This is a genomic window from Methanoculleus formosensis (assembly GCF_025384765.1).
Classification (GTDB): domain Archaea; phylum Halobacteriota; class Methanomicrobia; order Methanomicrobiales; family Methanoculleaceae; genus Methanoculleus; species Methanoculleus formosensis.
The window spans coordinates 1-55428 of the sequence record NZ_VHLL01000003.1 but is presented as its reverse complement, the minus strand read 5'-3'; the positions used below and the strand labels follow the sequence as shown (position 1 = coordinate 55428).

56 protein-coding genes and 2 tRNA genes (1 of these 58 only partly in view) are annotated in these 55428 nt (G+C 61.4%); 27 read left to right on the top strand and 31 right to left on the bottom strand.

What is annotated here, in order from left to right:
* The 3 genes in view from FKB36_RS06760 to FKB36_RS06750 are tightly spaced (at most 54 nt apart) and all read right to left on the bottom strand, a layout consistent with a single transcriptional unit that may run on beyond the window.
* Positions 1–800, bottom strand: the 5' portion of a protein-coding gene (locus FKB36_RS06760) for a class I SAM-dependent methyltransferase (RefSeq protein ID WP_261597291.1). It extends 43 nt beyond the left edge of the window; only the first 800 of its 843 coding nucleotides appear in the window; it begins with the start codon at positions 798–800; its stop codon lies beyond the left edge, outside the window.
* Positions 801–854: 54 nt separating this feature from the next.
* Positions 855–1436: a flavin reductase family protein gene (locus FKB36_RS06755; protein ID WP_261597290.1), complete on the bottom strand. Its 582-nt coding sequence runs from the start codon at positions 1434–1436 to the stop codon at positions 855–857.
* 48 nt (positions 1437–1484) lie between these two features.
* A complete protein-coding gene (locus FKB36_RS06750) occupies positions 1485–2243 on the bottom strand; it encodes an ATP-binding protein (protein ID WP_261597289.1) in 759 nt (252 codons plus the stop codon).
* 346 nt (positions 2244–2589) lie between these two features.
* Between FKB36_RS06750 and FKB36_RS06745 the strand changes: the two genes are divergently transcribed.
* Together FKB36_RS06745 and FKB36_RS06740 are read left to right on the top strand one after the other, a co-directional pair.
* The gene (locus FKB36_RS06745; RefSeq protein WP_261597288.1) at positions 2590–3546 is read left to right on the top strand and encodes a nucleoside recognition protein; all 957 of its coding nucleotides are present in this window, start codon (positions 2590–2592) and stop codon (positions 3544–3546) included.
* Positions 3547–4053: 507 nt separating this feature from the next.
* Positions 4054–6504, top strand: coding sequence for a PD-(D/E)XK nuclease family protein (locus FKB36_RS06740; protein WP_261597287.1), 2451 nt, complete (start codon positions 4054–4056; stop codon positions 6502–6504).
* A 135-nt stretch (positions 6505–6639) separates the two neighbouring features.
* Here the strand turns inward: FKB36_RS06740 and FKB36_RS06735 are convergent, their stop codons facing one another.
* Positions 6640–6801: a hypothetical protein gene (locus FKB36_RS06735; RefSeq protein ID WP_261597286.1), complete on the bottom strand. Its 162-nt coding sequence runs from the start codon at positions 6799–6801 to the stop codon at positions 6640–6642.
* A 246-nt stretch (positions 6802–7047) separates the two neighbouring features.
* On the opposite strand from FKB36_RS06735, the gene bcp reads away from it, so the two are divergent.
* Positions 7048–7527, top strand: a complete 480-nt coding sequence (gene bcp, locus FKB36_RS06730; RefSeq protein ID WP_261597285.1) for a thioredoxin-dependent thiol peroxidase — start codon at positions 7048–7050, stop codon at positions 7525–7527.
* Here bcp and FKB36_RS06725 read toward each other — a convergent pair.
* The 4 genes from FKB36_RS06725 to FKB36_RS06710 all read right to left on the bottom strand — a co-directional run bounded on the left by FKB36_RS06725 (position 7511) and on the right by FKB36_RS06710 (position 9916).
* Positions 7511–8194 (bottom strand): hypothetical protein, encoded by a 684-nt coding sequence (locus FKB36_RS06725; RefSeq protein ID WP_261597284.1) that lies wholly within the window; start codon positions 8192–8194, stop codon positions 7511–7513. The two genes, bcp and FKB36_RS06725, sit on opposite strands and share 17 nt — an antisense overlap.
* Positions 8195–8435: 241 nt before the next feature.
* A complete protein-coding gene (locus FKB36_RS06720) occupies positions 8436–8909 on the bottom strand; it encodes a nuclear transport factor 2 family protein (protein ID WP_261597283.1) in 474 nt (157 codons plus the stop codon).
* Positions 8910–9069: 160 nt separating this feature from the next.
* Positions 9070–9141: transfer RNA gene (locus tag FKB36_RS06715), tRNA-Arg, on the bottom strand.
* Positions 9142–9283: 142 nt separating this feature from the next.
* The gene (locus FKB36_RS06710; protein WP_261597282.1) at positions 9284–9916 is read right to left on the bottom strand and encodes a hypothetical protein; all 633 of its coding nucleotides are present in this window, start codon (positions 9914–9916) and stop codon (positions 9284–9286) included.
* Between the two features lie 362 nt (positions 9917–10278).
* Here FKB36_RS06710 and FKB36_RS06705 point away from each other — a divergent pair, with 362 nt between their 5' ends.
* Positions 10279–11802 (top strand): glycosyltransferase family 39 protein, encoded by a 1524-nt coding sequence (locus tag FKB36_RS06705; RefSeq protein ID WP_261597281.1) that lies wholly within the window; start codon positions 10279–10281, stop codon positions 11800–11802.
* Positions 11803–11839: 37 nt separating this feature from the next.
* A complete protein-coding gene (locus tag FKB36_RS06700) occupies positions 11840–12931 on the top strand; it encodes a glycosyltransferase (RefSeq protein ID WP_261597280.1) in 1092 nt (363 codons plus the stop codon).
* Positions 12932–13019: 88 nt separating this feature from the next.
* Here the strand turns inward: FKB36_RS06700 and FKB36_RS06695 are convergent, their stop codons facing one another.
* The 4 genes from FKB36_RS06695 to FKB36_RS06680 form a co-directional block, all read right to left on the bottom strand.
* Positions 13020–14186, bottom strand: coding sequence for a M20 family metallopeptidase (locus FKB36_RS06695; protein ID WP_261597279.1), 1167 nt, complete (start codon positions 14184–14186; stop codon positions 13020–13022).
* 12 nt (positions 14187–14198) lie between these two features.
* On the bottom strand, positions 14199–14708 hold the full coding sequence (locus tag FKB36_RS06690; protein WP_261597278.1) for a hypothetical protein: 510 nt from the start codon (positions 14706–14708) through the stop codon (positions 14199–14201).
* A 75-nt stretch (positions 14709–14783) separates the two neighbouring features.
* The gene (gene moaA / locus FKB36_RS06685) at positions 14784–15662 is read right to left on the bottom strand and encodes a GTP 3',8-cyclase MoaA (RefSeq protein ID WP_261597277.1); all 879 of its coding nucleotides are present in this window, start codon (positions 15660–15662) and stop codon (positions 14784–14786) included.
* Positions 15640–16251 carry an RlmE family RNA methyltransferase gene (locus tag FKB36_RS06680; protein WP_261597276.1) on the bottom strand — a complete coding sequence of 204 codons (612 nt, stop codon included), beginning with the start codon at positions 16249–16251 and terminating at the stop codon, positions 15640–15642. The genes moaA and FKB36_RS06680 overlap by 23 nt, the downstream gene beginning before the upstream one ends.
* Before the next feature lie 244 nt (positions 16252–16495).
* Between FKB36_RS06680 and FKB36_RS06675 the strand changes: the two genes are divergently transcribed.
* The gene (locus FKB36_RS06675; protein WP_261597275.1) at positions 16496–17239 is read left to right on the top strand and encodes a DNA polymerase sliding clamp; all 744 of its coding nucleotides are present in this window, start codon (positions 16496–16498) and stop codon (positions 17237–17239) included.
* Positions 17239–18243, top strand: a complete 1005-nt coding sequence (gene priL / locus FKB36_RS06670) for a DNA primase regulatory subunit PriL (protein WP_261597274.1) — start codon at positions 17239–17241, stop codon at positions 18241–18243. Before FKB36_RS06675 ends, priL begins: the two co-directional genes overlap by 1 nt.
* On the opposite strand, the gene FKB36_RS06665 is transcribed toward priL, so the two are convergent.
* Complete coding sequence (locus FKB36_RS06665) at positions 18240–18425, bottom strand: hypothetical protein (protein ID WP_261597273.1); 186 nt, start codon at positions 18423–18425, stop codon at positions 18240–18242. The two genes, priL and FKB36_RS06665, sit on opposite strands and share 4 nt — an antisense overlap.
* 239 nt (positions 18426–18664) lie before the next feature.
* Here FKB36_RS06665 and FKB36_RS06660 point away from each other — a divergent pair, with 239 nt between their 5' ends.
* From FKB36_RS06660 to FKB36_RS06625, 8 genes are all read left to right on the top strand, one after another.
* Positions 18665–19216, top strand: a complete 552-nt coding sequence (locus FKB36_RS06660; RefSeq protein WP_261597272.1) for a thiamine-phosphate synthase family protein — start codon at positions 18665–18667, stop codon at positions 19214–19216.
* A 12-nt stretch (positions 19217–19228) separates the two neighbouring features.
* On the top strand, positions 19229–19417 hold the full coding sequence (locus tag FKB36_RS06655; protein WP_054847239.1) for a 30S ribosomal protein S17e: 189 nt from the start codon (positions 19229–19231) through the stop codon (positions 19415–19417).
* A 10-nt stretch (positions 19418–19427) separates the two neighbouring features.
* The gene (gene dapA, locus FKB36_RS06650) at positions 19428–20303 is read left to right on the top strand and encodes a 4-hydroxy-tetrahydrodipicolinate synthase (RefSeq protein WP_261597271.1); all 876 of its coding nucleotides are present in this window, start codon (positions 19428–19430) and stop codon (positions 20301–20303) included.
* The gene (gene dapB, locus FKB36_RS06645) at positions 20296–21054 is read left to right on the top strand and encodes a 4-hydroxy-tetrahydrodipicolinate reductase (RefSeq protein ID WP_261597270.1); all 759 of its coding nucleotides are present in this window, start codon (positions 20296–20298) and stop codon (positions 21052–21054) included. Before dapA ends, dapB begins: the two co-directional genes overlap by 8 nt.
* 63 nt (positions 21055–21117) lie before the next feature.
* Positions 21118–21291 (top strand): 4Fe-4S binding protein, encoded by a 174-nt coding sequence (locus FKB36_RS06640; RefSeq protein WP_261597269.1) that lies wholly within the window; start codon positions 21118–21120, stop codon positions 21289–21291.
* Positions 21292–21338: 47 nt separating this feature from the next.
* Positions 21339–22355, top strand: a complete 1017-nt coding sequence (asd, locus tag FKB36_RS06635; RefSeq protein WP_261597268.1) for an aspartate-semialdehyde dehydrogenase — start codon at positions 21339–21341, stop codon at positions 22353–22355.
* Positions 22356–22368: 13 nt separating this feature from the next.
* Entirely contained in the window at positions 22369–22644 is a 276-nt protein-coding gene (gene albA / locus FKB36_RS06630; RefSeq protein WP_074369882.1) for a DNA-binding protein Alba, read from the top strand.
* Positions 22645–22849: 205 nt separating this feature from the next.
* Positions 22850–23293, top strand: a complete 444-nt coding sequence (locus tag FKB36_RS06625) for a hypothetical protein (protein WP_261597267.1) — start codon at positions 22850–22852, stop codon at positions 23291–23293.
* A gap of 501 nt (positions 23294–23794) precedes the next feature.
* On the opposite strand, the gene FKB36_RS06620 is transcribed toward FKB36_RS06625, so the two are convergent.
* The 4 genes from FKB36_RS06620 to FKB36_RS06605 form a co-directional block, all read right to left on the bottom strand.
* Positions 23795–24919, bottom strand: coding sequence for a DUF373 family protein (locus FKB36_RS06620; protein WP_261597266.1), 1125 nt, complete (start codon positions 24917–24919; stop codon positions 23795–23797).
* Positions 24920–24974: 55 nt separating this feature from the next.
* A complete protein-coding gene (locus FKB36_RS06615; protein ID WP_261597265.1) occupies positions 24975–25835 on the bottom strand; it encodes a coiled-coil protein in 861 nt (286 codons plus the stop codon).
* Positions 25836–26195: 360 nt separating this feature from the next.
* A complete protein-coding gene (gene ftsZ / locus FKB36_RS06610) occupies positions 26196–27320 on the bottom strand; it encodes a cell division protein FtsZ (RefSeq protein WP_261597264.1) in 1125 nt (374 codons plus the stop codon).
* An 11-nt stretch (positions 27321–27331) separates the two neighbouring features.
* Positions 27332–27511, bottom strand: coding sequence for a ribbon-helix-helix domain-containing protein (locus tag FKB36_RS06605; RefSeq protein WP_048063790.1), 180 nt, complete (start codon positions 27509–27511; stop codon positions 27332–27334).
* Between the two features lie 293 nt (positions 27512–27804).
* On the opposite strand from FKB36_RS06605, the gene FKB36_RS06600 reads away from it, so the two are divergent.
* From FKB36_RS06600 to FKB36_RS06590, 3 genes are all read left to right on the top strand, one after another.
* Positions 27805–28707 carry a pyridoxal phosphate-dependent aminotransferase gene (locus FKB36_RS06600; protein ID WP_261597263.1) on the top strand — a complete coding sequence of 301 codons (903 nt, stop codon included), beginning with the start codon at positions 27805–27807 and terminating at the stop codon, positions 28705–28707.
* Positions 28695–29300: an NTP transferase domain-containing protein gene (locus FKB36_RS06595; RefSeq protein ID WP_261597262.1), complete on the top strand. Its 606-nt coding sequence runs from the start codon at positions 28695–28697 to the stop codon at positions 29298–29300. Before FKB36_RS06600 ends, FKB36_RS06595 begins: the two co-directional genes overlap by 13 nt.
* A gap of 91 nt (positions 29301–29391) precedes the next feature.
* Entirely contained in the window at positions 29392–30621 is a 1230-nt protein-coding gene (locus FKB36_RS06590) for an ornithine cyclodeaminase (protein WP_261597261.1), read from the top strand.
* Here FKB36_RS06590 and FKB36_RS06585 read toward each other — a convergent pair.
* Positions 30618–31604, bottom strand: coding sequence for an archaeosine biosynthesis radical SAM protein RaSEA (locus tag FKB36_RS06585; protein WP_261597260.1), 987 nt, complete (start codon positions 31602–31604; stop codon positions 30618–30620). The genes FKB36_RS06590 and FKB36_RS06585 overlap by 4 nt on opposite strands.
* Positions 31605–31632: 28 nt before the next feature.
* On the opposite strand from FKB36_RS06585, the gene FKB36_RS06580 reads away from it, so the two are divergent.
* Together FKB36_RS06580 and FKB36_RS06575 are read left to right on the top strand one after the other, a co-directional pair.
* A complete protein-coding gene (locus FKB36_RS06580) occupies positions 31633–32718 on the top strand; it encodes a hypothetical protein (RefSeq protein WP_261597259.1) in 1086 nt (361 codons plus the stop codon).
* A gap of 39 nt (positions 32719–32757) precedes the next feature.
* A tRNA-Ser gene (locus FKB36_RS06575) sits at positions 32758–32842 on the top strand.
* A 559-nt stretch (positions 32843–33401) separates the two neighbouring features.
* Here FKB36_RS06575 and FKB36_RS06570 read toward each other — a convergent pair.
* Positions 33402–34076, bottom strand: coding sequence for a flavodoxin family protein (locus tag FKB36_RS06570; RefSeq protein WP_261597258.1), 675 nt, complete (start codon positions 34074–34076; stop codon positions 33402–33404).
* A 436-nt stretch (positions 34077–34512) separates the two neighbouring features.
* Positions 34513–34917, bottom strand: a complete 405-nt coding sequence (locus FKB36_RS06565) for a pyridoxamine 5'-phosphate oxidase family protein (protein WP_261597257.1) — start codon at positions 34915–34917, stop codon at positions 34513–34515.
* Positions 34918–35050: 133 nt separating this feature from the next.
* Here FKB36_RS06565 and FKB36_RS06560 point away from each other — a divergent pair, with 133 nt between their 5' ends.
* On the top strand, positions 35051–35812 hold the full coding sequence (locus FKB36_RS06560) for a winged helix-turn-helix domain-containing protein (protein WP_261597256.1): 762 nt from the start codon (positions 35051–35053) through the stop codon (positions 35810–35812).
* Between the two features lie 24 nt (positions 35813–35836).
* Here FKB36_RS06560 and FKB36_RS06555 read toward each other — a convergent pair whose 3' ends face one another.
* On the bottom strand, positions 35837–36805 hold the full coding sequence (locus FKB36_RS06555) for an endonuclease/exonuclease/phosphatase family protein (protein ID WP_261597255.1): 969 nt from the start codon (positions 36803–36805) through the stop codon (positions 35837–35839).
* Positions 36806–36889: 84 nt separating this feature from the next.
* Positions 36890–38704, bottom strand: coding sequence for a DNA helicase RecQ (recQ, locus tag FKB36_RS06550; RefSeq protein WP_261597254.1), 1815 nt, complete (start codon positions 38702–38704; stop codon positions 36890–36892).
* A gap of 138 nt (positions 38705–38842) precedes the next feature.
* Between recQ and FKB36_RS06545 the strand changes: the two genes are divergently transcribed.
* The gene (locus tag FKB36_RS06545) at positions 38843–39025 is read left to right on the top strand and encodes a hypothetical protein (RefSeq protein ID WP_261597253.1); all 183 of its coding nucleotides are present in this window, start codon (positions 38843–38845) and stop codon (positions 39023–39025) included.
* A 498-nt stretch (positions 39026–39523) separates the two neighbouring features.
* Here FKB36_RS06545 and FKB36_RS06540 read toward each other — a convergent pair whose 3' ends face one another.
* A complete protein-coding gene (locus FKB36_RS06540) occupies positions 39524–40204 on the bottom strand; it encodes an endonuclease III domain-containing protein (RefSeq protein ID WP_261597542.1) in 681 nt (226 codons plus the stop codon).
* On the bottom strand, positions 40204–41793 hold the full coding sequence (locus FKB36_RS06535) for an NAD+ synthase (protein ID WP_261597252.1): 1590 nt from the start codon (positions 41791–41793) through the stop codon (positions 40204–40206). Before FKB36_RS06535 ends, FKB36_RS06540 begins: the two co-directional genes overlap by 1 nt.
* 215 nt (positions 41794–42008) lie before the next feature.
* Between FKB36_RS06535 and FKB36_RS06530 the strand changes: the two genes are divergently transcribed.
* Complete coding sequence (locus FKB36_RS06530; protein ID WP_261597251.1) at positions 42009–43376, top strand: sensor histidine kinase; 1368 nt, start codon at positions 42009–42011, stop codon at positions 43374–43376.
* A gap of 9 nt (positions 43377–43385) precedes the next feature.
* The gene (locus FKB36_RS06525; protein ID WP_261597250.1) at positions 43386–44621 is read left to right on the top strand and encodes a GNAT family N-acetyltransferase; all 1236 of its coding nucleotides are present in this window, start codon (positions 43386–43388) and stop codon (positions 44619–44621) included.
* Between the two features lie 29 nt (positions 44622–44650).
* Here the strand turns inward: FKB36_RS06525 and FKB36_RS06520 are convergent, their stop codons facing one another.
* Positions 44651–44821 (bottom strand): hypothetical protein, encoded by a 171-nt coding sequence (locus tag FKB36_RS06520; protein ID WP_261597249.1) that lies wholly within the window; start codon positions 44819–44821, stop codon positions 44651–44653.
* 248 nt (positions 44822–45069) lie between these two features.
* Here FKB36_RS06520 and FKB36_RS06515 point away from each other — a divergent pair, with 248 nt between their 5' ends.
* On the top strand, positions 45070–45567 hold the full coding sequence (locus FKB36_RS06515) for a metallophosphoesterase (protein WP_261597248.1): 498 nt from the start codon (positions 45070–45072) through the stop codon (positions 45565–45567).
* Between the two features lie 30 nt (positions 45568–45597).
* On the opposite strand, the gene FKB36_RS06510 is transcribed toward FKB36_RS06515, so the two are convergent.
* The gene (locus FKB36_RS06510) at positions 45598–46995 is read right to left on the bottom strand and encodes a hypothetical protein (protein ID WP_261597247.1); all 1398 of its coding nucleotides are present in this window, start codon (positions 46993–46995) and stop codon (positions 45598–45600) included.
* A 641-nt stretch (positions 46996–47636) separates the two neighbouring features.
* Here FKB36_RS06510 and FKB36_RS06505 point away from each other — a divergent pair.
* On the top strand, positions 47637–48113 hold the full coding sequence (locus FKB36_RS06505) for a pyridoxamine 5'-phosphate oxidase family protein (protein WP_261597246.1): 477 nt from the start codon (positions 47637–47639) through the stop codon (positions 48111–48113).
* Between the two features lie 130 nt (positions 48114–48243).
* Here FKB36_RS06505 and FKB36_RS06500 read toward each other — a convergent pair whose 3' ends face one another.
* On the bottom strand, positions 48244–48765 hold the full coding sequence (locus FKB36_RS06500) for a mitochondrial ATPase complex subunit ATP10 (RefSeq protein ID WP_261597245.1): 522 nt from the start codon (positions 48763–48765) through the stop codon (positions 48244–48246).
* Between the two features lie 125 nt (positions 48766–48890).
* On the opposite strand from FKB36_RS06500, the gene FKB36_RS06495 reads away from it, so the two are divergent.
* Entirely contained in the window at positions 48891–49766 is an 876-nt protein-coding gene (locus tag FKB36_RS06495) for a polynucleotide 5'-hydroxyl-kinase (RefSeq protein ID WP_261597244.1), read from the top strand.
* A gap of 4 nt (positions 49767–49770) precedes the next feature.
* Here FKB36_RS06495 and FKB36_RS06490 read toward each other — a convergent pair whose 3' ends face one another.
* The 4 genes from FKB36_RS06490 to FKB36_RS06475 form a co-directional block, all read right to left on the bottom strand.
* On the bottom strand, positions 49771–51021 hold the full coding sequence (locus FKB36_RS06490; RefSeq protein WP_261597243.1) for an SLC13 family permease: 1251 nt from the start codon (positions 51019–51021) through the stop codon (positions 49771–49773).
* Positions 51022–51105: 84 nt separating this feature from the next.
* Entirely contained in the window at positions 51106–52113 is a 1008-nt protein-coding gene (locus FKB36_RS06485; RefSeq protein WP_261597242.1) for a phosphate uptake regulator PhoU, read from the bottom strand.
* A gap of 108 nt (positions 52114–52221) precedes the next feature.
* Positions 52222–53196, bottom strand: coding sequence for a TIGR00341 family protein (locus tag FKB36_RS06480; protein ID WP_261597241.1), 975 nt, complete (start codon positions 53194–53196; stop codon positions 52222–52224).
* 611 nt (positions 53197–53807) lie between these two features.
* Complete coding sequence (locus FKB36_RS06475; protein WP_261597240.1) at positions 53808–54770, bottom strand: sulfurtransferase; 963 nt, start codon at positions 54768–54770, stop codon at positions 53808–53810.
* Between the last annotated feature and the right edge of the window lie 658 nt (positions 54771–55428).

The following is a 55428-nucleotide window of genomic DNA, read 5'->3' as shown; positions in this document are numbered from 1 at the left end:
TCCCCGGGCACGACGATAACCCCTTCTGGTCCGACATACCGTTCCAGGTACTGCCTGAGCACCTCTTTCTGCTCCTCCGTCACGGCGAAGCACTTCGACGCGAAGTGGTCGACCGCCTCGTCGATGTCGACAAACCGGTTGATCTGTCGGAGGGGGAACGTCTTGATATTCGGATAGATACCCATTGAGTACAGGACGTTGTAGAGGATATCGCATTTGGGTGAGGAGGCGAACGACGAGCCGTGGAGGAGAGGCCAGAGCTCCCGCGACATCGCGTCCCATGACGTCTCCCCGGCAAACCAGTAGATGTAAACATACCGGGAGGATGCCTCCTCGAGTTTCCTGACGGTGTCCACGATATCGGGGACGTCAAGGGAGTAGGACGCGAATACGACATCGTACGGCGGGCTGAGATCGTCTGCTACACTGACGTCCTCCCACCGTTTCGGCACCACATCGATGTTGCCGATCCCTTCCGCTGCTATCTCCTCATCGAACACCGATCGCATCCCCTCCGAGGGTTCGACCGCCGTAACGTGGCTGACCCGCCTTGCTATGGGGATGGCAAGGGCTCCCGGCCCCGCCCCGACGTCGAGCACCCGTGACGTGTCCGTCAGGGGCAGGTCCCGGAGGGTCTTTTCGATCCGCTCTCCGTTATTCTCCTGTGCCGCCCGATAAAACCTGCGGGCCGCGCCTTTTGCGTCCCAGAAACTCGCATCTGCTGAGTCTCGGTTCGCTTCGTGGTGTCGTCTCCGCTGTTCTCTCCATATGCAGTTCCAGTCAATTGAGCGGGTTTCCATACTTCTCCTCCTGGTATTCCTGGATCATCGCTTTCATCGGCTCACAGGGGACATTCAGGGCTTCCTGACAAACATCTCGGAGTACAGCGCAAACCGTCCTGCATCGACGGGATAGGTGAACCGGATTCCGTCGTTTCCGCAGACCATACAGAGCGGTCGGGCGGCGCCGAAGTCCATGTTGCCCTCGCCGGTGGCATACCGGTCGTTCACTTCGAGATAAACGACTTTGCCGATGACGAGTGCATACTTCTCCCTCGTGATCTCCTCGACGAGCCGGCACTCCATCCATGCGACTGACCCCTCGATGCCCGGTGGTGCGACGACGACCGAGGGGCGGGGGGTGAGCCCTGCTTCCTCGAACTCGTCGACTTCGGGCGGGTAGTTCCGGGCGCAGACCATCACCTCTTCGACCATCGCGGCCGGCGGTACGTTGACGACGAACTCGCCGGTTTCCCTGATGTTGTCGAGGGTGTCGCGCCGTAGCCATGAGGCAAGGACGACCTCGTCGAGAGGCCGAAGGATCGGCGTGATATTCCCCCACGGTGCGGCATTGCGGGTCCCGGTCTTCGAGACCGTCGAGATGAGCACCACGGGGAGCGGCAGGACGTTTTCGCGTTTGTGCGGTGATAGTTGCATGATTCTTACACCCGTTGCATTTGATCTCAGCATTATGCTGTATGGCGTTTACCGCCTTTCCAGCACTTCGACCAGTGTGCCGATGGCCTGATGCCCATCCGTCAAAGCCTGCCCGCCGAGACCTGCTTCAAGGATGCCGGGTTCCTGCGGGATTTCACAGACGATCCGGGACGGGTCCGCAACTCCTTCTCGCACCCGGGCAGCCATGGCCGGATCTGCCTTGTTCAGCACGTAGTAGAGCGGGACACCGATCCCCTCCGCCATTCCCGTAATCTTCTCCGCGAGCCGTAGCGACTCGAACGAGGGGTCGAGCACCATGAGGATCACGTCGGCCTCCTGATCGATTCCACGGCCGAAATGCTCGATCCCTGCCTCGGTGTCTGCGATGACGACATCGTTGTCACCGAGGTGGAGGCTTCCAAGAAACTGCCTGGCAAGCATTCCCATCGGGCATGCACACCCCTCTCCTGCGTCGTGGATCTTGCCGATGGCGATGAGTCGAACGCCATGATCTTCGGCGACATAGTCCTCAGGAAGGCTATCAAGTGTCCATGTCCCCTCGATCACGTTGACGGATGCGTTGTCCCGCATCGCCGCCATGAGCTTCGTTCCCACGACCTTCTTGCCCCCAAAGTATCCCATCAGATCGGACGGTGCGTCCGTCCCGAGCAGACGATGCAGTCCGAGGTTCGATTCATCGGTATCGACGACCAGCACGGGGTGGTTCCGCCGTGCATACTCACGTGCGAGCAGGGCAGTGAGAGTGCTCTTTCCGCTGCCCCCTTTTCCACAGATAGCGATCTTCATTTTATCTCCGCTTCCTTTGTTTGCCCATTCCAGTGTACGGGCATTGGTATTTTAGTGATACTATTGTATATATTAGTAATACTAGGTGCAAAAAAATATATTTTTGATATTCTTTAGTAAAAATAATTCACTCATATATAACACTAATCCAATTCACAACTATGAAACGAGTCGTTGTGCTGGAGGGGCAAACGGTGTGCCGAGTCCTGAATGCTACCAATATTGAGTTATATCATATTTATTGGGATTTTTTTACATAAAACCAATTATTTATTAGATATTAAGCGAATCTCCTTCATATCGCAGGGTGCGGCAGCTTCCAGGACGCCGATGCCCCGGGAGAGGCATGTACGACAGTATCATCCAGACAGTGACGCTCGCTGCCAGCCTGCTCGGCGAGATGGTCCCGATGATGATCGCCGGGGTCTTCCTCGCCGAGATGCTCGTCGCCCTGAATGTCGCCGGGAAGATTGCAGTCTTCTCCCGCCCCCTCACCACGTTCGCCCGCCTCCGGGAGGAGTGCGGGACGAGTTTTCTCATGGCCTTCGTCTCTCCGCCAGCCGCGAACGCCATGCTGCTGGACTACCATACAAAGGAGATCATCAACCGCAAGGAACTGATCATCGCGGCGACAATGAACTCGTTTCCGACGGTCGTGATGCACTGGCGCTACCTCCTCCCGGTCTACATCCCGCTCCTCGGCATCCCCGGCCTCATCTACTTTGGCCTGCTGATGCTCGTCGGCCTCGTAAAGACCGTGGTCATCATGCTCTACGGTCGGGCAGTCCTCACCCCGACGGCATGCACGCCGGTCATCCCCGAGGAGGAGCCGGCTGTCACGCTCCGGGAGGCGCTCGAGACGGCATGGGCATCCTCAATAAAGATCCTCAAGCGCCTGCTCTCGATCACCATCCCCACCATCGTCATCGTCGCTTTCCTCATCAACGCGGGCACCTTCGACCTGCTCGCCGGGTGGATGCAGGGCGCAGGAGGGGTCTTCCCCGTGCCCCCGGAAGGCTTCGCCATCATCGCGGCTCAGTTCGGCAGTTTCGTCGCGGGTGCGAGCGTCGCCTCCACCCTGCTCGCCACCGGGGATATGACCTGGCAGCAGATCATCCTCACGCTCCTTGTGGGGAACGTCCTCACCAGCGTGACGCGGAGTATCCGGTGGCTCGGGTCTTCGTACATCGCGATCTTCGGGGTGCGGACCGGGGCCGAGATCATGCTCGTCTCGACGGGACTCCGGAACGGGATCATGGTGATGCTGGTCGCGGTGCTGGCGTACGGCCTGGGCTGGGGATGAGGGTGCGGTGTTCGCACCCTACTTACCGGCCCTGTATCGCCCATATCTCCGGTATATCCTCCCCGCCGAGCAGCTCGACGATCGCCTGCACGTAGGGCTCCTGCCGGGTGCAGCCTCGGCGACGCGCGGGGATCGCTCCGCTGCCCCCATCCCTGCGTGGTCGGTGGCGATGTAGTACAGGAAGTCCTCCTCCGGGAGTCCCTACCGGCAGTTGACCTGTAGCCGGACGAAATCGGGGTTCCTCGGGTTCGGGAAGAGGGGCGCCCGCGTCTCAAGGAGCGGGATTGGGTTCCCGCCGCTCGATGCGCCGTCAAAGGCGGTCGCAGGCCACCCCCGGGCAGACCCGGCAGTAACGGCTCGATGGCATCGGCAGAAATTCTGATACATGAGCATCCATTGCGCCTCTACGCCTGCACGTAAACCATGCGATCCCCGTCTCCTCCTCGGACCCAAATAACAACACTCATCTCTCTTCCACTCCAACATCACTTCAGGTGAGAAAACCGGATGTCCCCCGCCATCCTGTACCGCCAGTTGCCCGGAGAGGGTCTCGATGCATTCATCGCGGAGTTCCGGAAAGCCGCCGCTCGCGACCCGTTCGGCACCGTCTTCATCGTCCCGACCTCTCATCTTGCCCGGGATATCGTTCGCCGCCTCAGGGAAGAGGGTGCCCCGGTCGTCGCCGACACGGTCACGACCCTCTCCGGGTTCGCCCGGAAGGTCTTTCTCGATTATGCGACATCGGAGACGCTGATCTCCAGAGCCGAGTCCCGGCTCATCCTCGCCCGCCTCCTCGACACCGGCAGGTACCCGCTTCTTTCCGGCACCGGGGCGGTCGACGAACTCGCGACCCTCTTTGAAGCCATCCTCATGCGGAAGGTCGATTACCCGGCCGCTCTCGACGGTCTCGCGACCGCCAGAGGTGTCGAGATCACCCGCCTCTTCGATGCCTACCGCCGGTTCATCGACGAGCATGACCTCGTCGACGAGAGCACGCTCTTTGCCCGGGTGGTCCGGATGCTCTCCGACACGGGTTTGTTCCGGACAGTCTATATCTATGGCATCTTCGAACCGATGCCGCGGGTAGCCGGCAGTCATTACCTCCGACCCCCCCGGACGGTCTTCGTCTACGGCCTCTTCGAGCCGATGCCGCTCGAACGCGACCTGCTTTTTACCCTGCGGGAATCTGCGGAGGAGTTTCATTACTCGATCCCTCACGCCAGAGATCCCACGGTCTTTGTCGATGATGGTGAGTGGTTGCTCCCGGGTACGGTCATCTCCGGGGATGCCCCGGACACCCGCCGCTCACGCCTCGCCACCCTCTTCTCCCGGTCTGAGCCTGCTGGCTGCGGAGGCTGCGTTCACCTCGCAGAACGGCGTGACCGTCTCGACGAGGTCCAGGCGATCGCGCAGGAGATCCGCGACCTGCTCGCCACCGGCGCGCGGCCGGGCGAGATCGCGGTCGCGTTTCCCGACGTAGCATCGGTGCTTCCCTATGTGGAGGAGGTCTTCCCTGACTTTGGGGTCCCGTACAGCGCATCCGACGGCCAATCGCTCTCTGCATCCCCGTTCGTCAGGACGCTCTTCACCGATCTCTCGAGACTCGATGGGACGAAGACAATTGCCGAACATATTGCCGCCTACCGCTTGCTCCTCGAGCGGTGGCAGGCCCCGGCGATGCAGGAGGAGGGCGATCCCGATCTCCACGAGGAGAGAGCACGGGTTCTCGGGGAGTTCTTCGATCTTCTCGCGTCGTTCGAACGCCTCGCCCGGCTGTTACCGGGAGAGAAGATGCCCGTTAAGGAGTTCTCCTCTCTTCTCGCGCAACTTGCCGCCGGAACCCGGACGGGTCATCGGCAAAACGGCGACGGCGTCCAGGTGGTTGACGTCCGGGAGGTTGCACACCTCTCCGTCCCCTATCTCTTTATCGGCAATCTTGTCGAAGGGACGATGCCGAGAACGACCACCTCGTCCCTGTTTGCCACCGATGCCGGGACGCGCTCTCCCGGGGCACGGTCGAGAGAGGATATCCTCCGGGAAGAGCGGTATTACTTCACCGCCGCCCTGCTCTCCGCGCACTCCAGGGTCTACCTGAGTTACCCCGCGGCTGACGGCGCAACGCCGATGGAGCGCTCCGGGTTCGTGGACGCCGTTCGTGAAGCATTCTCCCCGAAGACATGGGGGAACGGCGATAGCCCGGACTCCGGGCTCGCGACCGCCCGGCGGACTGGCACATCCATCGCACAGGGTGAGTCCGTCCTTGAAACGCTCCGGATCCTGCGCGCACTCGATCCCGCGGCGAACCCCGCCGACACGCAGGAGACCCCCCCGCCCTCTCCCCCGCTGCCGGACGATATCCCCGCGGCGACCGCCCTGCCGGGCATTCCCCCGAACGGAGAGAGGGGGCGTGTCTACTCGGTGAGCGAGATCGAGGCGTACCTCCGCGGCCCGGCCGAGTCCCGGCTGCCGGGTCTCGCTGCCAAGGATGCGATGACCCGGGATCTCGCCGTCCGCGAGGTCTTCCGCGGCCGCGATCCTGCCGCGGTACTGCGGCGGCACGGGCTGGACCCCACCCGGGCCCCGGAGTACCGGGAACTCTATACCCGGTTCCTCTCCTCCCCCCTGATGCTGGGGATCGTCCGCGACCACCGCGAGGTGCCGTTTCTGGTGCGGGTGAAGGGGATCGTGTTCAAGGGGGTCATCGACCGGTTGGTGCAACGGCTGAACGGCACCTGGATGCTCATCGTCTACAAGACCGGGACGCCGAGGGACGCCGGGAATTATGCGGCCCAGATGACGATCTACCGTCATGCTGCCGCCCAGGTCCTCGGGAGTCCGGTCACGCCCTACCTCTACTTCATCGATGCCGACCGCTGGGCGGAGATTGAGATGGACGAGGAGCGGGTCTTCGCCGAGATCGGGCGGGCGGTCAGGGGGATTGAAGAGGAGAGTCTCTGACGGCGAAGGGTTGCAGTGATATGGGGCGGCTCCGCCCTTGTCCGATTGCACGGGGGGGGCGAGGCCTCGCGACCTGAGCGAGCCGCACCACAGACACCCCTATCTATGGCCTTCCGGTTCTCCGCAGCCTGCCGCTCAGTCGTAGAGACCTATCGCCAGGTAGTCGTCGTCCGAGAGTTCATCCCAGAGTTCGAGGATGACCGAGCCGTCGTCCAGAACGTCGCCCGGGATAACCCAGTCGGAATCGACTTCCCTGACCTCTTTTACCCCGTCCAGGGTTCGGACAAGCACCTTCATCGCGGTATCCCTCGATATGGCCGGACCTGATGCCCGGGCATACTGCTGGCCTTACCGGGGAATGATCCCCGTCGGGCAAAAAGGTTCCCCGTCGTGCAGCGGCGTCCCGGGTGTTCGCCAGACTCCCTCTCTGTTCGGGGGCCAGAAATACCCGGGGTTTCTATGATCTGAACTCTACTCACTGCTGAAATCGTGCCGCACGGCCATTCCGGCACGCTTTTATCCTCACCGGTGCCAGCCTCCGTCATGAGTGAAATCTCGACGGGCATGCCGGCACCCGACTTCTGCCTCCCGGACGCGGACGACGAGACGGTCTGCCTCGCGGAGCAGCGGGGCGCCTATGTGGTCGTCTACTTTTACCCGAGGGACAACACATCGGGCTGCATCCTCGAGGCCCGGTCATTCTCCGATGCGATGGAAGCGTTCTCCCGCCTGAACACCCCGGTCTTCGGGATCAGCCCGGACTCGACGAAGAGTCACAGGCGGTTCGCCGAGAAACAGAACCTATCCGTCCGTCTCCTCTCGGACCCCGACCACCGGGCGATCGAGGCCTACGGCGCCTGGGTCGCGAAGAAACTCTACGGGAAGGAGTACATGGGGGTCGAGCGGAGCACCTTCATCGTCGACCCCGAAGGGAAGGTTGCTGCCGTCTGGCGGAAGGTGAAGGTGAAGGGGCACGTGGACGAGGTCCTGAAGAAACTTGAAAGCCTCACCATCGGAGTCTGACGGGTCGTCCTCCCCGTTCGGGGCAGGCGAGTTCGCAGGCGCGGCAGTGGTCGATCCGGCCTCTCCCTGCGGTCTTGTCGGCGTCCATCCGCGCCATGCACCGGTCCCGGCTGTACCTCCCGGTGGGGAAGGCGTCCATCGGGCAGACGCGGGTGCAGGCCCCCTCGCAGCCGGCGCAGGGGTCTTCTTCTCCTGCGAGACCCGCATCCGGGCAGTTCAGGTCGGCCCAGACCGCCCGGAACCGGACTCTCGGCCCGTAGCCCGGGACGAGGACGAGGTTGTTCCTCCCCATCCGTCCGATCCCTGCCAGAGAGGCCGCATCTTTGAGGTAGATCCCGCCGTCACCGATCCGGTAGGGGATGAGGCGGGCGCTGGTTCCGTACTCTTTCTGCAGCCAGCGGGCGAGGCCTTTGCCGATCTTCCCGAGGATCCGGTCGCCGGGCGTCCCCCGGCCCGCCTCCCAGAGGTCGAGTTCGGGGTGCCCGGGGTCGTGGTGGAGGCCGAGGACGATGTAGGTCCCCCGGTCTTCCTCTGATCCCGGACGTTTTTCCGCGACCGCCGAGGGACAGTTGATGAGTTCTTTTGCCGCCACGGCGCCTGCTACGTCCGCCCCGAGTTCATGGGCCTTTCGGATGGCTGCCCCGATGATCTCGTGGTCGTCGGGCATGATCTGGATATGGTTCCGTGGGGTAAAGAGCGATCCGGTGGGGTGCCGATCACTCCGGGTACTGCAGGATCGGTTCGAGATCTCGGTACCCGATCAGTTGCCCTGCCGCCCGGCGCTGGGACTGGTCGCCCCCGTAGACCACGAACGAGCGATCCGGGACGTTTCCGGAGAGACTGTTCCAGTAGGTGATCTCGTCAAAGAAGTCGGCACTTGCCGTTCTGCCGGTACGAATCCGGGAACGCTACAACCCCAGGTCGGAGAGCCCGGGATGTTCGTCGGGGCGCCGCCCCAGCGGCCAGCGATATTTCCGCTCCTCCTCTTTGATCGGCAGGTCGTTGATGCTGGCATAGCGGCGGCGCATCAGGCCCTGCTGGTCGAACTCCCAGTTCTCGTTCCCATAAGAGCGGAACCAGTTCCCCGAATCATCGTGCCACTCGTATGCGAACCGGACCGCGATACGCGCCTCGTGAAACGCCCAGACCTCTTTTATCAAGCGGTAATCGAGCTCTTTCGCCCACTTCCGCTGCAGAAACTCGACGATCTCCTCGCGGCCGGTCACGAACTCCGCCCGGTTGCGCCAGACGCTATCGACGCTGTATGCGAGCGAAACCCTCGCCGGGTCCCGGGAGTTCCATGCATCCTCGGCCATACGAACTTTCTGTGCGGCCGTTTCGTACGTGAACGGCGGCAGCGGGGGACGACTCTCCTCAGCCATGCGGGGATTCCTCTCCGCGGTGTTGATAAATGTTATGGTCGCGGCAGGACTGGCTGCGGGCGGATAGCCAGATCCATGAACCCCGGGCGACCGAACCCGGTTCTGGACGACCGGCCGGAGATGCCCTGAATCCGAAAAAAACACCTGACAAAAAACGAAACGCCCCGGCCGGGACTTGAACCCGGGTCAAAAGCTCCGCAGGCTTCTAGGATATCCACTACCCTACCGGGACACGAGAATATGTGTCTTACCCCTAACAACTAGGTCGTCCAGGTTAAAAAGGATTGCTCGGCGGGCGATCGGAACGCCACGGCAAAGACTGCAGATGCCGGAATTTGCCCGGCAAAAATCCGTCCGACGTTGGGATCCGGGGCCTAAATGCCCCCCGCGCGCATCTTTATATCCACCGTTGCCTCGTTCCCGGCGAGTTCGATCAGGTAATCCCCGAACCTGCCCAGGTAGATCCGCTTATCGGTCGCCGTGCCGAAACCCTTCCCGAACCCGTCCTCGGCCACGATCTTGCCGGACTCACGCTCCCTGACGGTCACCGTAAACCACGAGTCCTCGCTCGGGTATTTCTGCGTGACGACTATATCCTTTTTGCTGCCGTAATCGCTTGTAGTGTGCTTCTCCCGCGTGATCATCTTCGGCTCCACGTCGAACTCGATGATGAGCGGAGGCGCGGTCAGGTTGAAGGAGTAAGCGTCTCTCGGGTGAGCGGGACTGAACTCGATGGTTTTGTCGAAAAGTGTCACGTATGGGTCCTGCGTCGGCTGGGTCTCCATCGGTCTGCTGAGCGTGGGGCCGGCCGTAGCGCTTGTTGCAGTCGGATACGGAGTTGCCGGGGTCAGGTATCCGGGATCGTCATCCTCTCCACCCGTCTCTTCCGGGGAAAGGCTCCCGGACCAGCCAGGATCGCTACCCGCCGGCATCTCTGCGCACCCGGCGGATGCGAGAACCAGGATCATCACCGCAGCTGCAAAGACCGACTTATACACCTTGCTCATCGTAGAGGAATTATGCAGGGGGATATTTATGTATTTACTCTTGGGAGTTCGATGAAATATTTTATACGGCAGATGTGGGTTTGAGTTGGATATTATAGCCCGGACTCCGGTTGGATTAAAGGTTTTGTCAACCCCGCTCCCAAAGGAGCGTCTCGACGAGGATGATCGCACTTTTTTAGGGGAGTTTACCGGCAAGAAGTGTCGTATCCGCCAAAAAACATCTGCTGTATTCTGAATATTGCATGTAAAAATGGGTGCAGCATGCAGTACCCGATGTGAAAATCTTTGCGCGCCTCTGGAATTGCCCCAAAATCAATCCAGTAACGTATATCAGCGCTCGCGGCCAACGGTTGATGATAACGATGGGCAAGAAGCAGGGGAAACAGACCAAACGGAAGGCAGACGTGCACGATAACGGAGGAGATCTGGATTCAGGCATTTTCACTTCGGCACGCCCGGGTGCATCCCTGTTCGATACGATCGCGGCGCCCATCAAAACCAGCAGGTACGTCCAGGCCCTCCTCGGGCTGACCATCATCGGTTTTCTCCTTCGGTTCTACAACCTCGGCGGGAACTCACTCTGGCTCGACGAGGCCTCGACCCTCACGTTTGCCCGGCAGTCGCTCATCGGCATATGGGAGAGCACCGCCGGCGGCGAGTTCAACCCGCCGCTCTTCTACTGGTTGGAGCACGGCATGCTCCTCTTCGGCGAGAGCGAGTTCGTGCTCCGCTTCCTCCCCGCGCTATTCGGCGTTCTGACGATCCCGGTCGTCTACTTCATCGGGACGGAGTTCCGGGACAGGAACGTCGGGCTCATCGCCGCCGCCCTCCTCGCGTTCTCGCCCTTCCACATCTTTTACTCCCAGGAAGCCCGGGCATACGCTCCGATGCTCTTCTTCTTCTCCCTCGCACTGCTCTTCTACGTGCGGGCGAGTAAGTCGGACGACGTCCGCTCCTGGGTCCTCTTCGGGGTCTTCTCCGCGGTCGCCTTCTGGATGCACTTCTACGCCATCGTGCCGGTCGCCGTCCTCATCCTCTACGCCCTCGTCACCCATGCGGGCGCAATCCGGAGCGACCCCCGGAGCGCGAGGAACCTGGCCCTCTCGGTCATAGCATTCGTCGTCGCAAGCCTCCCCCTGCTCATCGTGACGGTCAACCTCTTTATGGTGAGGACTTCGTCCGCCCCGACGTTCGGCATCCAGGGGTTCGATGTCATCTACCAGACCCTCCTCCAGATATCGGGGTTCGGCGACCTGATCCTGGTGCTCTTCGTCATCCTCTTCGTGATCGGCGTCGCGTACACCTGGCGCGAGGACCGGAATGGGGCGCTCCTCCTGGTCTTTATGATGGTCCTTCCGCTCGCGGCAAGCCTTGTCCTCTCGTCGAGGATGCCGATGATCCCGCGCTACCTCATCTACCTCCTCCCGGTCTACTTCGTCGGGATCGCGGCGACGTATCCCGCACTCTACGCCCTCGTCCGGGACAGGAGGGCGGTCTACCTCGTTATAGCGGCGGCGCTCCTCATCAGCACCCCGTTCCTCTCGACCTACTACACGACGCCCCAGAAGAACGACTGGCGCGGCTTCTCCGCGGACCTCGGCGGGATGACGGGGGAGGGCGACCTCGTCGTCGTGCTGCCGCCCTACATGGCGCAGCCGCTCGACTACTACTACAGCAACGCGACCGACGGGACCCTCGAACTCGGGGCGACGACCGGGGAAGACCTCGCGACGATCCGCGGCCTGCACCCCGGCAGGCAGGCGTTCTACGTGGTAACCTCCGATATCTTCGCCGTAGACCCCACCGGGGATGCGGTGGGCTGGCTCGAAGAGAACTCAGAGTTTGCCGGGCAGCATACGGGGATATTCCTCTTCAGGTCGGCTTAAGGAGGGGAGTGCAACGACCGAGACCTACGACCTTTCAGTGATCATCCCGACCTTCAACGAGGAGGAGAACATCGCCGCGATCATCGGAGCGGTCAATGAAGTCTTCCGACAAAACGGTATCCGCGGCGAGATCCTGGTGATGGATGACGACTCGAAGGACCGCACGATAGAGATCGTACAGGAGATCGCCGGTCAGCATGATAACGTCCGGCTGATCGTCCGCAAGGACGACCACGGCCTCTCCCAGTCGGTCGTCGAGGGGTTCGGAGCGGCGCGTTCGGCTATCCTGCAGGTCATCGACGCTGACTTCTCACACCCCCCTGAACTCATCCCTCGCTTTTACGAGGCGATACAGGACGGAGCGGATATCGCCATCGGGAGCAGGTACATGCGGGGAGGCAACATCGAGGACTGGCCGCTCAAACGGAGGGTCATATCGCTCGGGGCCACGGCGTTCGGGCGGATGCTCTTTCCCGAGATCACCGACCCCGTGAGCGGGTTCTTTGCCGTGCGGCGCGAGGTCGTCGCCGGCGCTCCCCTTGCCCCCCGCGGCTACAAAATCCTGATGGAGGTCCTCGGCAGGGGCTGGTGGGAGACGTTCGTCGAGATCCCGTTCATCTTCAAGGACCGTGAGGAGGGGGAGAGCAAACTCCGGGCCGACACAATGGTTGATTACCTCAAACAGTGCGCCGGTATCGTCCGCTTCGCGGTCGCGCGCCGGAGCGGGCCGGTATGGACGGAGTGGACGAAGATCGTCCGGTTCGGGCTTGTCGGGCTGTCCGGGATCCTCGTCAATATGGGGCTCCTCTACGCCCTGACCGAGGTTGCCGGCCTCTACTACCTCGTCTCTGCCGCAATCGCAATCGAACTCTCCATCGTGAACAACTTCGTCTGGAACGATCTCTGGACGTTTAAGTCGGTACGGGACCTCAGGTTCGGGCGGAGGATCCAGCGATTTCTGTCGTTCCAGGTGGTTTCAATGGGCGGGCTCATTATCAATATGGGGATTCTCTACCTTCTCGCGGATATTGTTGGGATCTATTATCTCGTCGCGAACCTTGCGGGTATACTCGTGGCGTTTGCCTGGAACTACGCGGTGAACCGGCATTTCACGTGGGTTGAGACGTAATAACGAGTTCGTCAAGACCGGAGAGGAATTTCTCCGTCAGGATGCACGAAAAACTGTTTGCAGTTGATATGACCGGGCCGGACGCCCCTCACCCCGAATACGCCCGGATAACCCCTCGATACACATCCGCCGCCCGCTCGAGTTGCCCCACGCTGACCCGCTCGTCCACCGCGTGCAGCGTCGGGATCTCCCCCGGTCCGTACTCCAGAACATCGAACCCCTTATCGCGGAGGTACTTCGCGTCGCTTGCGGCCCACTGGAGGAACGGCGTCGCCGTCCCGTAGACTCGCTCCACCTCGCGACAGACCGTTCGAACGATCCGGGCGTTCGGGGACGTCAGGGTCGGTTCGGCCACGTCCGTCTCGCGTATCACGGCATCCGGGGCGTGTTCGGCGATGCCCCTGCGGAGGCTCTCAAGGGAGCAGCCCCATGGCACCCGGATGTCGAGTTCCATCCGGCACTGCTCCGCCACGATGTTTGCCTTCTCACCCCCCTCGATGCGACCCGGGTTGAACATCACTCTGGTCAGGATCTCATCCCCGCCCTCGATCCCGAAGATCTCGGAGAAGACCCGGGCGGACTGGTCGATAAGCGGCTGCAGGTCTTCGCCGACGGGGAACGGGCGGGCATGCACCTCCCGCAAATACCCGATCAGGTCGAACGCCGCCATGACGGCGCTCTTCCCGACCAGGGGGTAGAGGGAACTATGGCCAGGCCTGCCGCGGAAGGAGAGATCGATCCGGTAGAGACCTTTCTGGCCGACCGCAGGGCTGGTCTCCGGCGTCGGTTCGGCGATCAGGCATTCTCGGGGCCCGAGAAGATTCTGCGCAAGCAGCGAGCGAATCCCGTGCTCCCCCCCGGTCTCCTCATCGCAGACGAAGGCGAACTGGACATCCGGCTCCACCCCGCTCTCGAGGATGTCGCGGTAGGCGGTCAGAAGGGCAGCACACCCACCCTTCATATCGGTGGCGCCTCTCCCCCAGACGTGTCCGTCGGCGATCTCGCCGCTATAGGGGTCGTGCGTCCAGTCGTCGGGGATGGCGGGGACAACGTCGACGTGACCGCAGAGGAGGAGCCGGGAGCTGGCCGCGGTCGTGACGAGGTTGTCCCGTCCGCCGGGATGCGAGATGATACGGCTCTTCACCCCGAGCGAGTCGAGATACTCCCCGATGAACGCGACGACGTCTGCCGTGCTCCCCGGGGGGTTCTCGCTCCGTATCCGGACGAGCGATGAAGTGAGTCGGGCGACATCCATGGAGCGATCCCCTTATGCCGGCCTGTTCCGGAGATACTCGTCGAAGAGCCGGGCAAGCGACGAGGTCGCGTAGAGTTGTTTGATGAAGTTCGGGTCGAAGAACTCATCGATGAACGTCGAGAGGTAATCGGCCGGGATCGCCCTCTTGTCGTCAGGGTTGAGGACGATCCGGAAGCTCCGGTACTGGGCGGGGTCGTCGTTGTCATAGACGCCCGTCCAGAGCATCGGGAGTTCCTCGTACATCTCCGGCTGCTCCAATTTGAGCCAGTTGATGAATCCGGGGAAGTGTGCGCGGTCGCCGACCTTCTCTTCGTCCAGCCGCCACCGCATGTATTCCATGCTCATGATGTTACGGGGCGACATGTAGTTGTAGGCGAGGGTGCTGAGGGTGTAATCGATGTGGGCGAGGGCATCGGTGAAGTAGAAGTGCAGGACCGGATGGAAATCGGTGGGAGACTCCAGGATCAGCGATTTGCTGTACAACTTCTGTATGACGCGGACGTACTCGTTCATTTCCAGCATACTCTCCTATAGGGGAGGGAGTTACAAAAAGTATTCCTCGTGGGAACACCGTTCGACCTGCAGGCCCAAACAGCGCTACGTAAAGAACGGCTTCCGCCTGCCGACGGCTTCCTTGAATGCATCTTCGAGCTCCTTGCCGTGCTTGCCCCGGATATCGACCAGGTTGTCGCTCCGCAGAAGGCAGGGCTTGAGTTTTCCGTCCGAGGTCACGCGCAGGCGATTGCAGAATGCGCAGAACTCCGTGTTGTGGAGCGGGCGCACCACCTCGACCTCGGCGCCGTCGAGGCAGTACTTCTTCCGGTGGTGCATCCGGCGGGTGACGACGCGGGTTGCCCGCTCGTTCAGGTCCTGCTCGACGCTGTCCACATCCCCGTGGAACTTGCACTCGTTGAACTCCATCAGCTCGATGACCTGCAGGATGAGATCGGGTTTGTTCCGGACGAACGCCATGAAGTCGTCCACCTCGTCCTCGTTGATCCCCTCAAGGAGCACCATGTTCAGTTTGACCGGGGTCAGTCCGACCTCGATCGCTGCATCGATCCCTGCAAGGACGTCTGCAAGGATGTCCTTCCCTGTGATGGCCCGGTAGCGCTCGGGACGGAGGGTGTCGAGGCTCACGTTCACCCGCGCAAGCCCGGCCTCTTTGAGTTCCGCAGCCTTTTCTGCGAGGAGCGTCCCGTTCGTCGTCAGGGAGGACTCGACGCCCGGCGGCACGGAGCGGATTATATCGACGAGATCGCGGCGGAGCAGAGGCTCCCCGCCGGTGAACTTGACGCTCCTGATCCCGAACTGCACGCCCACCCGCATCAGCTCGGCGATATCCTCGGCACTCATCTGCTCCTGTGGCTGTACCTCACCCTCGGCGTGGCAGTAGATGCACCGCAGGTTGCACCGGGATGTCAGGCTGATCCGGAGATTGCTCACGGTCCGGTTATAGGGGTCCTTCAGTACCATCGCATGTTCCTTTGAAATTTTTTGCAATAATGTAAGTCTCGGCACTCCCCTTCCGCGACGCCTTCGTCCTGTATCCTCTGACGGAATAGAAGTGTTTCCTTGCTTCGGCGATGAGTTCTCCGAAGAATTCTCCCTGGAACGACTTGATCACCATATTCCCGCCGGGTTTCAGGACCGTACAGGCAAACGCCAGTGCGTCCTCGCCGAGCCCGATTGCACGGGCCTGGTCGTAACTCTTCTGACCGGAGAGTTTCGGCGAGGCATCGGAGACGACTACGTTGACGACGCCGCCGGCCTCCTCGCGGATACGCTCCTGGACGAGAGGGTCGGTGAAGTCCCCGATGATGGTGGTGACGCCTTCCATGGGCGCGATCGGATTGAGATCCACGCCGATAACCCTGCCGTCGGTCAGGTCGCGAAGCACCTGCAGCCAGCTCCCCGGCGCCGCCCCGAGGTCGACAATGTTGTCATCGGGTCTGATGATGCCGTTTCGCTGCTGGATCTCCAGCAGTTTGTAGGCTGCACGTGCCCGGTATCCCGCTTTCATCGCCTTTCGATAGACGCTGTCTTTAGTCCATTGAGAACCCATTGGGAGCTACCCTCCACCTGAGGTCGACGGATGGCTGCCACACCGCCGGCACAATCAAGAAGATTATGTATAGTATTCGATGCTGTTAAACATCAATGATACGGTTCCGGAGTACGGACGATCGGTCTCTGCCGCGGGTCGCGGAAGTGGTCGCGGCATGAGCCATTTGCCGATTTCGATCGTAAAGCACTATAATGAACAGGGTGATTATATACTTTCAACGAGAGTTTAATAAGGGGTCACAATGTTAAAGGCAACGATTGACGCAGAAATATTTCGGGAATCCGTCGACGCGATCGCCGCACTGGTGACGGAATGCCGCCTGCACACAGCCGAGGACCAGATCCGGACACGCTCCGTCGATACCGCAAACGTGGCCATGGTCTCCCTGGAGCTCCAGAGCACGGCGTTCAACTCTTTCCTGGCGACGACCGGGGAGCTGGGTCTGGATATCGCAAAGATGAAGAACATCATCGGGATGATGGGAAAGGGCGACGCGCTGACCCTGAACCTGCTTGACGAAGAACGGAAACTTGAACTGAGTTTTGGCGGCTACCGCTACTCGATCTCGCTCCTCGACGTCAACACCATCCGGAAAGACCCGAACCCTCCGGGAATCGACCTCCCCGGCAAAGCGGTCATCTCGGGAGATGCCCTGAACAACGCCATCAAAGCCGCTGCCGTCATCTCCGACAAGATCGCGCTCGGGATCGACCCCGATGCAATGACCTTCTACATGGAGGCGGAGGGAGACACCGACCACATCAAACTCGCGCTCGGTGAGGACGAACTCGTCGCCTTGAACCCGGTGCAGGCCCGCTCCCTCTTCTCGATCGATTACTTGAAGGACATGGGCCGGGTCATGGCGCGCGCGGACGAGGTGGAGGTCTACCTCGGCATCGATCACCCGGTACGATTTGTCTTTGACATTGCGGACGGCAACGGTCGCGTCGAGTACCTCCTTGCTCCTCGGATCGAGGCCGATTGATGGATATTGTACTCGATCGCAAAGAACTCATCAAATATCCCTTTTTGAAAGAATCGCAGCAGCTGGCCCGCCGGCACGTCGAGTCGCTAGAAGAGTTCCTGGAGAGCAGCCCGGGCGCCGCGGCGCTCGATCGGGCGAAGGAACGGGTCGTTGCCGCGCTCATGTTCAAAAAGGAGTTCGGAGACGAAGAGACCCGGAACCTCAAGCCCGAGCTCGAGATCGCGAGTTACGCGCTTGCCCGGATGCTCGTCTCTTGCACCGGCGACCGATCGCTCATCGACCGCCTTGCCCGCTACGAGGCTGAACGTGCGTCATTCTTCCTCTCGGCCGACGAGCCGGAGATACGGCGGTTCGTTGCCTGGAGCGTCGGTATCGATACCGGAGCGGTTGTGATGCCGGTCACTCGATATGTCGAGCTCGTCCCTCACCTGCGGGATAAGCGGTGGCGGCTCGTCAACAGGGACGTCCGGCAGGGAGGTGTGAACCTTGAAGCGGGCGAGATTGATGAACTCATCCGGGAACGGATCAGGGCGATCATCGCCGACCAGCTGCCGCTCCGTGTTCCAGGGGGGATCTGCGAGCGTCTTCAGCCGATCACGGGTGAGATTTCCGCGCTGCTGCAGCAGCAGGCCCTCGAGCAGTTCGGTGAAGTCAGAGAGGAGGCGTTCCCGCCCTGCATCGGCGCGCTCATCCAGGCGATCACCGCGGGAACGAACCTGACGCACATGGGTCGGTTCGCCATTACGGCATTCCTCCATACCATCGGGATGAACGTCGCGCAGATAGCGGACGTGTTCGCGCGGGCTCCGGATTTCGACCCGGATATGACGATGTACCAGGTGGAGCACATCTCCGGCCGGGGCGGCACCGAGTATACCCCGCCGTCGTGCGCCACCATGCGCACGTTCGGGCTCTGCGCCAACCGTGACAAGGACTGCGAGCGGGTCAACCATCCGCTGAGTTACTACCGGTTCAAGAAAAATATAAAGAAGAAACGGAGTTAAGCGACTTTTTTGTCGATCAGAAGGCCGGCGGTACTGAGCGCGGCGATAAAGACGATCAGTGCGATGATGTATGCAAACCCTTTCATCGTCTCTTCCACCAGATCGGGCAGCGTCACCAGCAGCACGACAAACAGTGCAAGACACCCGAATGCGGCCAGCACCTCAAGAACCCGTAGATTCATGTAAGCAGATGGGGTACGTGCAGGTATATCTCTATCCATACGGTGGAGGTGGCCCGCATGCACATCCGGGTCGACCGACGTCCCGCACGTATGAAGGGGGCCGGAGTACCGGCCCTGTTCCGGTGCTGCCGCTCATGGAGGCCGGGACGTACTGCTGCCCCGGCTCGCGGAAGTCAGCGGCGGTCCCGGTCCGGCCTGAGCGCAACCCATATATGGCTCCTGGATCGAGGATTGAAGGTATGATACAGGAAGAGCGCGAAACGGTTGCCGATCGCCTGGGAGAGGCCTTAGGCCTCCTGGTCGAGCGGATGGATGCCCGGCTCATCCCGGAGGTCGGGATGAACATCGTCTACGCCCTGCCCGACGCGCGGAGCAAAGACGATGTGGCGGGGGTCCTCGGCCGGATCGTCGGGCTCGGCGAGGCGGTTCATCCTGTCGGGGAGATCGCGTTCGGGGCAAGCGACCATGTAGCCCGGATCGTCATCACGGCCATGCGTTTCGACCCGCGTATCCGGAGCGCCGCAAACATCCGCTTCTCGGAGACAATCCTCCCGGAGCTCGACAACCTTCTCTTCGAGGTCTGTTCGTTCGACCGGGAGAACGAACCGCCGGGCGTGCAGACGATGGACTGGGGTGTCGCCTCCTGCTGCAGGGAGGGCGTACCCGACGTCATCTACGACAGGGGGGCCGTAGGAAAAGAGCCGATGATCCGGGTTCTCGGGGAAGATCCTGTCACGGTCGCACAAAATATTCTTAAACTGTCGAATCGCATAGCCTATGCACAATTATAAGGGTAGGTCCACATGGGAATAAAACCGTCATATATCAAGAATCTCGGCGAAGAACTGATCGTCAAGCACCGCAGCAGATTCAGTGGAGACTTTGAAGAGAATAAACACGCGGTCGCTGAAGTTGCCATGATCGACAGCAAGACCGTTCGGAACCGGGTTGCCGGGTACATCTCAAGAAAGATAAATACCAGGAAGCGTTAAACCAAACAGTATGTTTGAGGGAATCCTTCCGGCAATCATCACCCCTTTTTACCGGGACTCGAGAGCGGGTCTCGATATTGAAGGATTACAGTCCAACATAGAATCACTCCTGCAACGCGGGGTTCACGGCATCGTGCCCTGCGGGTCGACCGGCGAGTCCGCGACGCTCACGTTCGAGGAGCACGAGCAGGTGATCGGCAAGGCCGTTGAGGTCGTCAACGGGCGGGTGCCGGTGCTTGCCGGGACGGGATCGAACAACACGGAGGAGGCCGTTCGCCTGACCCGGTCGGCGAAGGATGCGGGTGCGGACGGTGCGCTCGTCATCAGCCCGTACTACAACAAGCCGAACCGTTCCGGTCTCGTCAAGCACTTCACGAAACTGGCCGACCTTGATCTCCCCATCGTCCTCTACAACGTCCCCGGCCGGACTGCGCAGAATCTCCTGCCCGATCTGGTGGCCGAGCTCGCGAGGCACCCGAACATCGTCGGGATCAAGGAAGCAAGCGGTGACATCACCCAGATCTCTCGTATCATCGAGGAGACGCGGGACGAGGAGTTCAGCGTGATCTCCGGAGACGACGCGATGACTCTTCCCGTCCTTGCCCTGGGGGGTGCCGGGGTCATATCAGTGACAGCAAACGTTGATCCGGCTCGAATGGTGGGGATGTACGAGGCTTACCGGGCCGGCGACCTTGCCCGCGCGCGCGCTCTACACTATGAACTTGCTCCGCTCATGCGGGCGATGTTCATCGACACGAACCCTATCCCCGTGAAGAAGGCGGTGGGACTCCTCGGGATGGCCGCGGGACCGGTCAGGCTGCCGCTCGACGAACTCGACGAAGCAAAGACGGAACAACTGAGAAAGGTGCTGGTAAACCATGGTTAAGGTAGTCATATCCGGTGCTCTGGGCCGTATGGGCACCAACATCGGCCGGATCGTCGATGAAGCCCCCGACATGGAGCTGGTCGGGGGCATCGACGTGCGCGAGGGAACGCTCTTCGGGACGGAAGTCGTCCCGGCGGCAGAGATCGACGCGTTCCTGAAAGAGAAGAAGCCCGACGCCCTGATCGACTTCACCGTTGCGGCCGCTGCGGTCGAGAACATCAAAGCTGCCGCCCGAAACGACGTGGCACTCATCGTCGGGACGACGGGGTTCTCCCCCGAACAGCGGACGACGATCGCGAGCGCCGTCGAGGGGCACGTCCCTGCGGTGATATCGAGCAACTTCTCCGTCGGCGTCAACATCTTCTGGAAACTCGTGCGGGAAGCCGCACGCGAGCTCGGCGACTATGACATCGAGGTCACCGAAGCCCATCACCGTTACAAGAAGGACGCTCCGAGCGGCACGGCAAAGACCATCCTCGAGATCCTCGACCAGGAACTCGGAAGCCGCGAGAAGGTCTACGGTCGTGTCGGCGAGACCGAGCGGAAAGACGAGATCGGCGTCCATGTCATCCGCGGCGGCGATATTGTCGGCGATCACTCCGTTCTCTTTGCAGGAAATTTCGAGTGCATCGAGATCTCCCACCGGGCCTACGACCGGGCGGTCTTCGCTCAGGGCGCCGTCCGGGCCGCACGCTGGGTCGTCGGGAGGGAGCCGCGCATCTATGATATGCAGGATGTCCTCGGGCTGTGACAAGGAAAGCGAAATTTAATTTTGGTACAGAGTCGTAACCTATGTACGTTCGGAGGAACTAAATTGGCAGCAATTGTTGATATTGAAAAGTGTACCGCCTGTGAAACCTGTGTAGATGTCTGCCCGGCTTCCGCCATCACCATGGAAGACGGCAAGGCGAAGGTCGATGTCGATCTCTGTGTCGATTGTGAGACCTGCGTCGACGAGTGCCCGACAGAAGCGATCTCCATGGAATAAAGAAACCAACTCTTTTAATACCTCCTACACTACAGATATTTTTGTCTATGATTAATGTAGGAGTGCTTGGTGCCACAGGAGCGGTGGGACAGCGCTTCGTTCAGTTGCTGGCGGATCATCCCTGGTTTCATCTCCAGACGCTGGCCGCTTCTGAACGGAGTGCAGGGAAACCGTATGGTAAGGTGGTCAACTGGCGCCTCGATGCGCCGTATCCGGAGAGCGTCAGTGATATCGTCGTCACTCCCACAACCGTCGAGAGTCTGAAGGACTGCGATCTCGTCTTCTCGGCGCTCCCTCCTGAGGCGGCGGCGTCTCTTGAGACGGAGATCGCTGATGCAGGTATCGGCGTTTGCAGCAACGCCCGGTCGCACCGCATGGACGCGGACGTTCCGCTGGTGATCCCGGAGGTCAACCCGGATCATCTCGGTCTGATCGATGTCCAGCGCGACCGCGGGCGTGAGGGGTTCATCGTGACGAACCCGAACTGCTCAACGATCGTCCTCGCGCTGGCCCTTGCACCCCTGCGAGCGTTCGAGTTCCATGACGTGCGCGTAGCGACCATGCAGGCTATCTCCGGGGGCGGGTTTTCCGGCGTCTCCGCCATGGACATCTATGATAACGTCGTCCCCTACATCGGCTCTGAGGAGGAGAAGATGGAGATCGAGACGCTGAAGATCATGGGATCGTTTGACGGGTCAGAGGTGACTCCTGCCTCATTCAGCGTGAGCGCAAGCTGCCACCGGGTTCCCGTCATCGACGGGCACACGATTGCGGTCTGGGTCGACGTGGCAGAGTCAGTTGCCGAGGTGAAAAAAGCTTACGTAAACTTTAAGTCACCGTTCAGCAATCTACCCTTACAGCCGGAGAAGGCCGTTGAGCTCCTTGACCCCTCCGACCGTCCGCAGCCACGGCTCGACCGCAACCGCGGGCGGGGCATGACGGTCTCGGTCGGGAGAATCCGTGAAGGATTACGGTTCGTTGCGCTCGGCCACAACACCATCCGTGGGGCCGCAGGCGCATCCGTCCTCAACGCAGAACTGATATACTCAAGGAAGTATCTCTAGACGAGGTGGGCTAATGATAAAGGACAACACAGTATTCGTAGGAAACAAACCGGTCATGAACTATGTTCTTGCGGTGGTCACCCAGTTCAATAACGGAGCGGAGGAAGTCGCGATCAAGGCCAGGGGGAAGGCAATCTCACGTGCGGTCGATACGGCGGAGATCGCGCTCAACCGGTTCCTTGCAAACGTTGACAAGAAAGAGATCTTCACGTCGACGGAGATGATCGACACCGACACCGGCAAAACCAACGTGTCAAGCATCGAGATTGTCCTCGCTCATGCGAAGTGAGAATCCGAAGCACTTTTTTGATGCCCACCGGGGAGCGTAGCGGCCGGGTGTCGATGGAACCTCTTCGCTTGAGAGGTTTTTCTTGGGTGCTCCCGCGCCGAAAAACCTCTCATGCGCGCCCAATCTGTCAGACGGTCACGTATATGGGCGATTTTGAGGGGGTCAACCATAAAGGCTTTATGAGCCGCACTATATACGCTATATTATGAAACGGTTGGCGGTCGGCATGGTGTTGATGCTGGTAGCGCTTCTCATTGTTCCCGCGGTGGCGGCGAGCGAGGAGCGGTACAGTTACATCACCGTCAAAGACGTCACCGTCCGGCTGGAGAAGGCGGATGCCGTCGTCACCATGAACTATACGATAGACGACGGCATCGGGTTTCTCGTTCTCCTCCTTGGGAAATCCGATCTGAGACAGAAGGCGCTCGAGATACTGAACTTCAACGATGCCAGCGTTCAGCACCTCGATCTCGAACGAATTGAGGTGCGCGTGAAGGACGCGTCGAACGATTATGGGCAGGGGTCGTACTGGTTTCCCGCTCACCGTTTCGGCGTGGTCGTGCCCTCGCTCACCATTGTTGTCTCCGGGGACGCCAAACACTACGAGAACATCAGCGAACTCCCCGATGGACTCGGCTATTTTGCCTGACCGTCGGTAGACCTGATTGCGATGCCGCTTTTGTGACGCTACCGGTAGGTTTGTTGAATGCGGTGTTACGGCCGCGTTCATGCCTGCGGCAACAGCCCTGTCCCCGCGACGACGTAGTGGTCGAGATGAGAGTCTTTCAGGGAGAATGTTACCTCGCAGCAAAGGTATTCTGGCCGGTCGTCGTGCCGACGTCGTACCGGGGCTCGAGAAGGGGGGCAGGAGGTCTGTGGTGTCGTATCGGGCCGTTGCGTCACGTGGGTCGAGAACTCGATGGGTGCCGTCAGGAGGGGCGGAGCATGGTAGTAGCCGCCGTCGTCCCAACGGCCCGATGATGAGATCGTCCTCCTCGAACCTGAAAAACGCTTCCTCACTGCGCCGACCGGGGAGGGTCGGGCTGCCGTCGAACATGATTGCCGTAGCGGCGTCGAGAGCAGAGACCGGGAATCTTCAGCGAGAAAAGGATAAGCGGGCTTTGAAAGGTGCTCAGGCGCTACTACATTCTCAGTGCGACCGGTTCGCGATCGGTTCGCGTTCGCCGACCCAGCGGCCCAGGAACGACTGAAGGTATACGCCGAAGAAGGCGCAGAGGAGACCTCCGATTATCGCGAAGACGATATACAGCGCACCGCTCGTACTCGTTATGGGGAACCCGGAGATCTCGCTGCTGATCGAGAGGATGTAGACGCTTGCCCCGTAGGCGATGGCGCCGATCGCCAGGATGAAGAACGGCAGGGCAACCACCCGCTGGATGGCCCCGCGTTCGTTCAGGTAGATGTCGATGATCTTTCCTACCGATGCCACGAGGCCGGCTGCGGTGAACCAGGCGACGGCACCGTAGATGAAGGCGAGCATCTGGATGACGATACCGAACGGGGAGTAGTATTCGAGGAGGCTTATGAGCCCGAGAATGACCCCGACGATACTGAGCAGTATCGCGGCGATGTAGGATACGAACGTGAACCTCCCGCCGTGGAGCGACGCTTTCAGTGAGGTGATCAGGTAGCCGAAGATCTCGTCTATCCCGATACCCTTGAAGAGCAGGTAGGTGCCGATGACACCGACGACGACGATGGTCGCACCCTCGGGGTACCCAAGGAGGTATCCCACGGCATAGAGGAGCATCGCGAGGCCGACCGGCACGAGCACGATCTTCGAGACCTTCGGGTCGTCGAGAAGGCGTCTCAAGATGTAATACGTCCCCTCGAGGTTCGGCATCTGGTTGACCACGACCCTCCGCACGCTGCTGACCGGCACCCGGGACTGGATGATCGGCAGGACGTACTCGTCCTCGGCTCCGTCCGTCACGATGATGCAGGATGTAGAACCCGTTGCGGAGAGGATTGCATCGAGACTGGACGCTACCCGGCGATCGCCCTCGAGCAGGTTCATGTGGTTGCCGCATATGACGGCGACGGCGACTTCTTCTCCCCGCTCGATGAGTTCGTCGTGGAGTTTGATCGTCTCGAAGATGGCGTTGACGTCGGAGTCCTCGGGATCGGCCAGGGCGAGCGACGTCGCTGCATGGAGGCACGCCTCTCTGCCCACGATGGGACCATCGATCTTGGCTTTAAACCCGAGATCGTCATCACGATCGACACAGAGGACAAGCGTCCGCTCTTTTGCCATTCAGTAAAACATCGCCTCTGATCTATTAAATGATTTGCGGCGCGGTAAAAAAGTATTAGATGAGTTTTGCACGCTGAAGCAGGAGCAGATCGTCGGTCGTGATCTTCTCACCGTCACGGAACTGCTGGAAGACACGTTCCGCCTCTTTCCTGACGGCCTTCTGCTCTTTGGTGACTTTGGTCTTCTTGGTCTTCTTCCGGAGACCCGAGATGACCTTGTCGTAGTCGCGGAGTTCCTTCTGGCAGGCGATGAACTGCTTGTGCTCCTCGTCCGCAGCCTCCTGGGCCTCGACGAACTGCTGGTGGGCCTGGTCGGCCTCTTCGCGGGACTTGTCGGCCTTCCGGTAGGACTCCACCATCAGGTCGTGGTGCTGCTGTGCGGCCTCGGCCTTCTCGGTGACATCCTTGTGGATCTCGGAGGCCAGCCTGCGAAACTCGCGGGCATCGGTGAGTTTCGTCCGCATCTCCTTGTTCTGTTCAAGCTCGGCCTCCTGGTCCTTCGCCGCCGCCTTGAGCTGCTTGATCTTCTCGATCAGTTCGCGCTCTTTGTCGGTGCTGTAGACCTCGGTCTGCTGCTTGAACTCCAGGTGCTCGATCTGCTTCTGCAGTTCCTTGGTGCCCCGGTTCTGGAGGTTGCCGTGCTCTCGCTTGAAGGACTCGATCTCTTCGAAAAGCACGTTCGCCTTGTCGTTATACTCGTTTCTCTGGTCTTTCAGCGCCTGGACTTCTTCATTGATCTTATCCCGCTGCTCCTTGTGCTGCTGCGCCTCCTCGACGAATTCGCGGGTCTGGCCGTTCAATGAGTTGCGTTCCCGGGCATTTTTGCTGGCAAGCGCGTTCAACTCGTTGCGCCGGTCTTTGTGCTGTTCAGACTCCGCAAGGACTTTTTTTCTCTTTTCAATCAGATCGTTCAGCATTCTTTACCAATCCTCGACATTCGGTACCTGTCTCATATCCCCGCCAGCAAAAGGCCGCTCCTGTATGCTGTAAGATGCCGGAGGCTCGTGTAGCGGCCACACCACAAGAAAAGACGCTTCCCGGACCCGGTGATCGAGACCGTCGTTCATCTGTCTGCTCATGTGTTCAACCCCGGTACTTTGGCAAACGCAGACCCCATGGATCTGTGCCCTGCACAATACACCCCGTGCTGGAGAGATTATACAAGAACGTCTATAGTTCAAACGTCATCTGTACTCTTAAGTATTTCGTAGGGGTACAGAGGACGCCTCCGTGGGAGGATTCCTATTTAAGAAAGATATGGTAGAGGGTAGGGGATTTCAGAGGAAGTCTATGAGGCCGCCGCTCGGGGCGTCCCTTGCCATGCGCCTGTTCGCAGGTGCACTGGACCGCTGGGTCGCAGGTTCGTAGGCGCGGTGGCTTCCGAGGATCTGTGCGCTTTTTACTCCGGTCATGACCGCCATGACGCGAACTCTTCCTTCGTACTCGCTGTTCACCCGCGCCCCCCAGATGACGTCCGCATGGGGGTCGAGTTCGTAGGTCAGGGAGCTTGCGATCTCTTCGGCGTCCTGGAGGGTCAGGTCGTTCCCGCCCGTGATGTGGATGAGGCTCCCTGTGGCTCCGCGATAGTCGATGTCCAGCAGGGGGTGGTTGAGGCACTCGTGAACGACGCTCTCGGCCTTGTTCTGCTGCTTGCTCTCGCCGACGAGCATCACGGCGACGCCCCCCTTGCTCATGATGGCACGGACGTCCGCGTAGTCGATGTTGATGAGAGAAGGCTCCGTGATCGTTTCGCTGATGCCCTTGACGGTCTCTGCGATGAGCTGGTCCATGACCGAGAACGCCTGACCGAGCGGGAGGTTCGGCACGTACTTGATGAGGCGGTTGTTGTCGAGCACGATCACCGAGTCGGCAGCGGACGAGAGTTGCTCAAGTCCCTCTTCCGCACGGAGAAGCCTGGCTTTTTCGACCTGGAAGGGGTAGCTGACCATGCCGACGACGATGGCGCCCTGCTCCTTTGCGATCTGTGCGACGACCGGGGCGGTGCCCGTACCGGTACCGCCGCCCATACCGGCAGTGATGAAGACGAGGTCGGCGTCTGCGAGAAGGCCCTCCAGAGTCGGTCGGGCCATCTCGGCTGCACGCCTGCCGACGTCGGGGAACCCGCCGGCTCCAAGGCCTTTGGTGAGCGACTTGCCGACAAGAACCCTCTTGTCGGCCTGGATCATGTCCAGATGCTGCTTGTCCGTGTTGATCGCGATCGTCTCCGCACCGCTGACCTGCATGTGGTACAGCCGGTTGACGGTGTTGTTGCCTGCACCGCCGCATCCTACGATGACGATACGCGGCTGGCCGATGATGTCGTCTTCAGCATCTGCCGTGTCCGTCTTCAGGTACTTCTCACGTTCCGCGTGTCTTAACGCTTCGTTGATGATCGTCTGCATCGATATACCTCCTAAACTTTGAATGAAATCTGGTCGGCTTCACGTAGAACACGGTTTCCATGCCTTTCGAGAAGCGCCCTGACTGAATACCGCACAGCCTCCGATACCGTGGGGAATTCGCCAGCTTCCACCAGCTTCTCGAGCATCTCGACCTGTTGCCGTGGCAATCTGATTGTTATCCGATCCATCATTTCAATCACTCATATCTGACATGTGGCTGCCCCTTGTCGGCCAATTGTCAGACAATCGTTACCTTCACGTCTGACTGCATCAGATAAAGCATAATAATATCAGTATGGTATATATACTTATCGATATGAAATTTTGTCCGGCATAACGATTTTATGGATAGCAGCCGACAACGTATCCTCAAAGAGTTGCCACGAATATGAGAGATAATCTTCCCAAAAGGGCGGAACATGGCGGTCGGGTGCGCTGGCACCGCACCCGGAAGAGGGGCGAGCTGCTTGATTTCAGTGCTAACGTGAATCCGTATCCTCCGGCTATCCCCTGGACTCCGGACGTTTCGGCGCTGAAAGATTACCCCGACGACCGTTATGTGACGCTCAAAGAGGAAATAGGGAGGACGTTCGGTCGCGATGCCGCAGAGGTCGCCGTCGGCAACGGTTCCGTCGAGTTGATTCGCGCGTTCTGTTCTGCCGTGCTCGGGACCGACGATACCGCCTATATCGAGTCACCGACGTTCGCCGAGTACGGGATGGCGGTGAGGCTTGCAGGTGCCCGGTGCACGGCGGATGAGAACGGGGCTGCCGTCCGGTTCCTCTGCAACCCGAACAACCCCACCGGGGAACTTCTGAGTCGGGCGGAGGTCCTCCGGCTGCTCGATGGGGTCGCCGGAGAGGGAGCGTACCTCTTCCTCGACGAAGCCTTCATCGAACTCTCCGACCCGGCCCAGAGCGTTGTCGACGTCTCGCGCGAGAACCTCTTTTTGCTGCGCTCCCTCACGAAGAGCTTCGCCGTGCCGGGCATCCGGTTCGGCTATGCCTTCGGCGCGCCTGATCTCATCGAGAAGGTGGAGACGGTGCGCCTTCCCTGGACGGTGAACGCGTTCGCCGAGTCGTTCGCGATCGAGGCTTTCCGGCACTACGACCTCCTCGAGGAGTCGCGGGAGCGGATTGCCCGGGAGCGGGCCTGGCTCTGCAGCCGCCTGGACGCTCTCGATCTCGGGTATGCGCCCCCCTCTGCGAACTATATCCTCATCGAAGTCCCGATCGAGGCGGAAGTGCTCGTTGAGCGGCTCCTTTCCCGCGGCATCCTTGTCCGGGACTGCCGGTCGTTCGGGCTTCCCCGTCACATCCGCGTGGCCGTCAGGACCCATGAAGAGAACAGGCAACTCATCGAGGCGCTCGAAGCATGCTTGCCCTGATCATGGCCGGGGGGCAGGGCACCCGTCTCCGGATGGGTGAGAAACCCCTGGTCACCATCTGCGGACGGCCGATGCTCTCCTACGTCATCGACGCCTTCACGGCTGCAGGCCACGAGGTGGTCGTGGTCGCCTCGCACCGGACGCCGTTCACCAAGAACTGGTGCCGGGCGCAGGGGGTCGCGCTGTACGAGGCGGAGGGGCTCGGTTACATCGAAGACATCAACGCCGCTGCGGCAGACCTGGAGGGAGAAGGAATGCCCTTCTTCACCTGCGTCTCCGACCTCCCCTGCCTTGCGCCCGATATCGTCACCGCCGTCGAGGACGCCTGGCGCCGGGGGGGAACGCCGGCATGCTCGACGTGGGTGCCCCGCGCCCTCTGCGAGGAACACGGCTGCCGCACCCGGTACGCGGAAGCGGTCGACGGCGTCCCGGCCTGCCCCGCCGGGATCAATATCCTGACGGCGGGCGGTTCCGGTGCGGCCCAGGACGAACTGCAACTTCTCCTGCACGACCGACGGCTTGCCTTCAACGTCAACACCCGCGAGGAACTGGCGTTGGTCCAGGAGTATCTCTGCCGGAAGCGAAGTGCGTAGGGCTCCCTGTGGGCGAAGCGGCACATACGGTTTTGAAGTTCGGCCGTAACCGGGGAAACTGTATTATCGGACTATCACCCACCCTTATAACATGGAACCCTGCCGGGAAATCGAACTGGAAGGCCATATCATCGATTCGGGCGTCATGACCCTGGTGTTTGACAGGATCATGGATATGGGGGGAGAATTCGAGATCCTCACGTTCAATGTCGGGAAACAGAAGACGGACACGAGTTACGCACACCTGCGCGTGACGGCGCCCGACGATCACCTGCTCGACGCCATCCTCTCCGAACTGCACCGGCTCGGCGCACGCGCCCCCGAGATCGGCGACGTCACCCTCGTACCGGCAGAGGGCGACAGGATCCTGCCGAAAGGGTTCTACTCGACCACCAATCATCCGACCTTCGTAAAATACCGGGACGAATGGCTGCCCGTCGAGCGCATCGAGATGGACTGCCACATCGTGGTCGATGAGAAGGAGGTGCGGGCGATCTGCACCCCGATAGCGAAGATCAAGGCAGGGGATGCGGTCGTGGTCAGCGAGACCGGGGTTCGCGTGGTCTACCCCGAGCGGCCGAGGAAGGTCAGCACGTTTGAGTTCATGCACGGCACCGTCTCATCCGAGCGGCCGAGCGAGGCGCTCATCGCAAAGATCGCCCGCGAGATCCTGAGGTCGAAGAGGAAAGGCGAGAAGATTGCGCTCGTCGGCGGCCCTGCCATCGTCCATACCGGAGCGGCCGACGCCCTCGCAACGATGATCCGTGAAGGCTACATTGATGTGCTCTTTGCGGGGAACGCGCTCGCCACCCACGATATCGAGGCCAACCTCTTCGGCACGTCGCTCGGGATGAACGTCAAGACCGGGACGCTCGTCACCGGCGGGCACAAGCACCATATCCGCGCCATCAGCGAGATCATGCGGGCAGGCTCCATCAAGAACGCGGTCGACCAGGCGCTCGTCACCGGCGGGATCATGTATGAGTGCGTGAAGAAGGACGTCCCGTTCGTGCTCGCCGGCTCCATCCGGGACGACGGCCCGCTCCCCGACACGATCACGGACGTCGTCGAGGCGCAGGACACCATGCGCCGCCACATCCACGACCTCGGGATGGTGGTGATGGTGGGAACGCTCCTCCACTCGATCGCCGTCGGGAACTGCCTCCCCTCGTACGTCAAGACCGTCTGCGTCGACATCAACCCCGCATCGGTGACGAAGCTGATGGATAGGGGCACGATGCAGGCGATCGGTGTCGTGAGCGATGCGGGGACGTTCCTCCCGCTGCTCTGCGAGCAGCTGGAGAAACTGGAGAACTGCTAGCGGGTGAGCGGCATACAGAACGGCTCTTCCTGATCGAGCACGAACTCCCACTCTTCTCTGCACCCGCACTCCGTCTCGGCAAGGGCGCGCAGGAGTTCGACGTCGCCGGAGAGCGAGTAGTCGGCGATCCCCTTCACGATCGGACGGTCGCAGCTGCCGCAGTTGTGCGGCCCCCGCATCTGTCCGCCGCCGACGGGGTCGCAGAGGATATGCACCGGGGAGGCGATCAGCACGTCGAGGACGCTCCAGAGGTACGGCGGCCGGTATGCGTGCTGCTTCCAGAGGTGTTCGACCTCGGTCCTGCTCTGGACGGTGCAGAGGTTCATGGAGATGCTGTCCGCAACGGGGGCGACGTCCCTGATCGAACGTATCATGTCGTCGCGTGCCTCACGTTCGGTCAGGAACGGCGGTTTCATCAGGAGGTAGGCCTTCATGCCTGCGCCGGCGGCGTGGGCGGCCTCCGTAGCGCGAAGGAAGTCGGCATACGAGAACCCCTTGTCGATGCTCCGCTCCCTGATGAGATCGTTCGTGGTCTCGAGGCCCACGGCAACGTGGAGCGGTTTGTCCCAGTCGCCGGTATCGATCCCGTCCCGGAACTCGCGGACGGCGTCGGCCTCGACGTACTCGGGCCGTGTCTCGGCGATCACGACCTTGCCGCGGAACGCCTCCGCGACTGCGCGCCTGACTGCGGGGGGAACCTCGCCGGGGTCGAAGAAACTCCCCGACGTGAAGATCTTGAGCACCTGGTAGTCCTCGTCGCGAAAGTTCTCTTTCACCCAGCGGACCTGTCGGATCATCCGTTCGGCGAGTTCGTCCCCGGAGAGGTCAGGGTAGCGCTCGTGCCGGTAGCCGCACATCCTGCACCGGTTCCAGGAACACCCGCCGCTTCGAAAGATTACCGTCAGGGTATCGAGGATCTGCCCTTCATAGCGGTCTTTCCCCCGCCAGGACGCCAGCGGTTTCTCGGTTAATTTGGATACCATTATACCTCATATTCGAGGATGTAATGATATGAAAAGGATCGCATGGCTGACGATCATCGCGGCGATGATGCTCGTCGGTACGGCATCGGCCGCATACGTCTCAATCAGCGCCCCGCAGACGGTATACGTCGGTGACACGCTCGTCGTCACGGGAACCTCGATCACCGGGGGGCTCACCACCCCCACGCTCAAACCCGGGTTCAGCACGGACGTTATCCTCTATGCTCTCAAGCCCGGGAAGAGCGAGGTGGGCAGGGTGGAGATCGTCGTCCAGAAAGACGGGACATTCACCGCGAGGTTCGATACCGACGGTCTTAGACCGGGAGACTATTCGATCGAGATCATCGATCCCACGCTCTCCACCTTCGGGGGAAGTTCGACGACCCAGCGGATGATCACCCTGGTCGACCGGTCGGGGTCGCTCAAGATACACTCACCGCTCAACCAGGACCTCGACGGCACTCTCGATCTCCGGGGTGCAATCGGCGATCTCGGTAGCGCGGGCGTGCAGGTCCGGGTCGAACGAGATGGCTTTGTCGTTTACGGGCCGCAGTACATAGCGACCAATAAGGAGGGGGCGTTCTCTGTTGAGGTGCCCATCTCCGACGGAGGCTCGTACGAGGTCTCCTTCTCTGATACCAGAGGTTACATCGGCAGCGCTGTATTCGTGGTGACCGGGACGCCCGGTCCGACGCCGACGGAGGCGATGATATCCGCGAGCTCCCCCGCCGGCCGATCTGCCCCTGCCTACTTCGAGGTCGACACCAGAAGTGGCGTGGTGAAGATCGTGACCTCGGCCGGGATCGACTGGGTGGTCGAGTACATCGATGAGGATAACAAACACTACAAGGCCAACGAGAAAGGCATGCTCGAACCCGAGACCGTGGAGATTGCTGCACGGGGTGGTCTGATCTACCTCAAGGTCTACCCCATGAGTTACAACGACAGCGGCACGGTGCAGGTCTCGGCCTCGAACGCCGACTCGGTCAGGGTGAGCCAGACCGCGCCTGGTCTCTTCGGGGACGCGACCCCCACCCCTGCACAGGCCGCGCCGCTCCCTGCTGTTCTTGCACTCCTCGCGCTTCTTGCCGTTGTCTTCGCGCGCAGGAGATGAACAACCTTTTTTTGTCCGGCGACCAATAGGTTTAGGCGAGCCGGGATAGTCTAGTCCGGGAAGGCGGTGGCCTTGAAAGCCACTGGTGCCTGGCACCTCGGGAGTTCAAATCTCCCTCCCGGCGTCTATTATTCACGCCCAACCGTTGAAAAAAGTTAGTTCGGCCTTGTTGAACCCCCTGTTTGATCTAGATGGCCGCAATCAGGGGTACTCGGGGGCACGGCTTTCCACCGGGCTGCGCATCTAGCGGTGCTCGTGCTCCGGACGTTCCGTCCATCGCAAGTCCAGACCTTCGGTCTTCTCCTGCTCCTACCCTTCAGCCTGTCGCATATCGCCCTGACTGCCCCCGCCCCTCGGGGCGGGGGAGGAGGCCGGAGGCCGGGCGGGGTGGGGTTGTAGACTGATCCCTGTATGGTGGAGACAGGGGAGGGGGCGTGCCCCCTCCCCGTCAGCCCCACCCCCAATGGCGATTCTCCCACGGTCCACTGCATGGGGCTGTTCGAGGAAAAAGGTTGATCCTGGGGGACAGCCGGGCCCAGCGTTAACCTCATCAGGAAAGGATGAAGATGGAACACGGTTTCAGCAGAACCGGTAGTTCCGCTCTTCTATGGCAAGATACAGCTCCCCGTGTCCGGTCCGGAACCAACGGTACCGGCGAGACGATCTAATGACTGCCGGTCTCTTCATTCCTCCCTGATCCAGCCCTCGCGCACCCACCGCTCGTACCCGTCTGGCCGCCAGTCCCGGTTTGCCCGCACTATCCCGGCGAAGTACTCCCGGTTCTCTGCCATCTCGGCCTCCTGATCGGGATAGCGCGGCCGGTCCCTGACGGCGAGGGCGAGCTGCTTCCCGAGATCGCGCGCCGCCGCCTCAGCCCGGTCGAGCGCCTCCGTGTCGCTGCCGAGCGCGGCGCTCATCCCCCCGATCGTCGTCACCCCGAGGTAGTTGAACACGTGATTCAGGTAGCCCGTGACCGCATCGCCTCCCGAGATCCCGGTGGTCGCGACGCTGCAACCGTACTTCCCGGCGAGGTTCTGGTAGTGCATGGCGTCCGCCAGCCGGTCGATGAAGACCTTCATCTGCCCGCTGACGTTGTCGACGTAGACCGGCGAGGCGAAGACCAGCCCGTCGGCGTCCTGTATCCGGTCGTACGCGGCGGAGAAGTCGTCGGCAAAGACGCACGTCCCGTCCAGGCTGCAGCTCTCGCAGGCGGTGCAGGGGGCGATCTCCATGTCAGCGAGATCGATGAGGTCGACCACGGCACCGGCCTCTTCTGCCCCGGCAAGCACGAAGTTCACTAGTTTTCTTGTCCTGCTCCGCATCCCCCGTGGGCTTCCCACAACTGCAGTTATCTTCACTCTTCTGTCACATCCGGAAGGAAGCGTTGGCCCCGGCGCGGGAAAATAGTTTAGAACCCGGAAGGCAGTCCCCTCTGTGAGGCGGCGCGAACGTATGGAAGATGGTTGGTTGATCCTGGCCTCTTTAGGTGATCGCCAGAACCGTTTGGGTTCGTGAAAAGTCCCGTACAGTGGATCATGGGGATATCGCCATGCACTGCCCCCGCCCCAAAGGGGCGGGGGAGGAGGCCGAAGGCCGGGTGGGGTGGGGGTTGTAGACATCAGTTTAGGAGTGGAGACAGAGGAGGGGGATGTTCCCCCTCCCCGCGAGCCGCCTCCCCCAGTGGCGATAGTCAACGGAAATCTGTGGATGGGTAGTCGCCTGCGGCACAAGGGAAACCGGGAGAGGGTCGTAGGAGTTACCCACGGCAGATCCCGCGGGGCTTCTCAAAAAAAGTTAGAGGATCTTCTCCCCTGCCTTCGGTCCGGGCGTGCACTCGTAAACTTCCCGGATCTTCACGATGAGGAGGTTCTTTGCCGGTGCTTTCGCCATCTTCGACCGGACGGTAAACTGCATCTTCTCAAACTCCGGACCGCTCGACCGAATCTCGACGTCGCCCTTGACCTGGAAGCAGCCCTTCGTCTCGGGTCCCCAGACGTAGATGGAGACCTTCGGGTTCTCCTGGATATTTGCAAGCGTCTTCTTCATGAAGTTGTCCGCTATCCAGATCGTCTCGTCGTCGACGATCTCGACGAACCCGATCGGCACCACGTTCGGCCAGCCTTCCTTCGAGGCCGTGGCGACCGGGAAGGCCTTCATCGTCCGAAACGCCGTCTTCATCTCTTCAGTAAGTGCAACCATCGTTTTTCACCAATACATTCTCTGAACTACATATTTATATAGTAATTTGTCAGAAAACTGTAGTTGTAACGGCGACGCTACAGAACCCTGACCCGGCGTGCCGCGCCGCCCCGTCGCAGAGACGTGAGAGACCATGAGAATACCAACCGATGATTCGGAATTCGCTGCGCTCCGGCATGAGGTTGCAGAGCTCCGGGCTGAAATCCGGCGGTACGCCGTTCCAGACGGCCGGAAGGTGGACCAACTCTTCTCCGAGTTCCGGCGGCAGTGCGCCGAAGCCGCCGTGCGCGGACATATCGAGACCGCAAGCGACCTGATCGACCGAGAGGTTTCGGGTTGTCCTCTGGCGGAACAGTGTAAGGCTGCTTTTGCTGCCCTTTTCGAGAGCACGATCGAGCACCTGAAGACCGGAGAGGTTCCGCTCGAAGCCGTCAGCGCGGCCAGGGAACGGCTCGCGGTTCTGCAGCACAACGCCCCGACCGACCACTGCACCCCCTGTTTTCGAGAGGCAGGCAGGCAGCTTGACCGCCAACTCCGGCTGATCGAGTCGATCCACGGCAATCGGGATGAGCAGGAGGGAGAGCGTGGCATCGATGATCTCTCGCCGGAGAGCCTCGCGGACAGGATCTGTTACCCCCTGAGCAGCCCTCACCGGGTCCGGATCCTCAAGGCGCTTTATCGAGAAGGAAGGTCGTTCTCGGATCTCGCAAAGATCACCGGTCTGCGCGGGGGAAACCTCCTCTTCCACCTGGAAAAACTCCTGGAGGTCGACCTGATCCGCCAGCGCGGAGACCGAGGGGAGTACTGCATCAGTTTGAGCGGCTACGAATCGCTCAGAACGCTTGCGGAGCTCAATCGGCAAGTCCGGAACGGGATTTCAGCAAAACCGAGTTAGCAGAGCCACGATTTAAGGAGGGGATCACGGTTCGAAGTCCATCACGACGGCGGAGTGGTCGCTCAACCCCTGCCCCCGGAGGCCGTGGAGGTACCAGCACGCCGTCGGGTTGAGGCGCACGGACGCGAAGATGTGGTCGTAGCGTTTGCACTTCGGGACGTCCTCCGGTCCGCGGTCGGGGCACCAGCTGTACTCCCTCGCCTGGTAGCCGTGGAGTCTCCGGAAGACGTCGGGGAGGTCGTACTCCGCGAGACCGGGGAGGACGTTCATCTCGGCGTTGTACCACCACCGTCTCGGGCGGCCGAGGTATTCGTCGCTCTCGGAGATCGTGGTGGTGTAGGCTTTGTCCGGTAAGATATCTTGATAGAAAGGAACGATCGTTCCGTCGGGGAGCTCCGCCTCCGGGATGTGGAGGTCGCCGCAGAGGATCCGCGGCCGTGCCGAATGAACGGCGAGGTGCCGGTAGATCCCGACCAGCGTCTCGGCCTTGACGATCTCATTCCTCCTGTTTCCTATGGCCGACGGCACATGGACGTTGTGGACCTCGAATTCGCCGGCCGGTGCGCTGACGACGGCAGAGACTACCCGCTGTCTCCATGGGATATCGAAGTCGAGCGGGTTTAGCGGCGCGAGAGGATACCTGCTCGCGATCAGGCACCCGACATCCTTTGCCTCACCTGGAGGCGAGTACTGCTCGGAGAGCCGGGAGACGCTGTACGCGAACTGAAATGGGTCGTTTGTGCCCCGTGCACGGAGATCGTTCAGCCGCTCGGCCATGTAGGCCACCCGTGCGATCTCCACCAGCGCAAGGCTGTCGACGGAGTGGAACAGCCCGTACTTCTCCAGCTCTTCTCGGAAGAGCGGCAGGGTCCGGTCAGTCACCTCCTGGAATGCGACGATATCAGGCGAGTGCTGGCAGATAGCTTCGACTTTCTTCTCCACGCTCTTAAGACCGGAGCGGAAGAGATCCACGTTCCATGAAATGAGCCGCATATGCCCTGTACATGAATTTAACACTCCTTGTTCATTAATACATCGAGCTCTGGATAGTTTTATGGTGTTTACGTAGGATGGGGGTCACCCGCTCCGCTGCTCCGGCCCGATCCCGTGTTCGGCGCAGTGCTTCTCGATGGCGTCGAGGAACCTCCTGCCGTAACGTTTCAGTTTCGCCTCGCTGACGCCGTAGATCCCGAGGAGGGCTACGCCGGTTCCCGGATAAGACGTTGCCATCTCCTTGAGGGTTCTATCGTGGAAGACGACGAACGGCGGCACTCGATCAAGGTCGGCGACGACTTTCCGGAGTTGCCGGAGCCGGAGGAAGAGGGCCTCGTCGTAGTCGTTCTCGACCCGTGCCGCGACGACGCCATCTGGACGCGGCTCTGCGAGCGGCACCGCGATCTCCCCCGCGAGCACAGCCCGGCTCCGGTCGTTCGAGACGAGGACGGGGTACCGGCCGCCGGTCGACGTGACGAACCCCTTCCCGACCATCTCCTGGATGAAGAGCAGCCACTGATCGCGGGTGTACCCCCTGCCGGAGCCGTAAGCCGGAATACGGTCGTGCCCGTTCTCGCGGATCCTATTGCTCTTCGAGCCGGTGAGCACGTCGGCGATGTAGGATGCGCCGAACTGTTCTCCGGTCTCGTGGACGCAGGTGATGACCAGTGACGCGGCCTCTGTCCCGTCGAAGACCTTCACCGGCGTCTCACACCGGTCGCACCCGCCGCACCGCTCTTCCGGGTAGGACTCGCCGAAGTAGGCGAGCAGGAACTTCCTCCGGCACCCGGTGGTCTCGCAGTAGTCGAGCATCATCCCGACTTTCCGGTAGGCAACGTCTTTCTGCGTCGCATCGGTGCATTCCTTCTCGATGATGTACCGGATCGTGCCGTAGTCGCCGCGGGAATAGAAGAGGATACAGTCGCCCGGCTCTCCGTCCCTCCCTGCTCTGCCGGTCTCCTGGTAGTAGGACTCGATATCCTTCGGGAGGTCGGTGTGGATGACGAACCGCACGTCCGGTTTGTCGATGCCCATGCCGAAGGCGACGGTGGCGCAGATGATCGCGACGTCGCCGCGGGAGAAGGCCTCCTGGTGCTCCGCGCGGACGCTGTCCGGGAGGCCGGCGTGATAGGGCAGCGCCGAGAACCCCTTATCCTGCAGTTTCTTTGCGAGTTCCTCCGTCGCCTTCTGGGAGAAGCAGTATATGATCCCGGCATCGTTCGGGTGTTCGGTGAGATACGCGACCAGTCTCGGGAAGTAGCGGGCCTTCGGCACCACCCGGTAGGTGAGGTTTTTGCGGTTGAAACTCCCGACGAATCTGACCGGGTTCGAGAGAGCGAGTTCGACCGCGATGTCGTTCTGGACGGCGGGGATGGCGGTCGCGGTCAGGGCGATGACGGGGACGGCGGGGAACCGCTCTTTGAGCATCCGGAGCCGGCGGTATTCGGGGCGGAAGTTGTGCCCCCACATGGAGATGCAGTGCGCCTCGTCGATGGCGATGAGCCGGACGTCCGCTTTTGCGATGAGCGAGAGGAAGAACGGCTGCACCGCCCGCTCCGGCGAAACGTAGAGGATCCGGATGCGGCCTTCGAGGATCACCCGCTCGACGATCTTCTGCTCCCCGTACCCGAGCGAACTGTTGATCGTCGCGGCTGGAATGCCGTTTGCCCGGAGGCTGTCGACCTGGTCTTTCATCAGGGCGATGAGCGGCGAGACGACGACCGTAAGTCCGCCGAAGACGAGAGCGGGGAGCTGGTAGCAGAGAGACTTACCGCCCCCGGTTGCCATGACGGCGAGGACGTCGCGGCCGCTGAGGACGGCGTCGACGATCTCCTCCTGGTGGGGAAGGAACGACGTGTAGCCGAAGTATTTCTCCAGAACACTGTATTTTGTATTCATTGTGCCACGATATCCGATCTGCTGGTAGGGTTGGGCGGGAGCCGGGATAGGGTTTGTTGTCCCGAACGGCGGCAGAGAGATCTTCCGCGCCTCCCCCCGTATCGAAGCGCATATCCGCGGGGGACGCGAGTACTGGAGATGATGAAAAACGTCGATATGGCGGTCGAGAAGAACATTCTCACCATACGGGTGGATCTCGGAAAGGAGTTCGGGGCGTCCAAGAGCGGGAAGTCGATAACGATCGCTTCCACCGAGGGGAACGTCTCAGTGCCGGGACACGAGGAGATCAAGATCGGGCTGAACATCTACCGGGCGAAGTGAGCGGGCATTGACGCTCTTCCGGCGCTGGCGGCCCGGGGAGAGCCATCGCTCATTTTGCGTGAGCGGTATCATCATCCATGCTCTGAAAGTTCGTGTGAAGCCGCGAGATCTGTGCGACATGGCTTTATTGAATCCCTACCTGTTTACCCCGGATGATTGCAATCCAAGAGCACGGCTTTCCACCAAATATCGCCATGACTGCCCCCGCCCTTGGGGCGGGGGAGGAGGCCGAAGGCCGGGCGGGGTGGGGTTTTCAGATATTGCTACATAAGGTGGAGACAGGGGAGGGGGCACGCCCCCTCCCCGCGAGCCGCCACCCCCAATGGGGATAGCCACCACGGTCCACTGCATGGGGATGTTCGAGGAAAAAGGCTGATCCTAGGGACTGCCGGGCCCAGCATCAACCCCGTCGGGGTAGGGGAAGAGCGAAAAAGGGTTTCAGCAGAGTCTGTGATACGCGTCTCCCTTCCCTTCGCGCCACAGAAGGCCTAACACCCTTCACCCCCGCCCCACGGCACACCGGATCTTCCCGCGAACCTCCCGGATGGGGCAGCGGTCGCAGACAGGCGTTCTTCTGCAGGTGGTGTTCCCCAGGCGCACGATCTGGGCGTGGTAGTCGTTGAAGAGTTCCGCGTCGGGAGCGAGGTTCCCGGCAAAGAGCCGCTGCGTCTGATCGTAGGACGCCCCTTCGGGAAGGAGGCCGTAGCGCGAGAATATCCGCCGAGTATACGCATCGACGACGAAGACCGGTTTTTTGCAGACATACAGCAGGATGGTGTCCGTCGTCTCCTTCCCGAAACCCCGGAGTGCGAGCAGCCGTTCGCGGAGTTCGCCGGTCTCTACGGACGCCATCGTCTCCGGGTCGGCCCCGAACTCGGCGACGTAGACCCGGGCGAAACCCCGGACCCGCTCCGCCTTCTGGTTGTAGTAGCGGGAAGGGACGATCAGGCGGGCGATATCGGCGGCCTCGGCCGCAGCGAGGAGATGGGGGTCGAGCATCCCGGCGTCTTCGAGGTTGCGGATGGCCTGCGCCGCGTTCTTCCAGGAGACGTTCTGGGTGAGGATCGCACCGACCATCGTCTCGAACGGTGTCTTTGCGGGCCACCAGTGCTGGTGGCCGAACGCCGCGAAGAGGGCGTCGTAGATGAGGTTGAGGTCGTCAGTGAGGGTCGCCGGCATCACTGCCACCAGGGCTTCGCGGCGATCGGCATCTGCCAGTCGGTGGAAAACGCCCTGCCGGTCACTTTTATTCCGGGCGGGGCCTGCCTGCGCTTGAACTCCGCCCGATCGACCATTCTCGCGACCTGCCTGACCGTCTCTTCGGGATATCCGGCGGCGACGATCTCATCGGGCGACTCGAAACAGTCGATATGGCGGTAGAGTATCGCGTCGAGGAGGTCGTAGGGGGGAAGGGTCTCCTGGTCGGTCTGGTCGGGCCGGAGTTCCGCGGAGGGAGGTTTCTCCAGCACCCGGCCGGGGATGACGGGGCGCTCTCCGTTCAGCCACCGGGCAATCCGGTAGACCATCCCCTTCGGGACGTCGGCGATCACAGAGAGCCCCCCCGCCGCATCGCCGTAGAGGGTGGAGTAGCCGACCGCGATCTCCGATCGGTTCCCGGTCGAGAGGAGCATGGAGCCGAACTTGTTCGCGAGGGCCATCAGCGCCGTCGCCCGGATCCTGGCCTGCAGGTTCTCCTCGGTGATGTCGCGGGGGAGCCCGGCGAAGACATCCGCGAGGGCGCCGTCGAACGCCTCCATCATCGGGGTTATCGGAATGGTGCATGTCCTGATCCCGAGGTTCTCCGCAAGTTTCTGCGCATCTTCGATGCTCTCCGCGGAGGTGTGGGGGGAGGGCAGGAGCACTCCGAGGACGTTCTCCGGCCCGAGCGCCCGGGCGGCGACGGCGGCGACGAGCGAGGAGTCGATCCCGCCGGAGAGGCCGAGATGGGCGGATGTGAACCCGCATTTATGGACGTAGTCGCGGGTGCCGAGCACCAGCGCCTGCCAGATCTCCGCCTCAGGTGCCGGGTCGTCGGGAGCGACCGCCTGCGGGACGGGGCGGGCAAGATCGACGGTTACGACGTCCTCGGCAAAGGCCGCACCGCGGGCGATGAGGGTTCCGTCTGCGGAAAAGGCAATGCTCCGACCGTCGAAGACCAGATCGTCGTTCCCGCCGACGAGATTTGCCGAGACGATCGCGACCTGGCGGGTCCTCGCGATCTCCGAGAGCGCCTCCTCGCGCAGGGCGTGCAGGCCTGCGGCAAACGGCGACGCTACGAGGTTCACGATCACGTCCGGGGCCCGCCCGCCGCAGCGGATATTCTCACCGATGGCGACCCCGATCGTTCTCTCGCCGAGGCGGAATGTCCGGGGGCTCCCGGCCGCCGGCTCGAAGTACCGGCTCTCGCCGAAGACGCCGGATATGGAGGCCTTTCCGAACGTCTCCCGGACCTTTCCGTCCCGGAGGAGGGCGGCGGCGTTGAAGAGCGGCCGGCCGGTGCCGGTGAGGTTCGGCTCGGCGAAACCGACGAGAACCGGGGGGGCATTGACGAGTTCGGCAGCCAGGTCGTCCAGGACAGAGAGGCTCCGGGTTATGAACCCCGCCTGCAGGAGCAGATCCCGGGGAGGACAGCCCGTCAAAGAGAGTTCCGGGGCGACGATCAGGTCCGGCCGGTGGCGGGATGCCTCGCGTACGCCCGCTGCAATCCGGCGGGCGTTGCCGGCGAGATCGCCGACGACCGTGTTCACCTGGAGGATCGAGATCTTCATGGTCATTCCCCGATTATGATCAGTAATGACAGAACGAATGGCATATGTCTTTGCATGACGGTATCCTCTCGGGACGCGAACCTCCGCGCCCTACTGGCCGCGCCCGCCGATCATATCCCTTTTAAAGCCGAAGGTCAATGCGCCTTAGAGGATATCATGCAGAGAGCATGCCATAGAACGATCTCCCCTGTGCGGAGATCCGGTACATCGATTGCGTGGCGCAACCGTATCCGGGGGCGGATAGCCTGAACTCGCACCGCCGCCGGTCCGCAAACCGGGATACCCGGCTCCTCCTGCTCGCTGCATCGGTTCTCATCGCCTTCATCGCAAACGCCGCCGGCCTCCTTGCCGGCGTCACCATCGTCCTCCCGCACCTGCTCTACCTGCCGGTCATCCTTGCGGCCTACTGGTTTCCCCGCCGGGGAATCGTCTTCTCGTTTGCCCTGGCTCTCGGGTACCTGGCGTTGGTCCTGCTCTTCACCGGGGGCGATGCCGGAGAGGTCGTCTCGGCGCTCGCGCGTGCGGGGGTCTTCGTCGCCGTCGCCGCCGTCGTATCGCTCCTCTCTCTCCGGCTGCGGGAGCAGGAAGAGCGGTACCGTGGGACCTTCGACAACTCGGAGGCAGGGACGTTCATCGTTGCTCCCGGGGAATCCGGGCCGCAGATCGAGGAGGCGAATTACGTGGGCGCCGCACTCCTCGGTCTCACGACGAAGAACCTGGTCGGGAAGCATGCCGCCGGGCTCTTCGAAGACCCCGGCACCTGGGAAGCGCTGGCGGCAGAGATCGACCGGAGTGGAGCGGTCTACGGGTGCGAGACGACGTTTCTCCGGATCGACGGGGTAACTGTCCGGGTGCTCGCATCGGCCGGCCGGCTCCCGGGCGAACGGATCGTCCTCACCCTCGTCGATATCACCGCACGGACGAACGCCGAGGACGCACTTCGCCAGACGAACGCCAAATTGAATATGCTGGGACGTCTCACCCGGAACGATCTCGCCGCAGCGGTATCGGCACTCCTCGGACGGATCGCCGGGGGGAGGCGGGAGTTCGACGACCCAGGTATCCGCCGGTATATCGAGAGCCTGGAGGAGGACGCCCGGGTGGTGCAGCGGCGCGCGGAGGTGACTCGGGACTACCAGGATCTCGGCCTCCGGCCGTCGGGCTGGCAGGCGGTCCAGAAGGTGGTCAGGGAGGTGACGTCGTGCCTGCTGCTTCCGGGAATATCGGTTCGTTCCTGGGTTGAGCGGCTCGAGATCTTCGCTGATCCGATGCTCGACCGGGTTTTTTCGAACCTGATCGAGAACGCCGTCCGGCACGGGGAGACCGTATCCTCGGTCGTCATCACCTACCGGATCCTGGACGACGGGCTCGTGATCTCTGTCGAGGACGACGGCGTGGGAATCCCCGAAGAGGGGAAGGAGCGGATCTTCGATTACGGCGTCGGCAGCGAGGGCGGGCTCGGGCTCTTTCTCGTCCGGGAGATCCTGGCCATCACAAATATGACGATCCGGGAGACCGGGACGCCCGGCAAGGGGGCGAGGTTTGAGATACACGTGCCCCCAGGCGGATACCGGATCATCTGAGGCAGAAGAATGTTTGAAAAAGTGCTTATTCCGACAGACCTCTCCGAGGCCTCCGTCATCATGGCGGAGCGGGTCGGCGAGGTTCCGGGCGTCCGCGAGGTCGTCCTCGTTCATGCCCCGGGATCGGCAGGCCTCTCGCCCGCCGATGAAGACGCGCTCCACCGGATGCGGGAACTGGTGCAACGGCAGGGGCTCCCCGTCGAGGTGGTGGTTGCCGAGGGTGACGGGATTGATGTTCCGGAGAGGATACTCCGGACCGCCTTGGAGGCGGGGGCGAACCTGATCGCCATGGGAGTTCGTGACCCGGGAATTCTCCGGAACCTCTTCTCCGGCAACGTTGCGGCCACCGTGCTCCGTGACGCCCGGGTGCACGTCCTGATCGTGCCCCGGTCGACGGGAGAAGGACCGGCGCTCTTTTCACGGCTGCTGGTACCGACCGATCTCGCGGACCCGGTGCCCGAACTCCGGTCGCTCCTTAAAGACGCTGCCGGGAGCGAGTCGGCGGTGCTCCTGCACGTTGTAGAATCCGGGCGCTCGGAGACGAAGCAGGAGGCCGGCGACCGGCTCGCTGCCCTGAAAGACGTTCTATCGGCCCCCGGGCGAGAACTCGAGCCGCTGGTACGGGCCGGGGAGCCGGCGGGCACCATCTGCGCCGTGGCGGACGAGCTCGGCGCATCCCTGGTTGCCATCCCACGCATAGGGAGACGCGACGCTGCGGGAGCCGCCCCGCTCGGGAGCGTCACGAGCGCTGTTGCAGGGTGTGTGCGACAACCGGTACTGGTGCTGGCGGTCCCGATTCACCTCGCGGTCGAGACCCGGGAACTGCGGAGCGAGGAGTTCGCGCTTGCAGAAGAGATCTGGACCGACTACCACCAGTTGAAGGCGGACCCGAAGACAGATCGGATATTTGGGGTCTTTGCAGGCGATATCCTTGTTTCCGTCGCCCGGTGCCGGCGGCACCCGGACGGCTGCGAGGTAGACGGCGTCTTCACCCCGGTCCGGTTCCGGGGCAAGGGGTATGCCCGGCGGGCGATGGACGCGCTTGTCGAGGCGTGCCAGCACGATACCCTGTACATGCACTCCGTGCGGAACCTTGTCGACTTCTACGCGGGATACGGGTTCATCTCGATACCGGAGAGCGACCTCCCGCCGACGATCCGGGCAAGGTATGCGTTTGCTCTCGGCGAGATGGAGGGGGCGAACGTCCAGCCGATGCGGCGGGCCGCCGGCTGGTTCCGGCGATAACGCGTTCTCACGCGGCCGCTTTGCCCGCTTCAGTCGTCGTAGAGATCGGAGAACTCTATATCGTCTTCGATCCCGTCTGGGTACGGGACATCGATGACGACCGATCCGTCTTCGAGAATGTCGCCGATCTCGATGCATACTCCGGCAGGAAACTCCCGTTCCTCTGTTCTGCCGTCAGAGTGCTTGATGTACGCCCACATGCTATACCCCTGCAGATCCATTCTTTCGGTGCTCCCGGCGCAATCCCGGGAGCATGCTCCCATTCCAGTATCAGATGGTGGTTTTATAAAGATTTTGCGCTCTAAAATACCCGATTGTGGCATACTATTCCGGGTTTTCCGGGGTAATACAGGTGGAAGCGCATCCCTGACGGCCGTGCCGGAGGGATCTGTCTTGCCCCTGCGGCGATGGACAGCCATATATCATGGTGGTGCCCAGGGATGCATACATGCGCATCGGGATCCTCTCCGACACACACGATTGCCTTGAGATAGTGGACGCGGCTGTAAAGCAGTTGAACGGGGAACGGGTAGATCTGGTGCTTCACGCCGGAGATTACGTCTCGCCGTTCGTCATCCCCCGGCTTGCAAACCTGCAGTCGCCTATGATCGGCGTCCTCGGGAACAACGACGGCGATCTCCATCTCCTCGCGGCACGGTTCGCCGAACATGATCGGCTCAGTCTGCGGGGCACGTTTGCCGCCGTTACCGCTGGCGGCATGACGATAGGGCTGCTCCACGGTGACGACCGCGAACTCCTGCAGGCGCTCATCGGGCACAACGCCTTCGACGTCGTGGTTCACGGCCATACTCACCAGACGCAGGTCAGAACGCTCTGCGGGACGCTGGTCATCAACCCCGGAGAGGCCTGCGGTTACCTGACCGGGCGACCGACCGTCGCCGTGCTGGATACAGGGAGCCGGAACGTGGAACTGCTCTCCCTCTGATCCGGGAAAAAAGTGGAAGAACGGTGCGGGTTACACCGCATCCGCGCCGTCGGGCACTTCGTCGAGGTTCCAGGCCGGGGCGCCGGCGTACCCGAGGTCCGCCCTGAGCGTCGCCCCGGAGACCTCGAACGTATCCGGGACATCGAAGTAGAGGTAGCCTTTCAGCGACTCATACCGCTCAAGCGGCTTTCTGTCGAACGACTCCCCGAGCGTGGTGAAGGGCGGGACATCCAGGGGGGCAAACGTGGTTCCCTCGCGCTCAAGGATAAACGCGTCCCGCCCGGGAGCCTCGATGGTGTAGAGGTCGGAGTCGCCCTTGTGCCCGAGGTTGGTCGACTTGACGGCAACGAGGAGGAACATCCGCCCCTCGCCTGCTTCAATCGTCGGCGTCGACTCATTGCCGGGAACCTCACGGTATGTCGTTGCGGTCCGGGTGGACTCGGCGAGTAGCGAGACCATATTCTCGCCGTCCGGGTCGTCGTAGGTGTGGCGGTCCATGAGCGGGAGAATCTTCTCCGGCGGTGCGACCGCGATCGGCCCGGTACTGGCCGGGGTCTCGGATGCCCGGGCCGTGATGGTGCCGGCGGCGGTCATCGTGGAGATGCCGCCGTCTGCCGGTTGTACCTCAGCGGCCTGCCGGGCGGCATTTTCAAGCCCCTCCGACGCTGCGGCGAGATCCTTGAATGCCGTCGGAACGACACCCTCGCCGGCATCCACCGGGTCGCGGAGCGTCTTGCTTGCCGACGAGTATGCCTCGAGCGACCTGACGAACTCGTCCTTGAAGGGCTGGCGTTCCGGGGAGACCTGGAGCGGCTGCACCTCGCCGAGCAGCCTGACGGAGAACGCGTACAGCTCGTCCGCCGCTACGGCGGCGGCATCGCTATCCTGCAGGTAGAGGGCGTGGGCATGCTCCATCGAGAGTCTCATCAGGCGGATGCTGGCGGTCTCGACCAGCCCTGCCAGCCGTTCGTCGTCATATCTGTCGGTCTCCTCGTGAGGTGCCCCGACCACAGGATCGGGCTGGTCGGTGCTCTCCGGGGCGGCAGGCGTCACCGGCTCCGCATCGCTCTCGAAGAGAGGTTCTTCGGGCGAGGAGAAGATGTTTTCCTCGTTTCGGAACTCTGCGAATGGCTCGGGGTTATCCCTCTCATCCATGAGCACCGGGAAGGTCCCGGTTGTGTTCTCCTCCGCCGGGAGTTCCGGGGCCGCGTCTGTTACGTCCCCCTCATCGGAGAGTTCCGGGAGGCCGGATGGCTCGAGTCTGCTCCCTATCGCCGACAGGTTGCCGGGCGAGAACGGCAGTAGTTCTCCCGACTCAAGCGCCGTGAGCCCCTGGCCTGAGTCGGCAACGGCCGGTATGGTGAGGAGGAACCCCGCGCAAACGGCAATTCCCAGGAAAATGAGGGCATTATCATGGTGCTTGCTCATGAGCATTTTTCTTTCAGTTAATTTATATAAATATTATTATATTGCATTTTTTGAAAAATAACTCCTCCGGTAAAACCGTTTTCGCTGCCAACGGATATCCGCCATTCCCGGGTTGCGTCCCCGGCGGAACCGAAGTCGTCGCGAAAGACCCGGGCCGGCAGGCAAACCCCTCCCGAGACGCGGGATTCCTGCGACGGCGGGTGGGATGGGGTTTCAATCCTCCCGGGGATGGATAAAACCCGAAATAGGGCTTTTTAAGGGCATAATTTTAGAAATGATCGTCAGATCTACCCGAATTGTTCATCAGTTATATACCGGGCACTATGCGCTTCGCGCTTCTCCCCGGTCCCTCGGGGGCGGAGGCAGTTATGGTGATCCTCATGCAAAGCCGTACCCCGGTGAGATACGAGCGGGAAGACCTGGGGGGATCTCAATCTGTTGCTCCGTAATGTACAACCCGCGACGGAGAGGGGCCGATGGATCTGCTCCGCGACGGGTCAAGTTCCTCGATTCTTTTGAGCCCGATAGTATAGTGGCTGCACCTGCTGCCGGTCGGTCGCGTCGAACTCCGAAGGTGCCGTCTCCCCTCCCCTGGAAACCTATATGTACTCCCACGGGTTACCGGAATAAGAGGATGCCTGATGGAGATCGTGAAGATACCAAATATGGACAAAGCGGAGTACGATAAGCTCATCGAGGAGGGTTTTCTCAGCCGTATTGCATTCCAGGGCCGTAAATATCCGTATATTGCCCCGTTCCTGTACGTCTTCGATGGGAAGTTTCTCTACTTCCTGGCAACCAAGTACGGCAGGAAGAACGATCTCTTCCGGCAGCACCCGTATGTCTCCGTCGAGGTCGAGAAGTACTCCAGCGACCTCTCCTGCTACACCTTCGTGACGATGCAGGGATACCTGGTGCAGCTTGAGGACGCGATCGAGAAGAAGCTCATCCGCGAGAAGTTCGTGCACATGATCAAGGCGCACAACCTCTCAAAGAACATCCTTGCAGCGCTCGGTCATAAGCCGGAGGAGCCGATCGAGGCGATCGCCTCCGAAGAGCGTTCGAACATCTGGAAACTGACCGGCGTGACCGATATCGTTGCTTTAAAGAACCTCTAACCTTTTTTGGAACCATGCCGCGGCGCGCAACCGCCCCGGAAGCCAGGCCTCTCTCGCCGGGAGGGGGCGGGGCGGCCATGGCTCCCGGATGCCGCCCGATCAGATCGTGCTGCCGGCCCGCCGCCATGAGTTACGGGAGAAGCGGTTCGATCAGTGTCCCGGCGGTATCGAGCAGGTCGGCAAGCCCCTCCGGCGTTGCGGTCCCCTTCTCCATCCAGCGGATGATGCCGCGCCCGTCCAGGAGGTAAATATAGGCGAGCGACGGGTCGTCGATCCCATAAGCCCGCCGGCACCGTTCGATATCCTCAGGGTAGATCAGCACCTGGTCGTGCTTCGCGAGAGGGGTGCCGCCCCGAAGACCCTGCCGGATGCGATCGGCGAGGGAACTCCCGATGAGGCTGTCGCCGACGACCGCAACTAAGTAGGTCTTCACCCGTGGATTCTCGGTGAAATCTCCGGAAAACGGGCTGCTCCCGGACTCCGCCATCTCCCCGGCGGATTCTAGGAAGGCGAGCACGACGAGCGAAGCGGTCTCCCCGGCATCGTCGGGGAGGGTGACGACCCTGCCGGAGAGGGACGTTGCCATGAGGGTGGGAAACGTCCTGCCGAGGGCTGCGGGCACCGGTTCGCTGGTTGCTTCCGTTCGGTTCATGGCCTGCCAGTAAGGGCACCCTCATGATAAAGCCTCTCCCGGGTGAGATGCGGCCCTCGAAGGGGGCGCTACGTCAAGCACAATACCTCTCAAGCGCAACAGTTCCTCCAGGGAGGCGTACCGGTTTGATCAGCATCGGGGAAGGATGGGAAGACCTCGCCGCGACGCTTTGCCGGCCTGAAGCCGGGGAGCGCATCTACGCCATCGGGGCGACGGATAGCGGAAAGACGACACTCTGCCGTTACCTCGTCGATACGGCGGCGGCGCAGACGAGGACGGCGTATATCGACTGCGATACCGGGCAGTCCCGGATCGGCCCACCGACGACCGAGGGGATGGAAGTCTATCCCGGCCCGTCGGACTCCTATCTCCGGTTCGTCGGTTCGACGTCCCCGGGCGGCCACTTCGTCCAGACCATAACCGGAGCAAAACGTCTTGTCGAGAAGGCCGACGAACTCTGTGCTCGTGTCACCGTCATCGACTCCCCCGGACTCGTCTCCGGCGGGGTGGGTATCGAGTTCCAGTTCCAGATGATCGACCTCCTCCGTCCCACCCGCATCGTTGCCCTCCAGCGCGGCCGGGAACTCGAACGGCTGCTTGCAAACTTCGCCCGCCGCCCCAGGGTCATAATCCACCGGATCGCTGTCTCCCCTGTGGCAGTTGCCCGACCTGCCGCCGCGCGGCGGCGTTACCGCGAGGAACGTTTCAGGGCCTACTTTGCCGGCGCAGAACTGCAGGAGATCCCGCTCCGGGGTCTCGGGCTCCAGGGCAGAGTGCCCGATCCCGGAAACCCCCGCGGGATCGGCGGAAGGCTGATCTCCCTCAACGACCCCGAGAACTTCGTCGTCGCCCTCGGTATCGTCGAGAACCTGCATCCCGGAAGGCGGCTCGGGGTCTTCGCCCCGCCTTTCGACCCGGCCGTCGTGGCGTCGATCCGGTTCGGTTCGATCTCCCTGGATCTCGGGGCGGCGCCGGGGCATATGGAGTCGTTTCGGCCCTGAATCCTCACGCCGGGATGAGCGAGAGCCAGATCATATACACCGCCGTCTGGGCAAGGGTGAGCGGAACGCCGACCCGTGCAAACTCGCAAAATGTCAGTGTCTCTCCTTCTTTCTCCGCGCACTGGATGATGATGACGTTGCTTGCCGCGCCGAGGATCAGCATGTTCCCGGCGATGGTGCTCCCGGCCGCAAGCGCCATCAGACCGGCTGTGGAGACCCCGAGGTGCTCGAGAACCGGGAGGGCAAGGGCGACGAAGGGGACGTTCGAGACGAACTGGGAGACGACGACGCCCATCGCGACGATGACCGGGACGGCGGCAAGGTCGAGCGAACTCTCCTCGATGAGCGGCTGGAAGAACCCCGACTGCCAGACGCTCGCCATCAGGACGAAGAGGCCGACGAAGAAGGCCAGTGTCGGCCAGTCGATCCGTCGCACGATCTCGAACCGCCGCCTGCTCCCGACGAGGACGGGTATGGCCGCGACGGCCGCGATCCAGGTCAGCCCGATCTCAAAGGCCGGGAAGAGCATCGCCGCGACGACCTTTGCAGCGATCAGGAGAACGAGCAGGATGAGCGAGAGGCGGGAGAGTGCCGCGAGGGCGGGATCGCGGATCTCCTCCTCGGTGTGAACCAGCGCCGTCGCGTGGAACTCGCCCGGGAAGGCTCTCGTGAGGAAGGCGTAAGCGATCAGGAGCGAGATCACCGTCGGGACGGCGAGGTAGAGAGGGAACGTGATGAACGGGTTCTCGATCCCGCCCGAGAGTGCGACGAGCAGGTTCTGCGGGTTCCCGATAGGACTCACCACGCTTCCCGTCGTTATGGCGAACGCAAGGGTGAGCAGCAGGAGTTTTGGGGAGATGCCGTGTCGCCGGGCGAAGTAGAGCATCAGCGGGGTGCCGATGACCGCGAGCGTGTCGTTCATCAGGAGCGCCGAGAAGAAGCCGCCGCCGACGAGAGTGAGGACGATCAGGTGCCGGACAGACTCTGCCCGGGAGAAGAGCCTGTGGGAGAGGTGGTAGAGGTAACCGCTCTCCGCGAGCGCCTCGCCGATCACGAACATGAAAAAGAGGAAGAAGATCACATCGAGGTTGATGGACGCGAGCGCATCCGCGGGTGCGATCGCCCCCGACGCGAGGACTGCCGCCGCGCCGAGGAGCATCACCTGCCATATGCGAAAGTTGACGCTCCCGATCTTCCTGACTGCAATCAGGAGAAAGACGATGATGAGGACGACGATCGGGATGATGGTGCTCATGGTATCGCGGGCACGGGAGTGTGCGTGTATCGATGGTTCGCCGTCCGCTCGAAAAAAGGGATCACCCGGGGCCGCGCTCGCCCCTCAGGTCTCCTGTCCGACGGTATAGTTTATGACGCTCTCGCAGATGTCCCCGGAATACTCTCCGATACGCCGGATACTGTCGGAAATCTGCCCCAGGGGGATCGCCGTCGCCGCTTCGAACCGGATCACCTGTGTGTTGATCTCCCGGACCTTCTCCTCGAGGTCGGTCACCCTCTGGAGCGTTGTATTTGCCTTCCTGATGTCGCCCGAATGAAACGCCTCCATGCTCCACGCGAAGATCTCCAGGGCAAGCGCGCTCGCTTCATCCATGAGGTCGAGCGTCGCCGCCTCGACCTCGCGGTCGATCAGGGCGAGCGCGTTATGGGCGACCCGGGTGGCGTGATCGGCTATCCGCTCGATGATCCTGCTGACCAGGAAGTAGTACGCCGCCTGGTTTACCGGGATCTCCATCCGCCGGGAGAGCGCGGCGTCGATCCCGATGAGGTTGTCCTGCCGCGCGACGAGCCAATGCAACCGGTCTACCTCCGTGTCCCGCACGATGACGTCCCGGGCAAGATCCGCGTCGTGCGTCCGTAAGGCGGTCATCGCGTCCTGCTGCATGCCCCGTGCCAGGACATGCATCCTTTTCACGGTGTTCTCAAACGGCATCTCTGCGGGGTTGAGGAGATCCTTGACAGTTATTGAGGAGTCCGTCTCGCCGACTACCTCCTGGCCGATCGCCATCTGCGTGAACTCCCGGACCAGTTGCAGGACAAACGGCGGCATCCTTCCCTTCGATTCGAGGCGGATGGCCGTGAACCCGGCGACGTACGCCCCGATGAGGAGGCGGAGCAGGTAGGGTCGGTCCGTCGTGGCACTGACCTCGAAGACCCTGGTCCGGTAGACCACCTCCCCGCTGATCTTCGGCGTGATCAGGAGCGAACCGTCGGGCTGCACGATCAGCCCTACAGGATCGTTCTTCTGTATGTTCGTGGACCTGATCCACTGTTTCGGCAGGGATACGATGTACGACGAACCCCCGGTGATCTGAACTTTTCTGATCTCCATGAATGCTACAGTGTTGGCGCAGTGAGGGTATATGCATTCTGGAGAGTATATATGTCACCGGTATGCTCGGTGAATAACTATAGTGATATACCCATTCCAGTGCCGCCGCTACATCCACATGAGTGTTGTGAGCCAGAGGAGCAGGGTGAAGAGGATTATGATCATGACGACCGACCATGTCCGGTACCGTCGTGCAACGGTCCTGTCGTACAGGTCCCGGGGTTCTATCCTCAGCACGGCGACGGCGACGAGTATGCCTGCCATCAGTCCGACGATCTGCCCGGCCACCAGCACCACAGCGGAGGGAAGGACGATGGGATCGAGGATCAGAACGATCCCGGCTACCACGGTCGGCGGGATGATGGTGGCAGCGATGGCGACACCGGCGATAACCTCTGTTGTGCCCCTGTTGAACGCCAGCGCCGCGGCGAACCCGAGAAGCACTGCCATCAGCGTGTAAATGGGGTTTAACACGAGACGTGTGGTGATCTCTTCGGTCAGCCCGAGCGGTATGATGAGGCCGATCAGGAATGTGGCGACGACGGAGAGGATAAAGACGCCGAGAAGCAGCGATGCCATCACTCCCAGGCAACGCAAGGCGTTCTTGATCATCCCGAGAGCGGCGTAGACGGCGAACCCGTAGATTGGGCCCATGATCGGAGAGAGGAGCATCGCTCCGATGATGATCGTCTGGTTGTCGAGTACCAGGCCGGTGAGGGCGATCACCCCGGCAATGGACGTTAACGCAAGTTTTCCGAGATCGAGAACTTCGTATCCCTTAATGGTGTCAAGCAGTTTCTCAACAGGCGTTTTCTCTTCCTTCGTTTCGGCCTTCTCCTCAGCACGCTCGAGGAGTGAGGAGACGACGAAGTCTGGAGACGAGACCTCAATCATATTTTCCTTGTACTCGAGGTCCAGCGCACCGCGAATCTTCTCGATCAGGTCGTCGAGATTCTCGCCAGGCGTGTATATGGTGATCTGGTAGATATCCTGCACGAGTGATGCCGTGTAGTGAAGGCCTTTGAGGGCGTCCTCTACCTGTTTATGCCCGTCTTCGCGTACGTGAACGACGATCTTCTTCATCGCTCCACCCGACCGTCGGCGGCTCCGCCGATGCGCGTATTACCGCAGCGCGAGTCTCCATGCCTCGAGGTCTGATTCATGCCTCATGTCTGACCACAGGCTCTCTCCGGGAGCTGATCCCGCAGAGGCGGGCGCTGCACCCCGATAATCGGGAGGCTCATAGAGAGCGGTGCTCCGCCATGCAGCAATAAGGGAGTTCCAGGTCGAGAAATATCGACAAGGTGACCCCAACCGTGCGATCAGCGGGTATTCATCGTCCATAGGAGCGATCCTGCCGACAGTACGGCCCACGGAGTGTCTCATGGCAGCTGATAAGCATAAATGTTTCTGGGACAGGAGAGATGGGACATCCAGGCCACCGGTGATTCAGACGACGGTTTTCTCGTTAGAAGGGTGATACGTCGCGAAAGTCTACCCTCCCGTAGAACACAGTCCTGAAGAAATGCGGTTTAGAGAGAAGAGGATACACGAAAAGACGACGTCAAGGGGGGAAGTGTCTCGCGTGGATCCAAAACTCTCTAAGTCTATCTAGTGCAGTTTAATATTTAATGATTTCTGTTTGGGAAATGTAGAAAATAATGGTTTTGGGCGGTTGCCCGGGGATTTAAGGATTATCGTGCGGGAGCCGCCTCAACGCTCGCCCCTCGGGGCTCCGGCCCCTCTACGACCGGGTTGTCCGGGTGTGTGACCCACTCGGTGAACGCGCCCTCGTGGAGCCGGACGTTCGGATAGAGATAGAGCCATTTTAAGAGGACGAACTCGTTCGTGGCTTCCCGGCCGGTTCCGCACGAGCAGATGACCGTCTTGCTCCGGTCGACGCCGTGCTCTTCCAGGATCATGTCGAGTTCGTCGTTGGACTTGAGCCGTGCCGGGTTCGCCTCGTCCATCAGGCTCCTCCAGGGCAGGTTGATGGCACCGGGGATATGCCCGGCCTTCCGCCAGGCCCCCTTCCCTTCATAGACCTTTGCCGGGCGTGCATCAAGCAGGACCACATCGTCGTTGTCCTTGATCCGCACGAACTCCTCATACCCGATGGGGTAGTCGTCGCGGACCTCGACGGTGAAACTGGACGGTTCGATCGCGGGATAGTCCTGCGAGAGTTCTCGCCCCTCGCTCTTCCATGCGTCAATCCCGCCGTCGAGGATGTACACGGTGTTGTGACCGTATTTCGCGAGAGTATAGGCCATCATCGTCTGACCAAGCCCGTCGCCCGCACCGGAGAACGCGCCTTTCCCCGTGTAGACGACGACCGGAGAGTCGGCCTCGATTCCCGCGCGCCTGAAAGACTCCTGGATACAGGCGTTCGGGCTGTACGACCCCGGGAAGCCGCGATTGGATACCCGCAGGACGCCTTCGGTCAGATAGACGGCACCGGGGATGTGCTCCTGGATGTAGTCGTGTATGTTCGGCTGGACGTCGACGACTCTCAGGTTGGCATCGCTCAGGTGGCGGTCCAGCCACTCCGAGTTCACCAGTTTGACCTTCCCGTCACCCCGGGGATACGGGATATTCTCCCGGTCGCTCGTGGCCTGTAGCCGGTCCATACCGCCGGGAGTAAACATCTTCTCTTCCATTTTCCCTCACCTCATGCTGGATACTCTCACCGGGGGCCGGTGAGCCCGCGTCACTCCAGGCTTGAGACCAGATATATCTTTGCAGGATCGGGTTGGGGGCGGGGTCTGGTGAGTTGGAGTATTGCGTTCCGGTGAGCGCGTTTACTAAAGTGACGAGCCCTGAAGGCTGGCGCGCTGGTTCAATAGGTGCCGGTGGTGGGGTTTGGGTGTGCGGAGATTCTTTTTACGGACGATCCTTCTTCACTCTGTCGCAAAGCCCGTGCACGGCTTTCGGGGAACTACATCTTCGGTCTTAGTGTTCTTCTCCTTTGGCAAATCGCCGGTCTAAGGCCTTCGGTCTTCTCCAGCGATGTCCCGTAGGGGCATCGCCTATCGCCACGCACTGCCCGCCCCCTTGGGGGGCGGGAGGAGCGCGAAGCGCGGGTGGTGGGGGACTTTTTAGGAGAGGTTTGCGAGCGCCCATATGGGGGGAGGCCGACTGTCCTGGAAGGGCGACGGACAACGCCAGGAGTTTGAGAAAACCGAAGGTCTTCGAGTGGGGTTACAGATGTCAGCGTACAGGGCAGAGGCAGGGGAGGGGGGCACGCCCCCTCCCCGTGAGCCGCCACCTCTCCAATGCCGGAAGTTGTCCCAAAACGCTATTGCTGGGAGGGGGACA

Excerpts from the sequence above, each read along its gene's own strand:
- FKB36_RS06605 (WP_048063790.1), bottom strand. The coding sequence starts at position 27,511 with ATGATGGATCGGATAACAATCAGATTGCCACGGCAACAGGTCGAGATG.
- priL (WP_261597274.1), top strand. The coding sequence starts at position 17,239 with ATGGATATTGTACTCGATCGCAAAGAACTCATCAAATATCCCTTTTTG.
- FKB36_RS06565 (WP_261597257.1), bottom strand. The coding sequence starts at position 34,917 with ATGGTTGCACTTACTGAAGAGATGAAGACGGCGTTTCGGACGATGAAG.
- FKB36_RS06585 (WP_261597260.1), bottom strand. The coding sequence starts at position 31,604 with ATGGTATCCAAATTAACCGAGAAACCGCTGGCGTCCTGGCGGGGGAAA.
- FKB36_RS06735 (WP_261597286.1), bottom strand. The coding sequence starts at position 6,801 with ATGAAGGTGCTTGTCCGAACCCTGGACGGGGTAAAAGAGGTCAGGGAA.
- FKB36_RS06690 (WP_261597278.1), bottom strand. The coding sequence starts at position 14,708 with ATGCTGGAAATGAACGAGTACGTCCGCGTCATACAGAAGTTGTACAGC.
- FKB36_RS06710 (WP_261597282.1), bottom strand. The coding sequence starts at position 9,916 with ATGAGCAAGGTGTATAAGTCGGTCTTTGCAGCTGCGGTGATGATCCTG.
- dapA (WP_261597271.1), top strand. The coding sequence starts at position 19,428 with ATGTTTGAGGGAATCCTTCCGGCAATCATCACCCCTTTTTACCGGGAC.
- FKB36_RS06510 (WP_261597247.1), bottom strand. The coding sequence starts at position 46,995 with ATGAGCAAGCACCATGATAATGCCCTCATTTTCCTGGGAATTGCCGTT.
- FKB36_RS06680 (WP_261597276.1), bottom strand. The coding sequence starts at position 16,251 with ATGGGTTCTCAATGGACTAAAGACAGCGTCTATCGAAAGGCGATGAAA.
- FKB36_RS06725 (WP_261597284.1), bottom strand. The coding sequence starts at position 8,194 with ATGCCCGACGACCACGAGATCATCGGGGCAGCCATCCGAAAGGCCCAT.
- FKB36_RS06540 (WP_261597542.1), bottom strand. The coding sequence starts at position 40,204 with ATGCCGGCGACCCTCACTGACGACCTCAACCTCATCTACGACGCCCTC.
- FKB36_RS06580 (WP_261597259.1), top strand. The coding sequence starts at position 31,633 with ATGAAAAGGATCGCATGGCTGACGATCATCGCGGCGATGATGCTCGTC.
- FKB36_RS06660 (WP_261597272.1), top strand. The coding sequence starts at position 18,665 with ATGATACAGGAAGAGCGCGAAACGGTTGCCGATCGCCTGGGAGAGGCC.
- FKB36_RS06655 (WP_054847239.1), top strand. The coding sequence starts at position 19,229 with ATGGGAATAAAACCGTCATATATCAAGAATCTCGGCGAAGAACTGATC.
- asd (WP_261597268.1), top strand. The coding sequence starts at position 21,339 with ATGATTAATGTAGGAGTGCTTGGTGCCACAGGAGCGGTGGGACAGCGC.
- FKB36_RS06520 (WP_261597249.1), bottom strand. The coding sequence starts at position 44,821 with ATGTGGGCGTACATCAAGCACTCTGACGGCAGAACAGAGGAACGGGAG.
- FKB36_RS06525 (WP_261597250.1), top strand. The coding sequence starts at position 43,386 with ATGTTTGAAAAAGTGCTTATTCCGACAGACCTCTCCGAGGCCTCCGTC.
- FKB36_RS06615 (WP_261597265.1), bottom strand. The coding sequence starts at position 25,835 with ATGCTGAACGATCTGATTGAAAAGAGAAAAAAAGTCCTTGCGGAGTCT.
- FKB36_RS06485 (WP_261597242.1), bottom strand. The coding sequence starts at position 52,113 with ATGGAGATCAGAAAAGTTCAGATCACCGGGGGTTCGTCGTACATCGTA.
- FKB36_RS06620 (WP_261597266.1), bottom strand. The coding sequence starts at position 24,919 with ATGGCAAAAGAGCGGACGCTTGTCCTCTGTGTCGATCGTGATGACGAT.
- FKB36_RS06675 (WP_261597275.1), top strand. The coding sequence starts at position 16,496 with ATGTTAAAGGCAACGATTGACGCAGAAATATTTCGGGAATCCGTCGAC.
- FKB36_RS06695 (WP_261597279.1), bottom strand. The coding sequence starts at position 14,186 with ATGGATGTCGCCCGACTCACTTCATCGCTCGTCCGGATACGGAGCGAG.
- FKB36_RS06490 (WP_261597243.1), bottom strand. The coding sequence starts at position 51,021 with ATGAGCACCATCATCCCGATCGTCGTCCTCATCATCGTCTTTCTCCTG.
- ftsZ (WP_261597264.1), bottom strand. The coding sequence starts at position 27,320 with ATGCAGACGATCATCAACGAAGCGTTAAGACACGCGGAACGTGAGAAG.
- FKB36_RS06475 (WP_261597240.1), bottom strand. The coding sequence starts at position 54,770 with ATGGAAGAGAAGATGTTTACTCCCGGCGGTATGGACCGGCTACAGGCC.
- FKB36_RS06515 (WP_261597248.1), top strand. The coding sequence starts at position 45,070 with ATGCGCATCGGGATCCTCTCCGACACACACGATTGCCTTGAGATAGTG.
- FKB36_RS06755 (WP_261597290.1), bottom strand. The coding sequence starts at position 1,436 with ATGCAACTATCACCGCACAAACGCGAAAACGTCCTGCCGCTCCCCGTG.
- FKB36_RS06740 (WP_261597287.1), top strand. The coding sequence starts at position 4,054 with ATGTCCCCCGCCATCCTGTACCGCCAGTTGCCCGGAGAGGGTCTCGAT.
- moaA (WP_261597277.1), bottom strand. The coding sequence starts at position 15,662 with ATGGTACTGAAGGACCCCTATAACCGGACCGTGAGCAATCTCCGGATC.
- FKB36_RS06590 (WP_261597261.1), top strand. The coding sequence starts at position 29,392 with ATGGAACCCTGCCGGGAAATCGAACTGGAAGGCCATATCATCGATTCG.
- FKB36_RS06745 (WP_261597288.1), top strand. The coding sequence starts at position 2,590 with ATGTACGACAGTATCATCCAGACAGTGACGCTCGCTGCCAGCCTGCTC.
- dapB (WP_261597270.1), top strand. The coding sequence starts at position 20,296 with ATGGTTAAGGTAGTCATATCCGGTGCTCTGGGCCGTATGGGCACCAAC.
- FKB36_RS06705 (WP_261597281.1), top strand. The coding sequence starts at position 10,279 with ATGGGCAAGAAGCAGGGGAAACAGACCAAACGGAAGGCAGACGTGCAC.
- bcp (WP_261597285.1), top strand. The coding sequence starts at position 7,048 with ATGAGTGAAATCTCGACGGGCATGCCGGCACCCGACTTCTGCCTCCCG.
- FKB36_RS06750 (WP_261597289.1), bottom strand. The coding sequence starts at position 2,243 with ATGAAGATCGCTATCTGTGGAAAAGGGGGCAGCGGAAAGAGCACTCTC.
- albA (WP_074369882.1), top strand. The coding sequence starts at position 22,369 with ATGATAAAGGACAACACAGTATTCGTAGGAAACAAACCGGTCATGAAC.
- FKB36_RS06505 (WP_261597246.1), top strand. The coding sequence starts at position 47,637 with ATGGAGATCGTGAAGATACCAAATATGGACAAAGCGGAGTACGATAAG.
- FKB36_RS06500 (WP_261597245.1), bottom strand. The coding sequence starts at position 48,765 with ATGAACCGAACGGAAGCAACCAGCGAACCGGTGCCCGCAGCCCTCGGC.
- FKB36_RS06720 (WP_261597283.1), bottom strand. The coding sequence starts at position 8,909 with ATGGCTGAGGAGAGTCGTCCCCCGCTGCCGCCGTTCACGTACGAAACG.
- FKB36_RS06535 (WP_261597252.1), bottom strand. The coding sequence starts at position 41,793 with ATGAAGATCTCGATCCTCCAGGTGAACACGGTCGTCGGCGATCTCGCC.
- FKB36_RS06625 (WP_261597267.1), top strand. The coding sequence starts at position 22,850 with ATGAAACGGTTGGCGGTCGGCATGGTGTTGATGCTGGTAGCGCTTCTC.
- FKB36_RS06555 (WP_261597255.1), bottom strand. The coding sequence starts at position 36,805 with ATGCGGCTCATTTCATGGAACGTGGATCTCTTCCGCTCCGGTCTTAAG.
- FKB36_RS06480 (WP_261597241.1), bottom strand. The coding sequence starts at position 53,196 with ATGAAGAAGATCGTCGTTCACGTACGCGAAGACGGGCATAAACAGGTA.
- FKB36_RS06560 (WP_261597256.1), top strand. The coding sequence starts at position 35,051 with ATGAGAATACCAACCGATGATTCGGAATTCGCTGCGCTCCGGCATGAG.
- FKB36_RS06665 (WP_261597273.1), bottom strand. The coding sequence starts at position 18,425 with ATGAATCTACGGGTTCTTGAGGTGCTGGCCGCATTCGGGTGTCTTGCA.
- FKB36_RS06595 (WP_261597262.1), top strand. The coding sequence starts at position 28,695 with ATGCTTGCCCTGATCATGGCCGGGGGGCAGGGCACCCGTCTCCGGATG.
- recQ (WP_261597254.1), bottom strand. The coding sequence starts at position 38,704 with ATGAATACAAAATACAGTGTTCTGGAGAAATACTTCGGCTACACGTCG.
- FKB36_RS06545 (WP_261597253.1), top strand. The coding sequence starts at position 38,843 with ATGATGAAAAACGTCGATATGGCGGTCGAGAAGAACATTCTCACCATA.